This window comes from Arthrobacter sp. H-02-3 (assembly GCF_003097355.1).
Taxonomy (GTDB): domain Bacteria; phylum Actinomycetota; class Actinomycetes; order Actinomycetales; family Micrococcaceae; genus Arthrobacter; species Arthrobacter humicola.
Genome location: NZ_PYUI01000030.1, coordinates 1 through 44,970, shown reverse-complemented (window position 1 = coordinate 44,970; position 44,970 = coordinate 1). Strand labels below are relative to the sequence as shown.

The 44,970-nt window shown below is 66.8% G+C and carries 39 protein-coding genes and 1 tRNA gene; 13 read left to right on the top strand and 27 right to left on the bottom strand.

From position 1 onward, the window contains the following. Nucleotides 1-397 precede the first annotated feature (397 nt). The 3 genes from C9424_RS20175 to C9424_RS20165 are packed head-to-tail and all read right to left on the bottom strand — an operon-like array spanning nt 398 to nt 7,993. A complete protein-coding gene (locus C9424_RS20175) occupies nt 398-4,117 on the bottom strand; it encodes a 1,4-alpha-glucan branching enzyme (RefSeq protein ID WP_116768626.1) in 3,720 nt (1,239 codons plus the stop codon). A gap of 1 nt (nt 4,118) precedes the next feature. Then, nucleotides 4,119-5,915 (bottom strand): maltose alpha-D-glucosyltransferase, encoded by a 1,797-nt coding sequence (gene treS / locus C9424_RS20170; RefSeq protein WP_116768625.1) that lies wholly within the window; start codon nt 5,913-5,915, stop codon nt 4,119-4,121. Between the two features lie 5 nt (nt 5,916-5,920). Beyond that, nucleotides 5,921-7,993, bottom strand: a complete 2,073-nt coding sequence (locus C9424_RS20165) for an alpha-1,4-glucan--maltose-1-phosphate maltosyltransferase (protein WP_272914169.1) — start codon at nt 7,991-7,993, stop codon at nt 5,921-5,923. A 152-nt stretch (nt 7,994-8,145) separates the two neighbouring features. Between C9424_RS20165 and glgP the strand changes: the two genes are divergently transcribed. Further along, the gene (gene glgP, locus C9424_RS20160; RefSeq protein ID WP_202615944.1) at nt 8,146-10,764 is read left to right on the top strand and encodes an alpha-glucan family phosphorylase; all 2,619 of its coding nucleotides are present in this window, start codon (nt 8,146-8,148) and stop codon (nt 10,762-10,764) included. Nucleotides 10,765-10,837: 73 nt separating this feature from the next. On the opposite strand, the gene C9424_RS20155 is transcribed toward glgP, so the two are convergent. Further along, complete coding sequence (locus C9424_RS20155) at nt 10,838-11,194, bottom strand: barstar family protein (RefSeq protein ID WP_116768623.1); 357 nt, start codon at nt 11,192-11,194, stop codon at nt 10,838-10,840. Nucleotides 11,195-11,216: 22 nt separating this feature from the next. Next, nucleotides 11,217-13,331 carry a glycogen debranching protein GlgX gene (glgX, locus tag C9424_RS20150; protein WP_116768622.1) on the bottom strand — a complete coding sequence of 705 codons (2,115 nt, stop codon included), beginning with the start codon at nt 13,329-13,331 and terminating at the stop codon, nt 11,217-11,219. A gap of 116 nt (nt 13,332-13,447) precedes the next feature. Here glgX and C9424_RS20145 point away from each other — a divergent pair, with 116 nt between their 5' ends. Further along, the gene (locus C9424_RS20145) at nt 13,448-14,251 is read left to right on the top strand and encodes a carbon-nitrogen hydrolase family protein (RefSeq protein WP_116768621.1); all 804 of its coding nucleotides are present in this window, start codon (nt 13,448-13,450) and stop codon (nt 14,249-14,251) included. 409 nt (nt 14,252-14,660) lie between these two features. On the opposite strand, the gene rlmB is transcribed toward C9424_RS20145, so the two are convergent. From rlmB to C9424_RS20115, 6 genes are all read right to left on the bottom strand, one after another. Next, nucleotides 14,661-15,662 (bottom strand): 23S rRNA (guanosine(2251)-2'-O)-methyltransferase RlmB, encoded by a 1,002-nt coding sequence (rlmB, locus tag C9424_RS20140; protein ID WP_116768620.1) that lies wholly within the window; start codon nt 15,660-15,662, stop codon nt 14,661-14,663. A gap of 134 nt (nt 15,663-15,796) precedes the next feature. Next, complete coding sequence (gene cysS / locus C9424_RS20135; RefSeq protein ID WP_116768619.1) at nt 15,797-17,275, bottom strand: cysteine--tRNA ligase; 1,479 nt, start codon at nt 17,273-17,275, stop codon at nt 15,797-15,799. A gap of 97 nt (nt 17,276-17,372) precedes the next feature. Then, the gene (locus C9424_RS20130; RefSeq protein ID WP_116768618.1) at nt 17,373-17,732 is read right to left on the bottom strand and encodes a hypothetical protein; all 360 of its coding nucleotides are present in this window, start codon (nt 17,730-17,732) and stop codon (nt 17,373-17,375) included. A 96-nt stretch (nt 17,733-17,828) separates the two neighbouring features. Next, a complete protein-coding gene (gene ispF / locus C9424_RS20125) occupies nt 17,829-18,335 on the bottom strand; it encodes a 2-C-methyl-D-erythritol 2,4-cyclodiphosphate synthase (RefSeq protein WP_116768617.1) in 507 nt (168 codons plus the stop codon). Continuing rightward, nucleotides 18,332-19,165 carry a 2-C-methyl-D-erythritol 4-phosphate cytidylyltransferase gene (gene ispD, locus C9424_RS20120; RefSeq protein WP_116768616.1) on the bottom strand — a complete coding sequence of 278 codons (834 nt, stop codon included), beginning with the start codon at nt 19,163-19,165 and terminating at the stop codon, nt 18,332-18,334. Before ispD ends, ispF begins: the two co-directional genes overlap by 4 nt. Before the next feature lie 200 nt (nt 19,166-19,365). Continuing rightward, nucleotides 19,366-19,848 (bottom strand): CarD family transcriptional regulator, encoded by a 483-nt coding sequence (locus C9424_RS20115; protein ID WP_026266570.1) that lies wholly within the window; start codon nt 19,846-19,848, stop codon nt 19,366-19,368. A gap of 325 nt (nt 19,849-20,173) precedes the next feature. On the opposite strand from C9424_RS20115, the gene C9424_RS20110 reads away from it, so the two are divergent. Further along, nucleotides 20,174-20,743: a hypothetical protein gene (locus tag C9424_RS20110; protein WP_116768615.1), complete on the top strand. Its 570-nt coding sequence runs from the start codon at nt 20,174-20,176 to the stop codon at nt 20,741-20,743. Between the two features lie 162 nt (nt 20,744-20,905). Here C9424_RS20110 and C9424_RS20105 read toward each other — a convergent pair whose 3' ends face one another. After that, a complete protein-coding gene (locus C9424_RS20105) occupies nt 20,906-21,586 on the bottom strand; it encodes a response regulator transcription factor (RefSeq protein ID WP_091255327.1) in 681 nt (226 codons plus the stop codon). Then, nucleotides 21,583-22,815, bottom strand: coding sequence for a sensor histidine kinase (locus tag C9424_RS20100; protein ID WP_116768614.1), 1,233 nt, complete (start codon nt 22,813-22,815; stop codon nt 21,583-21,585). Before C9424_RS20100 ends, C9424_RS20105 begins: the two co-directional genes overlap by 4 nt. A 207-nt stretch (nt 22,816-23,022) precedes the next feature. On the opposite strand from C9424_RS20100, the gene phoU reads away from it, so the two are divergent. Next, nucleotides 23,023-23,685, top strand: coding sequence for a phosphate signaling complex protein PhoU (gene phoU / locus C9424_RS20095; RefSeq protein WP_116768613.1), 663 nt, complete (start codon nt 23,023-23,025; stop codon nt 23,683-23,685). Nucleotides 23,686-23,839: 154 nt separating this feature from the next. On the opposite strand, the gene C9424_RS20090 is transcribed toward phoU, so the two are convergent. After that, nucleotides 23,840-24,586, bottom strand: coding sequence for a phosphoglyceromutase (locus tag C9424_RS20090; protein ID WP_116768612.1), 747 nt, complete (start codon nt 24,584-24,586; stop codon nt 23,840-23,842). Between the two features lie 114 nt (nt 24,587-24,700). Here C9424_RS20090 and C9424_RS20085 point away from each other — a divergent pair, with 114 nt between their 5' ends. Beyond that, on the top strand, nt 24,701-25,549 hold the full coding sequence (locus C9424_RS20085) for a class I SAM-dependent methyltransferase (RefSeq protein WP_202615943.1): 849 nt from the start codon (nt 24,701-24,703) through the stop codon (nt 25,547-25,549). Nucleotides 25,550-25,679: 130 nt separating this feature from the next. Here the strand turns inward: C9424_RS20085 and C9424_RS20080 are convergent, their stop codons facing one another. Together C9424_RS20080 and C9424_RS20075 are read right to left on the bottom strand one after the other, a co-directional pair. Then, a complete protein-coding gene (locus tag C9424_RS20080; RefSeq protein ID WP_091255337.1) occupies nt 25,680-26,033 on the bottom strand; it encodes a DUF2516 family protein in 354 nt (117 codons plus the stop codon). Between the two features lie 9 nt (nt 26,034-26,042). After that, on the bottom strand, nt 26,043-27,239 hold the full coding sequence (locus C9424_RS20075) for a trans-sulfuration enzyme family protein (protein ID WP_116768611.1): 1,197 nt from the start codon (nt 27,237-27,239) through the stop codon (nt 26,043-26,045). Nucleotides 27,240-27,362: 123 nt separating this feature from the next. Between C9424_RS20075 and tmk the strand changes: the two genes are divergently transcribed. The 5 genes from tmk to C9424_RS20050 all read left to right on the top strand — a co-directional run bounded on the left by tmk (nt 27,363) and on the right by C9424_RS20050 (nt 32,420). Next, nucleotides 27,363-28,019, top strand: a complete 657-nt coding sequence (tmk, locus tag C9424_RS20070; RefSeq protein WP_116768610.1) for a dTMP kinase — start codon at nt 27,363-27,365, stop codon at nt 28,017-28,019. Continuing rightward, complete coding sequence (locus tag C9424_RS20065) at nt 28,016-29,158, top strand: DNA polymerase III subunit delta' (protein ID WP_116768609.1); 1,143 nt, start codon at nt 28,016-28,018, stop codon at nt 29,156-29,158. The genes tmk and C9424_RS20065 overlap by 4 nt, the downstream gene beginning before the upstream one ends. Before the next feature lie 59 nt (nt 29,159-29,217). Further along, the gene (locus C9424_RS20060) at nt 29,218-30,804 is read left to right on the top strand and encodes an alpha/beta hydrolase (protein WP_202615942.1); all 1,587 of its coding nucleotides are present in this window, start codon (nt 29,218-29,220) and stop codon (nt 30,802-30,804) included. 130 nt (nt 30,805-30,934) lie between these two features. Next, nucleotides 30,935-31,007, top strand: a tRNA-Thr gene (locus tag C9424_RS20055). Between the two features lie 666 nt (nt 31,008-31,673). After that, nucleotides 31,674-32,420, top strand: a complete 747-nt coding sequence (locus C9424_RS20050) for a biosynthetic peptidoglycan transglycosylase (RefSeq protein ID WP_116768629.1) — start codon at nt 31,674-31,676, stop codon at nt 32,418-32,420. Here C9424_RS20050 and C9424_RS20045 read toward each other — a convergent pair. From C9424_RS20045 to C9424_RS20025, 5 genes are all read right to left on the bottom strand, one after another. Beyond that, nucleotides 32,417-32,818, bottom strand: a complete 402-nt coding sequence (locus C9424_RS20045) for a hypothetical protein (protein WP_116768607.1) — start codon at nt 32,816-32,818, stop codon at nt 32,417-32,419. The genes C9424_RS20050 and C9424_RS20045 overlap by 4 nt on opposite strands. 76 nt (nt 32,819-32,894) lie before the next feature. Continuing rightward, nucleotides 32,895-33,293, bottom strand: a complete 399-nt coding sequence (locus C9424_RS20040) for a hypothetical protein (protein WP_133247554.1) — start codon at nt 33,291-33,293, stop codon at nt 32,895-32,897. A 20-nt stretch (nt 33,294-33,313) separates the two neighbouring features. Next, nucleotides 33,314-34,060: a hypothetical protein gene (locus tag C9424_RS20035; protein ID WP_133247553.1), complete on the bottom strand. Its 747-nt coding sequence runs from the start codon at nt 34,058-34,060 to the stop codon at nt 33,314-33,316. A 304-nt stretch (nt 34,061-34,364) separates the two neighbouring features. After that, nucleotides 34,365-35,972, bottom strand: a complete 1,608-nt coding sequence (locus tag C9424_RS20030) for a cellulase family glycosylhydrolase (protein WP_116768628.1) — start codon at nt 35,970-35,972, stop codon at nt 34,365-34,367. A gap of 156 nt (nt 35,973-36,128) precedes the next feature. Further along, a complete protein-coding gene (locus C9424_RS20025) occupies nt 36,129-36,386 on the bottom strand; it encodes a DUF4190 domain-containing protein (protein ID WP_116768604.1) in 258 nt (85 codons plus the stop codon). Between the two features lie 190 nt (nt 36,387-36,576). Here C9424_RS20025 and C9424_RS20020 point away from each other — a divergent pair, with 190 nt between their 5' ends. Further along, nucleotides 36,577-37,983, top strand: a complete 1,407-nt coding sequence (locus C9424_RS20020) for an MFS transporter (protein ID WP_116768603.1) — start codon at nt 36,577-36,579, stop codon at nt 37,981-37,983. Here C9424_RS20020 and C9424_RS20015 read toward each other — a convergent pair. Next, nucleotides 37,980-38,453: a DUF2231 domain-containing protein gene (locus C9424_RS20015; protein ID WP_116768602.1), complete on the bottom strand. Its 474-nt coding sequence runs from the start codon at nt 38,451-38,453 to the stop codon at nt 37,980-37,982. The two genes, C9424_RS20020 and C9424_RS20015, sit on opposite strands and share 4 nt — an antisense overlap. Before the next feature lie 93 nt (nt 38,454-38,546). On the opposite strand from C9424_RS20015, the gene C9424_RS20010 reads away from it, so the two are divergent. Next, a complete protein-coding gene (locus tag C9424_RS20010; protein WP_116768601.1) occupies nt 38,547-39,518 on the top strand; it encodes a hypothetical protein in 972 nt (323 codons plus the stop codon). Between the two features lie 36 nt (nt 39,519-39,554). Beyond that, nucleotides 39,555-39,788, top strand: coding sequence for a hypothetical protein (locus C9424_RS21765; RefSeq protein WP_116768600.1), 234 nt, complete (start codon nt 39,555-39,557; stop codon nt 39,786-39,788). Between the two features lie 169 nt (nt 39,789-39,957). Here C9424_RS21765 and C9424_RS20000 read toward each other — a convergent pair whose 3' ends face one another. The 5 genes from C9424_RS20000 to C9424_RS19980 form a co-directional block, all read right to left on the bottom strand. After that, a complete protein-coding gene (locus C9424_RS20000) occupies nt 39,958-40,803 on the bottom strand; it encodes an aldo/keto reductase (RefSeq protein ID WP_116768599.1) in 846 nt (281 codons plus the stop codon). 62 nt (nt 40,804-40,865) lie between these two features. Then, a complete protein-coding gene (locus C9424_RS19995; protein ID WP_116768598.1) occupies nt 40,866-41,342 on the bottom strand; it encodes a hypothetical protein in 477 nt (158 codons plus the stop codon). Nucleotides 41,343-41,349: 7 nt separating this feature from the next. Then, nucleotides 41,350-42,033, bottom strand: coding sequence for a bacterial proteasome activator family protein (locus C9424_RS19990; RefSeq protein WP_116768597.1), 684 nt, complete (start codon nt 42,031-42,033; stop codon nt 41,350-41,352). 193 nt (nt 42,034-42,226) lie between these two features. Continuing rightward, nucleotides 42,227-42,418 (bottom strand): YbdD/YjiX family protein, encoded by a 192-nt coding sequence (locus tag C9424_RS19985; RefSeq protein WP_116768596.1) that lies wholly within the window; start codon nt 42,416-42,418, stop codon nt 42,227-42,229. A gap of 13 nt (nt 42,419-42,431) precedes the next feature. Next, on the bottom strand, nt 42,432-44,774 hold the full coding sequence (locus C9424_RS19980; RefSeq protein WP_237563591.1) for a carbon starvation CstA family protein: 2,343 nt from the start codon (nt 44,772-44,774) through the stop codon (nt 42,432-42,434). Nucleotides 44,775-44,970 lie beyond the last annotated feature (196 nt).

Genomic DNA, 44,970 nt, shown 5'->3' with positions numbered 1-44,970 from the left:
CAATACAATAAATTGGTATCAACAAACTTGGCACACTATTGAGTTCTCAAACAACAGACACACCCGGCACCACCACAACCAACAAACAGTCGCGGATCGCTCCGGAGCAACTTTTCAAACTTACCCGGCCGCTTCACCCTTGTCAAATCGGCGTTCCCGACTCAGTCTTGCCATAGGCTTCTGGGTCTTGGTGGCCGTTCAACTCCGGGGAGCAGCGCGGAAATAAACTCTACCACCACTTGGCCCCGCTGACAAAGCCGCCTCGAAGAGGGCGCGGAAAAGCCCGGAATCACGGGGATTCCGGGCTTCTCCCAGATGCTCACGCGGGGCTTACGCCGCTCGGGTTCACCACGCGAGGCTGACCGCGCTCCCCCACCGGCTTCGCGCCGGGCGGCGCCTACGCCAGCGGTTTGAAGTAGGCGGCCCCGAGCGGGGGCAGGGTCACGGTGAGCGACGCCGGCTGACCGTCGATGCCCTCGTCCGCGGCAGTCAGAGTTCCGGTGTTTTCCACGCCGGAGCCTCCATAGCTGGCGGCGTCGGTGTTGAGCACTTCCTGCCATGCTCCGGCAGACGGGACGCCCAGGACATAGTCGGTGTGCGGGCCGCCGGAGAAGTTCACGGCGCAGACCAGCGGGTTGCCGTCAGCATCGCGGCGGATGAACGTCAGCACGTTGCGGTCCGAGTCTCCCCCGTTGATCCACTGGAAACCCTCCGGCTGGTTGTCCCGCTCGTACAGGGCCGGCGTGGAACGGTACAGCTCGTTGAGGTCCTTGGTCAGGAGCTGCATGCCGTTGTGTGCCGGGATGTCGGCGAGCCACCAGTCGAGGCCGTACTGCTCTGACCACTCCGCTTCCTGGCCGAATTCCGTGCCCATGAAGATCAGCTGCTTGCCCGGGTGCGCCCACTGGTACCCCAGGAACGCGCGGAGGTTGGCCAGCTGCTGCCACCGGTCGCCGGGCATCTTGCGCAGCATGGAACCCTTGCCGTGCACAACTTCGTCGTGGCTGATCGGCAGGAGGAAGTTTTCCGAGTAGGCATAGACCATCGAGAAGGTGATGGTGCCGTGGTGCCACCTGCGGTTGTAGGGGTCCTCCGCCATGTACTGGAGCGAGTCATGCATCCAGCCCATGTTCCACTTGAGGCCGAAGCCCAGGCCGCCGCCGCTGGTGGGTGCGGTGACGCCCGGGAATGCGGTGGACTCCTCGGCAATCATGACGGCACCGGGGTGCGTCTTGTAGACCGTGGCGTTGACCTCCTGCAGGAAGGAGATCGCTTCCAGGTTCTCGCGGCCGCCGAAACGGTTGGGCTGCCACTGCCCCTCCTCACGCGAATAATCGAGGTACAGCATGGAGGCGACGGCGTCCACGCGCAGCCCGTCGATGTGGAATTCGTCGAGCCAGTACAGGGCATTGGCTACCAGGAAGTTGCGGACCTCCGTGCGGCCGAAGTCGAAGATCAGCGTTCCCCAGTCCGGGTGCTCGCCCAGGTTCGGGTCGGCGTGCTCGTACAGGGCCTCGCCGTCGAACCGCGCCAGGGCCCATTCGTCCTTGGGGAAGTGCGCCGGGACCCAGTCCAGGAGGACGCCGATGCCGGCCTGGTGGAGTTCGTCGACGAGGTGCCGGAATTCGTCGGGGTGCCCGAACCGTGAGGTCGGGGCGAAGTAGGAGGTGACCTGGTAGCCCCAGGAGCCGCCGAAGGGGTGCTCGGCCACGGGCATGAACTCCACGTGGGTGAAGCCGAGCCATTTGACGTACTCCACGAGTTCCTTGGCCAGCTCACGGTAGCCCAGCCCCACCCGCCACGAGCCGAGGTGGACCTCGTACACGCTCATGGCTGAGTTGTGGGGATCGCGGCCGGCGCGGGCCTGCATCCACTCGGCATCCTTGAAGACATAGGAGGGCTCGACCACGCGGGACGCCGTCAGCGGCGGGACCTCGGTTCCGAAGGCCAGCGGGTCCGCTTTTTCCACCCAGTAGCCGTGCCGGGTCCGGATCTCAAACTTGTAGCACGCCCCTGCTACAACGCCGGGGATGAAGAGCTCCCACACGCCGCTGGAACCCAGCGAGCGCATCGAGTGTTCCCGGCCGTCCCAGCCATTGAAGTCGCCCTTCACGCGCACTGCCTGCGCGTTCGGGGCCCAGACGGCGAAGGACACGCCGTCGACGTCGCCGAGGGAGGACTTGTAGTGCTGGACGTGCGCGCCGAGAGCCTCCCACAGGCGCTCGTGCCGGCCCTCACCAATCAGGTGCAGGTCGATTTCACCGATTGTCGGCAAGTAGCGGTAGGGGTCGTCCATGAGCTGCGGCTCGTGGTCCTTGTAGGTCACTTCGAGGCGGTAATCCGGCACGTGGCCACGCTCGAGCGGTTCCATCACAGCCACCCACACGCCGCCCGATTCGTGCGTCATGGGCGCAGCACCTGCCGACGTCACGACAGAAACTGCCTCCGCCAGGTGCTTCACGGTCCGGATGGTGACGTGGCCGTGGTCATCAAGGTGGGCACCCAGGACTGAGTGGGGCGCGTGGTGTTCGCCGGATGCGACCCTCGCAAGAGTCTCGCCGTCCACGGGCAATGGTGCGCCGGGCCGATCGATACGTGCTGATCCTGTCATTTTTATACCTTCCGCTGTGGCTTCGGCGGCGACGCCGGAACCTGTACTGCCGAGGAGACGACGCGATGCGTTCACCGGGATGGAGAGCCAGTCCGGCCTGTTCCTTAGTTCGTAGATGACTTCGTAGAGTGCTTTGTCGAGCCACAGCGCCACAAAGAGCGGCGAGTCGCGGTCGATGCTGCCGGGGATGACTTCGGCGTAGCCGGCCAGGAAGGCCTCGGCGCAGTCATCCACCCATGTCCCCGGCACCACGGCACCGGGGTTCTCGCGGACGGCGGCGCCGGCGGCGTAGTCGAAGGACCGCAGCATGCCGACGACGTCGCGCAGCGGGACGTCGGGAAAATTGCGTTCTGAGATCGGGCGCAGCGGCTCACCCTCGAAGTCGAGGATGGCCCAGCGCGGTGCAGCCCCGGGCTCGCCCGGGGCGCTACTGCCCGGAACCTGCAGGATCTGTCCGAGATGGAGGTCGCCATGGATGCGCTGCAGCCGCCCGGCGCTGGTGCCTTCAAGCCGGCCGAGGAGCCGGTCCAGCCGGTCCTCGTACGGTCCGACGGCGTTGCCGGCCTGGGCCCAGGACTGGCGCACCCGCTGGGCTACTCCGGGGGCGATGTCCTCGCCCGGCGCGGATTCGGTGGCGGTCCCCAGCGCCTCGGCGAGCCGCCGGTGCACCGCGGCCGTCGCAGCGCCCAGGGCATGGGCCTCGGCGGTGAATCCGATCCCCCGGCTGGCCGCGTCGACGGCGAGCCGCCAGGCATCGAGCCCGCCGGAGAGGAATTCGTGCGCGACGGCGAGCTCTCCGCGGGCGGTACGGACAGCAGCGGACGGGTCCACACCGAGCGCAGCCGCAGGAGTCTCCCATTCCCCCGTAACCCAGCCAAGGGTCGCCGGGACTTCCTCGGTGCGCCCCGCCGTCAGCGCCGCGCCGATTTCGACCTCGGGGTTCTGGCCCTCGGACAGCACCCGGAAGAACTTCACGATGGCGGCCGAACCGCCGTCGTCCACTATCACCGAACTGTTCGATTGCTCCCCGGCGAGCACCTTCACCTTGCCCGTCGCGAACGGCAGGCGGTAGCCGGACTCCACCAGGTGGCCGGTCGCTTGTCCCGACGGCGTGCTTCCGCCGTCGCGGATGAGCTCCAGCCACGCGGCGACGAAGGAGGCGTCGTGGACGCCGTCGTAAACCCAGCGGTGTGCAGCGTCATCGCGCGTGCCGGGAAGTTCGCCGATCAGCGCACGCTCGCCACCGGGCAGCGGTTCCGTGCGGAAACTGAGTGGCACCTGGACGATGTCGGTCCGGCTGCCGTCGGGGGTGGGATAGGACACCGCCAGCAGGAACACCTCGCACACCGCCGTGCCGGGAGCGCCCTCCCCGCCGCCGGTCTCGAGGCGCAGACCGCCCGCCGGTTCGAAGCTGAACTCCGCACTTTTGACGGGGAACCATCGCTGGCGCGGAAGCCAGGCGCCAAGCAGTGCGCTCAGGGCCGGGGCAAGGGTCGGTCGAGTCATCTCAGCCTTCGATGGACAGGATAGGCATCGCCTGAGTGAACGGGGATGCCGGGTTGGAAGCTGCGGAGCGGATCCGCAGCCAGAAGAAATCGTGGCTGCCCAGGGTCAACGTCAGGGTTCCGTCATCGCCGATGGCCGGGAACGCCTGGCCGCCGAACACGTCCCGGAGTCCCCGGCCGGCGAATTTCGGCACGCGCAGGGTGGTTGCCACGGGGTGCTGCGAGAGGTTGAAGGCGCACAGGATGGTCTCGGCGTCCTCACCGGCGGCGTTGCCTTCGGGGAGCTCGCGCAGGTAGGCGAGGACGACGTCGTGGTCGGCTTCCACATGCTTGAATCCGCCCAGGCCGAAGGCGGGGTGGTTCTTGCGGACGCTCAGGATTTGGCGGGTCCAGCGCAGCAGCGACCCCGAATGTGCGGCCTCGGCCTCCACGTTGGCCATGCTGTAGTTATAGACCAGCGACTGGATCACGGGGAGGTAGAGCTTTCCGGGGTCCGCGTTGGAGAACCCGGCGTTGCGGTCCGGGTTCCACTGCATCGGGGTGCGGACGGCGTCGCGGTCCTCCAGCCAGATGTTGTCCCCCATGCCGATCTCGTCCCCGTAGTACAGGAACGGGCTGCCCGGCAGGGACAGCAGCAGGGCGTTGATGAGCTCGATTTCGGAGCGGGAGTTATCCAGCAGCGGGGCCAGCCGGCGCCGGATGCCGATGTTGGCGCGCATGCGCGGATCCGGCGCGTACCAGCCCAGCATCGCGGCGCGTTCATCGGACGTGACCATTTCCAGCGTCAGTTCGTCGTGGTTGCGCAGGAACGTGCCCCACTGGGCGCCTTCGGGAATGTCCGGGGTGTCCTTCATCGTCTCGATGATGGGCGACGCCTTCTGGTCCCGCAGCGCATAGTACAGCCGCGGCATGATCGGGAAGTGGAACGCCATGTGGCATTCCGGTTCCTCTTCGGTGCCGAAGTATTCCACCACTTCGGCGGGCGGCTGGTTGGCCTCGGCAATGATCACGCGGCCCGGGTAGCTTTCATCGACCATCTTGCGCAGCTTGCGGAGGAATTCGTGGGTCTGCGGCAGGTTCTCGCAGTTGGTGCCCTCCTCCTCGAACAGGTACGGGATGGCGTCCGCCCGGAAGCCGTCGATGCCCTGGTCCAGCCAGAACCGGACGACATCGAAGAGCGCGTCAATGACCTTGGGGTTCTCGAAGTTGAGGTCGGGCTGGTGGCTGAAGAACCGGTGCCAGAAGAACTGCCGCCGGATGGGGTCGAAGGTCCAGTTGGATTCCTCGGTGTCCACGAAGATGATGCGGGCGTCTTCATACTTCTCGTCCGTGTCGCTCCAGACATAGAAGTCCCCGAAGGGCCCGTCCGGATCCTTGCGCGACTCCTGGAACCACGGGTGCTGGTCCGAGGTGTGGTTCAGGGGAAGGTCGATGATCACCCGGACGCCGCGGGCGTGGGCCTCCGCCACGAGCCGCTTGAAGTCGCTGATGGTCCCGAACTCGTCCAGGACGGAGTTGTAGTCCGAGATGTCGTAGCCGCCGTCGCGCAGCGGTGACTGGAAGAACGGCGGGAGCCAGAGGCAGTCCACGCCCAGCCACTGCAGGTAGTCCAGTTTCTCGATCAGTCCGTGAAAGTCGCCCGAGCCGTCCCCGTTTCCGTCGGCGAAGCCCCGGACCAGGACCTCGTAGAACACCGCTTTGCGGTACCAGAGGGGGTCGTGCTGGAGGCCCGGAGCGTTCAGTTCAAAGCTTCCCCTCGGGCTGAAGTGCTGGCTGGGGTTCTGCGGGCTAAAACTCACTGGCACTACCTCCGGATGCTAAGAATGTGGGCGGGCTCGACGTGCGGGTCCAGACGGACGTAGTTGTACTCCCCCCATTCCCAGCTCTCGCCGGTCAGCAAGTCATCGACCATGAAACGGCCGTTGTGCGTGAAGTTCTCCGGGTCCAGTTCCAGCGCCGGCAGATCCAGGGACACGGTGCTCTCCCGGGTGCCGTGCGGGTCCACGTTGACGACGATGATCAAGGTGTCCTTGGTCCCGTCGGAGAGGGTCTTGTGCTTGGAGTACACCACGGTGGACGTGTCCGTGCTCTGGTGCAGCGTCAGGTTCTGCAGGTCCCCGAGGGCCGGGTGCGCGCGGCGGATCTCGTTGAGCCGGGTCAGGTACGGCGCCAGGCTGCGCCCGGTTTCGGCCGCCGCATCCCAGTCGCGTGACTTGTACTCGAATTTCTCGTTGTCCCTGTATTCCTCGGCTCCGGGACGCGCCACGTGTTCGTAGAGCTCAAAGCCGGCGTACACGCCCCAGATCGGGCTGGCCGTTGCGGCCAGCGCGGCGCGGATCTTGAACGCCGACGGTCCGCCGAACTGCAGGTACTCGGTGAGGATGTCCGGGGTGTTGACGAAGAAATTCGGCCGGAAGTAGGCCGGTGACTCGTGGCTGACCTCCTGGAAGTACTCCTCCAGTTCTTCCTTGGTGTTCCGCCAGGTGAAGTAGGTGTAGGACTGCTGGAAGCCGGCCCGGCCGAGGGCGTGCATCATGGCCGGGCGGGTGAACGCCTCGGCCAGGAAAACGACGTCGGGATGCTTCTTATTGACCTTCCCAATCAGCCATTCCCAGAACCACACGGGTTTGGTGTGCGGATTGTCCACCCGGAAGACCTTGACGCCGTGGCTGACCCACAGCAGCACGATCCGCAGAATTTCGTTGGACAGCCCCGCGGGGTCGTTGTCGAAATTCAGCGGGAAGATGTCCTGATATTTCTTGGGCGGGTTTTCCGCGTAGGCGATGCTGCCGTCCACCCGGGTGGTGAACCATTCCGGGTGGCTTTGCACCCACGGGTGGTCCGGCGCGGCCTGCAGGGCCAGGTCCAGGGCGACTTCGAGCCCCAGTTCCTCGGCCCGGGCCACGAAGGCGTCGAAGTCTTCGAAGGTGCCCAGGTCCGGGTGGATCGCGTCGTGGCCGCCATCCTTGGACCCAATGGCCCACGGGGAGCCGGGATCGTGCGGTCCGGCAATCAGGGTGTTGTTCGGCCCCTTGCGGTGCTGGACACCGATCGGGTGGATCGGCGGCATGTAGATGATGTCGAAGCCCATGGCGGCGACGGCGTCAAGGCGTTTCGCGGCGGTGCGGAAGGTGCCGGAGGTCCACTCTCCGGTGTCGTGGTTGCGCACGGCACCTTCGGAGCGCGGAAAGAATTCGTACCAGGACCCGCTGCCGGCGAGCGCACGCTCCACCAGCAGCGGGTACGGTTCGGAGACCGTCACGAGTTCGCGGATGGGCTGGCGTTGGACGACGGCGGCGATCTCGTCGCTGAAGCCGGCGGCGAGGCGCTCCTCCGGTGTCCGGGCGGTGTCCGAGAGCACGACGACGGCCATCCGCAGCGTCCGGCGGTCGGCAGAGGGCCGCGAGGCGTCCTCGGAGGCTTCCGCCAGCAGGGCCGCGCCTTCGGCCAGCATGAGCTCGACGTCGATGCCGGCCTCCACCTTGACCTCGGCGTTGTGGTGCCAGGTGCCATAGCGGTCATGCCATGCCTCGATGACGAAGGACCACTTGCCGGTGGCGGGCGGGGTCAGGAGGCCTTCCCAACGGTCGGTGCCCATGCCGCGCGGTCCGCGCGGCGGTGCGAGGCGGACCCGCTGGCGCTCTTTGCCGCGGGGGTCGAGCAGGACGGCGCTGACGCCGAGCTGGTCGTGTCCCTCCCGGAACGCGGTGGCACCCACCACAATGGATTCGCCCGCAACAGCTTTGGCCGGGAACTTTCCGTCTTCTACCGACGGCTGCACGGCGGTGATCGGAAATCGGCCAAATCGAAGGCCATCCGTGATCAGGGCCTTGGGCTTTTGCTTGGACAGGGCACTGGTTCGCGAGTTATTCGTCACAGGCTCGACGTTATCTACAAAACGGCCAGAATGCTAAGGCCTCGAACGTTTTGTGAGAGGTTTCCGGTTCGAGTCGGACCGATATCCGTCATTTACCGGAAAGAATCTTAAAGCGGTTCCGGGGCACCGAGTTGTCCGTTAGTGTTTCGCTGGTGAAGGCAATCCGCAGATTTACTGTCCGAACCGTTCTTCCGGAGTCCATCCGGCCGTTGGCCCGTCTCGCCACCAATCTTCGGTGGTCCTGGCATCGGCCCACCCGGGAGCTTTTTGAGGGGCTCAACCCCGGGATCTGGGCGGAGAGCGCCCATGACCCCGTGACGTTCCTGGGCTTGGTCAGCCGGGAAGAGCTGCAGCGCCTCGCGGCGGACCAGGACGTGGTGCGGCGTGTCCATGCCGCCGCCGACGACCTCGACCGCTACCTGGAGCAGCCGCGCTGGTACCAGAGCCTTGGCGACGGCGCCCCGTCCTGCATCGCCTATTTCTCGCCCGAGTTCGGCATCACCGAGGTCCTCCCCCAGTACTCGGGCGGTCTGGGCATCCTGGCCGGAGACCACCTGAAGGCGGCGTCGGACCTCGGCGTGCCGCTGATCGGCGTCGGCCTCCTGTATCAGGCCGGATACTTCAAGCAGTCCTTGTCCCGTGACGCGTGGCAGCAGGAAACGTACCCGGTCCTGGACCCGGACGGGCTGCCGCTGACGCTCCTGCGCGAGGCGTCGCCGGACGGCAACGGCAAACCCGTGCAGATCTCCCTTCCCCTCCCCAACGACCGGCGCCTGCTGGCGCATGTGTGGCGGGCCGACGTCGGGCGTGTTCCGCTGCTGCTGCTGGACTCCAACGTTCCGGGCAATGACGAAGCCGCCCGCGGCATCACCGACCGCCTGTACGGCGGCGGCGGTGACCACCGGCTGCAGCAGGAACTCCTGCTGGGCATGGGCGGGGTTAAGGCACTGCGCGAGTTCCAGCGCCTCACCGGGGTCCCGGCCCCGGAGGTCTTCCACACCAACGAAGGGCACGCCGGGTTCCTGGGCGTCGAGCGGATCCAGGAGTTGATGTCCGGCCCGGCCCCGCTGAGCTGGGACGAGGCCTTGGCCGCCGGTCGGGCGTCCACCGTGTTCACCACCCACACGCCAGTCCCGGCCGGGATCGACCGCTTCGAAATCTCCCAGATCCAACACTTCTTCGAAGCCGGTCTCGCACCGGACGTCCCGGTGGCAAAGATCCTGGATCTGGGCCGCGAGGACTTCACTGACGGCAACCCGTTCGTGTTCAACATGGCGGTCATGGGCCTGCGGCTTGCCCAGCGGGCCAACGGCGTGGCCAAACTGCACGGTGTGGTCTCCCGCGGAATGTTCTCCGCCCTCTGGCCGGGCTTTGACCACTCCGAAGTCCCCATCACCTCCGTCACCAACGGCGTGCACGTCCCCACCTGGGTGGACTCCCGCATCTCGGCGCTGGCGCGGGAAAAGTTCGGCGCCGATGCTGAGGCGCAGGGCCCCTGGGACCTGGCCTACAACGTCACCGACGAGGACCTGTGGGCGTTGCGGCGCGAAATGAGGGTGTCCCTGGTCGAGGACGTCCGGCGCCGGCTCCGGGCCGCCTGGAAGAAGCGCGGCGCCGCCGACGCCGAGCTGGCATGGACGGACTCCGTCCTGGATCCGGACATCCTGACCATTGGCTTTGCCCGCCGCGTGCCCACATACAAGCGGCTGACCCTCATGCTGCGGGATCCCGAACGACTCAAGGCTCTCCTGCTGCACAAGACGCATCCGATCCAGCTGGTGATCGCCGGGAAGTCGCACCCGGCCGATGACGCGGGCAAGAAGATGATCCAGGACCTAGTCCGGTTCACCGACGACCCCGCCGTGCGGCACCGGATCGCGTTCCTGCCCAACTACGACATCGCCATGGCGCGGACCCTGTTCCCGGGCTGCGACGTGTGGCTGAACAACCCGCTGCGCCCGCTGGAAGCCTGCGGAACCTCCGGCATGAAGGCGGCCCTGAACGGTTCGCTGAACCTCTCGGTCATGGACGGCTGGTGGGACGAGATGTACGACGGCGAGAACGGCTGGGCGATCCCGACCGCCAACAATGACGCGTCGCCGGAAGAACGTGACGACATCGAGGCGGCGGCACTCTACGAACTGCTTGAAACCCAGGTGGCGCCGCGGTTCTACGGGCTGACCGTCTCCGACGGGGCCGGCGCTGCCGGGCCCTCGGAGTCCGGCCCGCAAAAGGTGCCCACCCATTGGGTGTCCATGATCAAGCACACGATGTCTCACCTTGGCCCCGCGGTCTCCGCGGAGCGGATGCTCAAGGACTACGTCAACGTGCTGTACCGCCCGGCCGCGATCGCGGGACGCCACGCCGTGGCGGAGAACTACGCCCAGGCCAAGGCCCTGGCGGGGTGGACCTCACGGATCCGGGCGGCGTGGCCCCACATACAGGTGGAACACGTCGACTCCGTGGGGGTCTCCGAGGACCCGCAGATCGGCGATCTCCTCCAGGTCAACGCCTATGTCTCCCTCAGCGAGCTCTCACCGGACGATGTCTACGTTGAGGTGGCCTACGGCCGGGCCGAAGAATCCGACGAACTGGCGGACATCACGGTCGCGGAGCTCAAGGCCGCCGAAGACCTCGGCCGGGGCCGGCACCTCTTCAGCGGCACGCTGGTGATCGACCGTTCCGGGTCCTTCGGTTACACCGTGCGCGTGCTACCCAAGCATGAGGCACTGGCGTCCAAGGCCGAGCTCGGCCTGATCGTCAACGCGTAGCGTGCCCAGCGTGCCTTGGCGGGCCGGCGTTCTCAACGCCGGCCCGCCGCGGCTGGCGGCCCGGAACCCGGGCCTAGAGGCAGACGGCGATGACGGCCAGGCTCGTACCGGCGTAGCTCTCGGCGTCCTGCAGGGTTTCGCAGATGACGCCGAAGGAGCGGTCCGCGCGGAGCGCGGCCGGGACCTGCCAGATGAAGGTGACAGGGGCCTCGCCGTCGTCCGTCACGGCATCGGCGACGTCGTGCAGCGAGTCATGCAGGGCGTCCAGGTCCACGCCGTCGTCCTCGGGGAAGTCCAGGACTTTACTGAAGGTCTCCAGGACCGCCTGCTTGGTGTCGGCGGCGGGGATCACTAGGGTGCGGCGGCCGGCGTCGTCGATTTGCTCTGTGAGTTCTTCAATGGTCCAGGTGTCTGCCGAGTAAATCTTCATGGGGTCCTTAGATTGCGGATGATCAGGTGCGGTAAATATTGATCGTGTTGGCCTGGACGACATCCCGTTCACCGGAGGCAACGCGGGCGCCCTGACGCCGGTCATGGAGCTCGGAGGTGGTGACGCGAAGCTCGAAGCGCCGGTGCCCGGTACCGTCCTCATTGCTGAGCCGCGGCAGGGTGACCTTGACGTCGTCGGCACCGCCGTTGACCACCACCAGACCGTCCACGTGCCCGTCGTCGGAACCGAGCAGGAGCTGGATGACGCGGTGGGCCGGGTCATTCCACGTGTCGGCCGACATCGGGTTGCCGTCCACATCGAACCAGTGGAAGTAGGACTGGGTGTCGCGCGTGGGGTAGTCATGTGGCTGGCCGGCCAGGAACTCCTTGCGCAGCCTGATGACGCGCTTGGTGGTGCGCAGCATCGCATGGGATTCCGCGGTGTTGGTCCAGTCAATCCAGGTGAGCGCGTTGTCCTGGCAGTAGGCGTTGTTGTTGCCCTGCTGGGTCCGGCAGATCTCGTCGCCGGCGGCAATCATGGGTACGCCTTGGGAGATCATGAGGCAGGCCATGAGGTTCCGCCTGCTTTGGGCCCGGCGGGCCAGGATGTCGAGGTCTTCGGTGGGGCCTTCGAAGCCGTGGTTGTAGCTGCGGTTGTCCCCGTGGCCGTCGCGGTTCTGCTCCCCGTTGGCCTCGTTGTGCTTGCGGTCGTAGGCCGTCAGATCGGCCAGGGTGAAGCCGTCGTGGGCGGTGATGAAGTTCAGCGAGGCGAGCCGGGACCGGCCCGAGGACTCGAACAGCCCGGCGGAACCGGAGAGGGCATCCGCGAGGCGGGCCACGGGGCCGCCGTTACCGCCGGCGTCGATCGCAGCGCGGTCGGCGAGCCAGAAGCTGCGGACGGCGTCGCGGAAGTGATCGTTCCAGTCCACCCAGCCGGCCGGAAAGCGGCCCGTCTGCCAGCCGCCGTAGCCCACGTCCCAAGGCTCGGAAATCAACTTGATCCCGGACAGGACAGGATCGGCGCCCACCGCGACAAGGAAGGGGTGCCGGGGATCGAATTCGTTGGCACTGTTGCGGCACAGCGTGACGGCGAGGTCGAAGCGGAAGCCGTCGATGTGGAATTCGTTCACCCAGTAGCGCAGGGAATCCAGTACCAGCTGCACCACGCGGGGCTCGCCGAAGTTCAGGCTGTTGCCGCAGCCCGTGGTGTCCACATACCTGCCGTGGCCGTCGTTGCGGTAATACTGCATCTCGCCCAGGCCGCGGAAGCTTAAGGTGGGACCGTCCGTGCCGCCCTCGGCGGTGTGGTTGTAGACGACGTCGAGGATGACCTCCAGCCCGGCGGCGTGCAACAGCTTGACCATGCCCTTGAACTCGTCCTGGACCGCGTGCGCGCCGGCAGCCTGGGCCGCCGCGGTGGCGTAGCCGGGGTGCGGGGCGAAGAAGGCGGCCGTGTTGTAGCCCCAGTAATTCGTCAGCCCGAGCTGCTGCAGGTGCGGCTCGTCGACGTGGAAGTGGACGGGCAGGAGCTGGATCGCCGTGACGCCCAGCGAGATCAGATGCTCGATCATGGCCGGGTGGGCCATGCCGGCGTAGGTCCCCTGCAGTTCCTCGGGAATATCCGGGTGGAGCTTTGTCTGGCCCCTGACGTGGGCCTCGTAGACGATCGTGTTGCGCCACGGCACGCGCGGGCTGCGGTCCAGCCCCCAGTCAAAGTCGCTGCCGACCCGGACGCTGGTGATCAGCTCTTCGCGTTCGTCGACGGCCCGGCCGTACGGGTCCATCAGCAGCGGCTGCTCGCCGGCGGCGTCAAAATCCGTGGCAGGCATGGACAGCGGGAGGGCCTCGTGTTCCGGAGAGGCCCGGAAGCCGTAGCGCGACCCTGCGGGGATGCCCTCCACAATGCCGTGGTGGACACCATCGGTGATGTTGGGCAGGGTCTTGACCTGCCAGGTACCCCCGGGCGGCTGATACGCGATCTCGAGGGTGGTCACGCCGGGCGCGTAGACAGCCACGTTGGCGAACGCGCCGCGGGGATCGTCCACTGCCGGCGACCCGGTGTGCGGAACGCTGATTCCCAGCGGAAACGCTCGCGAAGCGTCTACGGTGGAAGCTGTGTCTATAAAGGGCATAACCATTGCTTAAAGCTTAGCCGGGCCGAACAAATGGCCCTCATTTTCGTTTTCATGACGTTTTGCAGTGTACGGAAGCGCCGCACTGCATACTGGAATGAAGCGCCGAGTTGGAGGTAATTGTGCGCGCAGCATTAGCCCAAATCATCACCGGACGCGATCCGGCCGCGAATCTGGCCCTCATAGAGGACTATGCACGTCAGGCAAAAGCCGGCGGCGCGGACCTGGTGGTGTTCCCGGAAGCCGCCATGCGGGCTTTCGGAAATTCACTTCTGGATATCGCCGAGCCGCTGGACGGTCCGTGGGCATCACGCCTGCGCGCCCTCGCCGCGGAATTCGACATCGTCATCGTCGCGGGGATGTTCACCCCCGGCACCGCCGGCAACGGCGCGAAGGTGCGCAACACCCTGCTCGTCACCGGCCGCGGCCTCGAGGCCAGCTACGATAAAATCCACCTCTTCGACGCCTTCGGCTTCGCGGAGTCGGACACGGTCGACGCCGGCGCCGACCCCGTCACCTTTGAGCTCGACGGCGTGACGTTCGGCCTCGCCACGTGCTACGACATCCGATTCCCGGACCTTTTCACGGAAAACGCGGACCGCGGCGCCGACGTGAACATTGTGTGCGCATCCTGGGGCTCGGGCCCCGGCAAGGCCGAGCAGTGGAAGCTCCTGGCCCGCGCCCGCGCCCTGGACTCCACCACTCTGGTCCTCGCCTGCGGCCAGGGCGACCCCGCCAGCGTGGGCCACCCGGTCAAGGGCTCCGCCCCCACCGGCGTCGGGCACTCCGTGGTGGTCTCCCCCATGGGCGACATCCTGGCAGAGCTCGACGGCGCCCCCGGCCTACTATTCGCCGACCTGGACACCGCCACAGTCAAGGAAGCCCGAACCAACCTCCCGGTCCTAGCCAACCGCCATAAGTTCTAAGTCGGTTCCCCGGTCACCTTCGACCTATTGCTCTGACGCGGCGCATCTAGCCAGGCGATGCGCAAATGCCCTGTCGCTACGGGTATTCCGGTAGCGACAGGGCATTTGCGCGTCGCAGGATCGACTGAGCGTCGTAGGTAACATTCGCGTCCTGACTCCGGAGGGAGCGTCAGAGACGGAACCGGAGTTTTGCTAAGGAGCGCATCGCCGGGACCGGGGTTTTGCTAAGGAGCGCATCGCCGGGACCGGGGTTTTGCTAAGGAGCGCATCGCCGGGACCGGGGTTTTGCTAAGGAGCGCATCGCCGACCGGAACCGAGCAAGGCCGCTTGCGGCCGCACGAGGTGCAGGGAGGTGTCTAAGCGACGGCAAAACTGCGGTTCTGGCGGGACCCAGCCCCGAGGAAGCGGACTACTTAGCGGAGCGCTGGCGGGAGATCTCGTAGAGGGAGATGCCGACTGCCATGGAGGCGTTCAGGGATTCCATGGCGGAGTCGATCGGGATGGAGACGATCTGGTCGCAGTTTTCGCGGACCAGGCGGCTGAGGCCCTTGCCCTCGGAACCCACGACGAGGCAGACCGGTTCGGTGGCCAGGGCGAGATCGGGCAGGGAGACGTCGCCGTCGCCGTCGAGCCCCAGCACGTAGATACCCATGTTCTTGAACGCCTTGAGCGTGTTGTTCAGGTTGGCAGCGCGTGCGACCGGTACACGGACAGCCGCGCCGGCGCTGGTCTTCCAGGCCGAGGCGGTAACGCCCACGGAGCGGCGCTCCGGGACGATGACGCCGTGGCCGCTGAAAGCCGAGACGGAGCGGATGATCGCGCCGAGGTTACGGGGATCGGTGATGCCGTCCAGTGCCACGAAGAGCGGCGCGTTGGCCACGTGGCCCTTCTTCCAGGCCTCGAGGGTCTCTTCCGCGAGTTCGTAGGCGTCCTGGTATTCGTACGGCGGAATCTGCAGCACGAGGCCCTGGTGGATGGCGTCATCGGTCATGCGGTCGAGCTCGGGCTTGCCGGTTTCCATCAGCGGGATGCCGCGTTCGGCGGCGAGCTTCAGGGATTCCTTGACGCGGTCGTCCATTTCAATGCGGACGGCGACGTGCAGGGCCTTGGCCGGGATGCCGGCGCGCAGCGCTTCGACCACCGAGTTGCGGCCGGTGACGACCTCTTCGGTGGCGCGGCCCTTCGGACCGGAGCGGCCGGCGCGGGCTGCGGTGCTCGTGGTGCGGCTTCCGCTGGCACGCTTGGCCTCGGAGCGTTCCGCGAGCTGCTTGTTCTTAAACGCCTTGTGGTAGGGGCGGTCCTCCGCCTTCGGCGTGGGGCCCTTGCCCTCAAGTGCCTTGCGCCCGTGACCGCCGGTTCCGACGGTAGGGCCCTTCTTCATTTTGACCGACCGGCGACCGTTGTTGGCCATGAGTTCCACCCCTGCTTGTTACGTACTTTGTTGATAAGTCTGACCTCCAGTCTACTGACCCGAGTAAAATCCTCGATCAGGGATGGCCCGAGGCAAGGCCGGACTTGGATGTCAGACGGCGCAGCAGCAGTTATTCAGCCGCGCTTCAGGCTCCAGCTGGCCCCGTCCGGGCCGTCCTCGACGACGACGCCGGCGGCGGCGAGGGTGTCCCGGATGGCGTCGGAAGCAGCCCAGTCTTTAGAGGCCCGGGCCTTGGCCCGCGCTTCCAGCTGTGCCTCGACAAGGACGCCAAGAGCCGTGGTGGCGTGCGCGTCCGCGGGGGGCCCCGCCGTGGCATTCAGGCCCAGGACATCCAGCATGGCGGTGACGTTGCTGAGTGCCTGCCCGGCCGCATCGAGGTCGCCCGCGGTGAGGGCCGTATTCCCGGACCGGACGGCGTCGTGCAGCGCAGCCAGGGCCTGCGGGACGTTAAGGTCATCGTCCATGGCGGCCGCGAACGCCTCCGGCACGGACGCGGCGGGCAAGTCTTCGGGTGGGGCGGACCTGGCCGCAACCGTGGCCGAGGCGTCAGGCAGGACCCGGCCGGCCCGGTTGAGGAAACCGTCGATCCGTTCGACGGCGGCGGCCGCTTCCTGCAGGGACGTCGGCTGGTAGTCCAGGACCGAGCGGTACTGCGCCTGCCCCAGGTAGTAGCGGACGACGCGGGCCGGGGCGAGTTCGAGCATTTCCGCCGGGCTGACGGTGTTGCCGATGGACTTGGACATTTTTTCGCCGGCGTAGGTGACCATCCCGTTGTGCATCCAGAAGTTGGCGAAGCCGTGGCCTGCCGCCTGGGACTGGGCCATCTCGTTTTCGTGGTGCGGGAAGCGCAGGTCCAGCCCGCCGCCGTGGATGTCGAACTCGGTGCCGAGGTATTTGGTGACCATCGCCGAGCATTCGAGGTGCCAGCCCGGGCGGCCGGCGCCCCACGGGGAGGACCAGCTCGCCGTCGTCGGCTCCCCTTCCTTGTAGCCCTTCCACAGCGCGAAGTCGCGGGGATCCTTCTTGCCGCGCGGGTCCGCGTCCGGGGCACCCTGCATGTCGTCGATTTTCTGGCGCGTCAGCGTGCCGTACTTGTCCCACGAGCGCACGTCGAAGTAGACGTCGCCGGAGCCATCCAGGGCCGGATAGGCGTGGCCGCGGTCAATCAGCTGCTGGATGAGGGCGTGCATTTCCGGGATATGGCCGGTGGCGCGGGGCTCATAGGTGGGGCGGGAGACACCCAAGGTGTCGTAGGCCTTGAGGAATTCCTGCTCGTAGCGGTAGGCCAGCGCCCACCATTCCTCGTTGCGGACGGCTCCGGGTTCGTCCTCAAAGTCGGGACCGAAGGAGGCCGCGGACTTGGCGAGGATCTTGTCGTCGATGTCCGTGACGTTGCGGACCACCGTCACGCGGAAACCGCGGTACTGCAGCCAGCGGGTCAGCTGGTCGAATGCGATCGCGGAGCGGATGTGGCCCACATGTGGCATGCCCTGCACGGTTGCTCCGCAGTAGTACAGGCTCACCTGGCCAGGTACCAGGGGGACGAAGTCGCGGACTTCGGCGGATGCTGTGTCGTAAAAGCGCAGGGTCACCGCTCCAGATTAGCCGATGGCGCTCCGCGGGCTCACCGGCGTGCCTGCCGCCGCGCCCACTGCCTTGCGGCCACTCCGGCGCAGTCGGTCCGGCAGCCTACTTGCAGTACTGCCCGATCTTGTTGATCTGCTCGGTGAGCTGGGCCGTCTGTTCGTCCGTCTTAGCCCCCGTGGGGCTCGCGGCAACCTGTTTCATGATGTCGGCCATCTGCTGGATGGGGGCGCCCACCTCCGGCGCCACCTTGTCCGCGACCTCCTGGTAGTGCTGCCCGATCTGCGCGGCCTGCTCCTTGGCGGTCCCGGAGGGCACGAAGGTATCGGTGTTGAGGAACTTGCAGCTGTCCTCGACGCTCATCTTCGGCGTGGCGCTGGGAGTCTGGGGCGCCGTCGTCGAGACGGCACAGCCGCTCAGCATGGTCCCGGCCACAAATACGACGGCGGTCAGCAGCTTCTTCAAGGCAGGTCTCCTGGCAGTTCGGAACGGGATGTCACGGCGGGGTCGTCCCCCCTCAAGCGTAGGTGACGGAGGCCAGCAGTGTTCAACCTGCGGTGGTCAGCCGACCGGATAGACGAGCGCCGTTGCCACGGCCGAGATCCCCTCGCCGCGGCCGGCGAACCCGAGTCCGTCGCTCGTGGTGGCCGTGACGCTGACCGGCGCGCCGGCTGCGTCGCTGAGGACCCGCTGGGATTCCTCCCGCCGCGGGCCAAATTTCGGCCGGTTGGCCACAAACTGCACGGCGATATTGCCGATCTCGAACCCGTGAGCGCGGACAATCCGGGCGGCCTCGGCCAGCAGGGTCACACCGGACGCGCCGGCATACTCGGGCCGGTCCGTCCCGAAATGCGTGCCGAGATCGCCCACCCCGCAGGCGGAGAAGAGCGCGTCGGCAGCAGCGTGCGCCACGGGGTCGCCGTCGGAATGCCCGGACAGCCCCCGTTCCCCTTCCCAGAAGAGCCCGCCAAGCCACAGCGGTTGCGGCTGGTCCTCGGCGGCGAAGGCGTGGACGTCGATTCCGATTCCGGTCCGGGGGATGACGGGCGGGTTGGTGGACATGCTCATCCCTCCACCCAGCGTGCGCCGAGGGGTCCTTCGAGGAGCCCCTCGGCAAGGACCAGGTCCAGGGGCGTGGTGATCTTGAGGGACTGGCTGGCACCGCGCACGGCGTGGACAGGCACGCCGAGGAGTTCCACGAGCATTGCGTCGTCCGTGACGAGGGCGGCCTGTCCGGCGTCGAACCCGGCGGCGGCCTCGTGGGCGCGTTTGAGGGTGTCGAGGGCGAATCCCTGCGGCGTCTGGACGGCCCGGAGCGACTCCCGGGGCGCCGTCCCGGTGACCAGCTCGGGGGCCACCGCGGCGCCGGCGCCGGTGGTCGGTTCGACGGTCTTGACAGTGTCCACCACCGGCATCACGGGAATGACGGCTGCGGCGCCGGCGCCCAGCGCGGCGGCGACCCGGTGAAAGACGGATTCCGGCGTTAGTGCCCGGGCGGCGTCGTGGACCAGCACGGATTCAACACCGGGCAGGAGCGCGGCCATCGCGGCGCGGACTGACTCGGCGCGGCTTGCACCGCCCTCGACGACGGTCACGACCGGACCTTGGAGGGCGTGACCCGTCGCCGCGTTGCGGCGGTGTGCGGCCGCCAGCTCCTTCGCGAAGGCCTCGCACAACGCACGCAGTTCGGCATCTCCCGGGGGGATGGCAACGCAGATTTGCTGCGCGATCCCGGCGGCGGCCACGCCCCGCAGGGCGTGGGTGAGGATGCTATCCCCGCCCAACGGCACCTTGGCTTTGGGCATGCCGTAGCCCAGGCGTTGGCCCGAGCCGGCAGCCACAACAATGACCGCGGTGACGGGACCGGCCGGTGACGTGTTCGTCGGTGCAGTATCCATGCGCACAAGACTACGTCCCCGCGCCCCCGAGCACCCCCCGCTGCCCTATCACTTGTGGCGCTTCTGAGCGCTGAGAGGGACCACAACTGATAGCGCAACCGAGGGGGCCGCCGACAACGGGCAAGAAGAAACCCCGGCGGCCTGATGCCACCGGGGTTCGATTCTTATCTGCGCCGGCTCTTAGGTGAGCCGGCCTTGTGCTAGGAAGCCAAGACCTCGTCGAGAACGCTTGCAGCCTTCTCTTCATCCGTCTTTTCAGCCAGTGCCAGTTCCGAAATAAGGATCTGGCGGGCCTTGGCCAGCATGCGCTTCTCTCCCGCGGAGAGTCCCCGGTCGTGATCGCGGCGCCAAAGGTCGCGGACGACCTCTGCCACCTTGATGACGTCACCGGAAGCAAGCTTTTCCAGGTTTGCCTTGTAACGACGCGACCAGTTTGTGGGCTCTTCAGTGAACTCGGCGCGCAGCACGTCAAATACGTGCTCCAAGCCTTCCTTGCCCACTACGTCCCGAACCCCAACCAGGTCAACGTTTTCTGCTGGAACTTCAATGGTCAGATCACCCTGAGCCACCTTGAGCTTGAGATACATCTTCTCTTCGCCCTTGACGGTGCGCATCTTGATTTCTTCAATTTTGGCTGCACCGTGGTGAGGGTAAACTACTGTCTCGCCGACCTCAAAAACCATGTGGACATTCCCCTTTCCCGCAGACCAGTTTATCACGATTAAGGCATACAACTGGCATCTAAAGGTGCCGGGAACCGCATGAATCCGGGGAAAATGGCCTTAATCCACCCCCTCAAACCCCTTGACGGATGCAGATAATAGTGCCTTCGACGCTAACTGCCAAGAGGTTTCGGACTCCCGTGGAACGGGCCGCGGCTGCCCGGACGCACCCGTCCGCGCGCTTATGTGTAGGCGCCGAATCCTTGTTTGAGGCCGATTGCGGCTAGGCTATGGCTGAATAATGTTTCAAGACTCTCAAGGAGTGCGTGACGTGCGTTTCACTGCGATGAACCGGGGCCAGCGCGGCAAGCTGGCAATGGCAACGGCTGCACTTGGCATCGGGCTGCTGTCCCTGACTGGCTGCAGCTACATCAACCCCCAGCAGACCTCGGAGCAGTACTCGGCGTCGGACGGAACCCGCACTGATCTCGGCCCGCTGCAGCTGCGCAACTTCATCATCGTTGCCGACGGCCAGGACAAGCCGGGCCGCGTGATCGGCGCCGTGTACAACACCTCCTCCAAGGACGTGGTGCTGACCATCAAGGGCGCGGAAGGGTCACAGGCCGAGGTCCCGGTGAAGCAGAACTCCCACACCATGCTCAACGACTCCACCGCCGCGGTGCTCCTGACCCCCGCCGGCGCCAAGCCCGGCGCGATGACCGAGGTCACGATCTCCGAGAGCGGCACCAACATGGACGCCAAGTTCAAGGTTCCGGTTCTGGACGGCACGATCGTGGACTACAAGACGTACCTGCCGACGTCGGAGCCGACCCCCAGCAGCACGGCGACTTCCAGCAGCACGGCAACGTCCACCGAAACGGCCACACCGACGCCGAGCAGCACCGCGGGCCACTAGCCCCCGACCACTAAGCCGGCCCGGCAGCCTTCGCGGCTGGACGGACTGCCAAAGTATTGCAAAAGGAGGGGCACCCACGGGTGCCCCTCCTTTTGCATGCCATTTACATTCCCTGGACTCCGGGCTGCCCCGGCCACTCGTCCAGGGCGGCGTCTCCCATCCCTACGGCTCGAACTTGTAACCCAGCCCGCGGACGGTGATCAGGTATCGCGGCGCCGAGGCATCCGGCTCAATCTTGCTGCGCAGCCGTTTGACGTGGACGTCGAGGGTTTTGGTGTCTCCCACATAGTCGGAGCCCCAGACCCTGTCGATCAGCTGGCCGCGGGTCAGGACCCGGCCGGAGTTCCGCAGCAACATTTCCAGCAGCTCGAATTCCTTGAGGGGCAGTGCGATCTGCTCGCCGCCGACGCTCACGACGTGCCGTTCGATGTCCATCCGGACGGGACCGGCCTGCACCGTACTGGAGACGAGTTCCTCAGGCTCGCTCTGGCGCCGCAGGACGGCGCGGACGCGGGCCACGAGCTCCCGTGAGGAGTAGGGCTTGGTGACGTAATCATCGGCGCCCAGCTCCAGGCCCACCACCTTGTCGATTTCCGAGTCCTTGGCCGTCAGCATGATCACGGGGACGCTGGAGCGCTGCCGGAGTTGGCGGCAGACTTCGGTGCCCGACTGGCCAGGCAGCTGCAGGTCCAGGAGGACGAGGTCGGCGCCGTTGCGGTCGAATTCCGTGATGGCGTCCAGTCCGTTGTCCACCACCTCCACCTCGAACCCTTCCTTGCCCAACAGATAGGACAGGGGGTCGCTGAAGGACTCCTCGTCCTCAACAATAAGAATCCTGCTCAAGCGCTAGCTCCTTGCTCATGGACGCCGGCGGCGTCACGTCGTTGCGGTCTGGGGTCCTGGCTGGAAGGGTGGGCGGCGGCTTTGCCGGCCCCGGCGCCGTCGGCGTCGTCCTGGCCTTCCATCTCGGGAAGTCGAATGGTGAAGGTGGAACCCTTGCCAAGCTGGGACCACAGGGTGACCTCACCGCCGTGGTTGGAAATGACGTGCTTGACGATGCTCAGGCCCAGCCCCGTGCCTCCGGTCTGCCGCGAGCGGGCGGCATCCACCCGGTAGAAGCGTTCGAAGACACGCTCCTGGTCCTCGGGGCTGAGCCCCTCACCTTGGTCCGTCACCGAGACAGCCACGAGGCCGTCCTTGGAGCGGATGCCGATGCCCACCTTGGTGTTCTCCGGCGAGTAGCGGATGGCGTTGTCGATCAGGTTCCGCAGCGCAGTGACGAGGAGGTCCTGGTCGCCGTAGACCATGGCATTGGCGTGGCCGCCAACCACCAGTTGGATGTTCTTGCTCTCGGCGGGCAGCTGGGAGCGGTCCACGGCCTCGCTGACCACCGTGTTGATGTCCACGGGGCGGCCCTGCTGCGCGACATTGGCGCCCTGCAGCCGGGAAAGCTCGATGATGTCCTGGACCAGGGCAGCGAGCCGTGTCGATTCCTTGTGCATGCGCTTGGCAAACCGTTTGACGGCTTCGGGGTCGTCAGCGGACGATTCGAGGGCCTCCGCCAGGAGCGAGATCGCCCCGACCGGCGTTTTCAGCTCATGGGAGACGTTGGCGACAAAGTCGTTGCGGACTTCTTCGGTGCGGGTGAACTCCGTGCGGTCATCGGCGAGCAGGAGGATATATTCCTCTGCGATCACGGCGGCCCGGACCTGCACAACGATCGTGCCCTGGCCGAGCGGGCCGCGTGGCAGCTCCAACTGCTTTTCCAGGATGACCCCGTCACGGCGCACCTTGGCGGTCATTTCCAGCAGCGGCTGGTGCACCACGGTGTGCCCGCGGACCAGGCCGTAGGCATAGGCGGCAGGGCTGGCTCGGACCACGCCGTCGATCGCATCGACCACCACGAACGCGCGGCCGAGGACGGCGAGCACCTCCGCGGCGCCCTCGGGCAGCGAGGGTTCCTCGACGTCGACGTCGACGATGTGCCGCTGCTGCTCACTGACCCGGAATGCGAGTACGCCGAACATGCCAAACGAGAGGCCGATCAGGCCGGCGATCACGCCGATGAGCATTGGATCCACGGCTCCAGCTTATGCTCTGCCAAGCGGACGAAACCGAAATCTCCTGCGATTCCGGCGCCGGTTCAGCTAACGTTCACCTATTGGGGCGTAACAGTTCACCAGACACTGAAAGAGTTGACAGTTGGAGCGCCGGTAGGCGAACCGAAATAGGCCCGCCACTTCAATTGCAGGCAATATTTCCGAGGAAAGGACGCACACGTGCGTAAGGTTTTTCAGGAGGAGCTCGCCCAGGTAAGGGAGCAGCTCGTCGAGATCTCAACGCTGGTCACCGAGGCCATCGGCAAGGCCACGACGGCTTTCCAGGGCGCCGACATCGACCTCGCCGAGGACGTGATTGCCGCCGATGCCCGGATCGACTTCCTGCAAAACAGTCTCGACGAACACGCCATTGACATCCTGGCCCTCCAAGGCCCGGTGGCGAGCGACCTGCGCATGCTCGTCGGTTCGCTCCGGATGAGCGCTTCGCTGGAACGCATGGGCGATCTCGCCCGCCACCTGGCCCAGCTGGCGCGACTGCGCTACCCCGCAACCGTAGTCCCGGAGCAGTTGAGGGAGACCTTCAAGAGCTTCGCCGAACAGGATCTGCTGATCGCCCAGAAGCTCACCGAACTGCTGGCAACCCGTGACCTCGGCGTTGCCCGGGAAATCATGAAGGCCAACGGTGTTGTCAACGACCTTCACCTGAGCGTTTTCAAGGCGATCGCGCGCAGCGACTGGCAGGAGTCCCCGGCCACCACGGTCGACGTTGCCCTGGCCAGCCGCTACTTTGAGCGCTTCGCCGACCACGGCGTCTCCGTAGCCCAGAAGGTGACCTACCTGGTCACCGGTGCGTGGCAGCCGAACACCATCGAACACATCTGACGGCGGCTTTCCCGCAGACACAACGCAGATACAACGACGGCGTCCGGTCACCTTGGGGGTGACCGGACGCCGTCGTTTGTTCTTTAAGCTCTTGCGCGTCGCTCCGTGCTGGGCTTTGCGCATAGGTTTGCGCTTGGCGCAGGGCGGGAACTACTTACTTCTTGCCCTGGTTGGCGACGGCCTTGATGGACTCGGCGGCGGCCTCGGGGTCAAGGTAGGTGCCGCCCGGGTTCAGCGGCTTGAAGTTCTCATCCAGTTCGTAGACCAGCGGGATGCCGGTGGGGATGTTCAGGCCGGCGATGTCTTCGTCGCTGATGCCGTCAAGGTGCTTCACTAGGGCCCGGAGCGAGTTGCCGTGGGCCGTGACCAGGACGGTCTTGCCCGCCTTGAGGTCGGCTTTGATGTCCGATTCCCAGTACGGCAGCAGCCGGATCAGGACGTCCTTGAGGCATTCGGTGCGCGGGACGGCGTCGCCGAGGTCCTTGTAGCGCGGATCCCCCACCTGGGAGAACTCGGAGTCGTCGGCCAGGGGCGGCGGCGGGGTGTCGTAGGAACGGCGCCAGGTCATGAACTGGTCCTCGCCGTACTCGGCGAGGGTCTGGGCCTTGTCCTTACCCTGCAGCGCACCGTAGTGGCGCTCGTTCAGGCGCCAGTCACGCTTGACGTCGATCCAGCCGCGGTCGGCCTTCTCAAGCGCCAGGTTCGCCGTGTTGATGGCCCGCTTCAGCCTTGAGGTGTAGAGGATGTCGGGGAGGATATTGTTCTCCACGAGGAGCTCGCCGCCGCGAACCGCTTCGGCGCGGCCCTGATCGTTCAGGTCAACGTCCACCCAGCCGGTGAACAGGTTCTTGGCGTTCCATTCGCTGTGGCCGTGGCGCAGCAGAATCAGCTTGTAGGTCATGGTTTTCATCCTAGCCGAGCCCCCGCGGGCGGCGCAGAGCGTTACACCGCCTGCGTTTCACAGCGACGCGGGGTGACCCCGCGGTGGTGGAAGCTTGGACGATAGGCTGGGGCTGTGGTGCAGAAAGCTGAACGGGTGCTGGCCCCCAGGAACCAGGGCGGGACGAAAAGCGGTGTCCGCGGCGCCCGGCCGGTGGGCAACGTGACCCGCGGAACCACGAACCCCAACCGGATGCGCCGCGTGGACCGCTGGCTGACCGGCCCGCAGGCCTGGCGGCTGCGAGCCGCGGCCGATCCCCTCGCCGTCGACCTCGGCTATGGCGCCTCGCCGGCAACCGCCGTCGAACTCTTTGACCGACTCTCCACGGTCCGCGCGGACGTGCGGGTGGTGGGGATCGAGATCGAACCGGAACGGGTGCGGCAGGCCCAGGCACTGGAACGGCCCGGCCTGAGTTTCCAGCTGGGCGGCTTTGAGCTGCCTGTGGCCGGAGATCCTGTGCTGGTGCGGGCCTTCAACGTGCTTCGGCAGTACGAGGAAGCCGACGTGCCGGGCATCTGGCGGCTCGTGCAGGACCGCCTCGCCCCGGGCGGGCTGTTCGTCGACGGCACGTGCGATGAAATCGGGCGGCGCGCCGCCTGGGTGGCGCTCGACGCCGAGCGCCCGCTGAGCCTGAGCGTGTCCATGCGGTTTGGCGCCTTCGCGCTGCCCTCCGACGTCGCCGAACGGCTGCCGAAGGCCCTGATCCACCGCAACGTGCCCGGCGAAAAGATCCACGCCTACCTTCAGGCGATGGATAAGGCCTGGCTGGAGGCGGCGCCCTTGGCGTCCTTCGGCAACCGCCAGCGCTGGTCAGCGATGTGCCGCGCACTGCTCGACGCCGGCTGGCCCGTCCAAGACGGCCCGTCGCGGTGGCGGCTGGGCGAAGTCACAGTGGGCTGGGACGCTGTGGCGCCAAGGAATTAGCCTGGTGCGGCGGGTGGGCCCACGCCGGTAGGGTTCCCTCAGCGAGCTTGCGAGCTTAGGGGGCCGGCGGGTGGGCCCACGCCGGCAGGGTTCCCTCAGCGAGCTTGCGAGCTTAGGGGGCCGGCGGGGACTACCAGGGGCCGTAGGGTCCCATGTTGCGGCCGCGGCCGGCGTCCTTGACCGCGGGGCGAACGTCGGCGAGATAGACGGACGCCGCTGTCACGGCGGCAAGCCCGAAAATGCCGAGCGAGCTGGCTCCGCCGCCGCTTCCCAGCTGCGCGAGCAGGGAGAAGAGGCCCACGGCGAAGGCGCCGCCGGTCAAGGCTAGCCAGAAGGTCTTGGTCCGCTTCGATACGGCCTCGAACGCGTTGGCCTTGTGCCGGAGGCAGTCGAAAAACGCCCATGCCTCCAAGGCAAAGGCCACGATCGCCAGGACCAGGTAGATCCCGGATTCGACATAGAAAATGAGTAAGCGTCCGTCCACTCCCCCAGCCTAGCCGTCCAGCGTCCCCAACGCCTGCTCCAAATCGGCCCAAAGGTCTTCCACGTTTTCAATTCCCACGCTCATCCGGACCAGATTGTCCGGCACGCTCTCCGGCTCGGCCGTGTGCCGGCGCCGGCGTTCGATCAGGGACTCCACCCCGCCCAGGGACGTGGCCGGAAGCCAAAGGTGGAGGGCGCGGATCATGCGGTCCGCCGCCTCCGCGCCGCTAAGGCTGCCCCCGTGACCACGTCCCGGTGCCACCTCGATACACAGGATGGAACCGAATCCCTTCATCTGGGCCTTGGCACGCTCGTGGCCGGGGTCCGAAGACAGACCGGGGAAACGGATGGCGGCAACCCGCGGATGACCGGCCAGCCGCTCGGCCAGGATCTGCGCGGAGGCCTGCGATCGCTCGATCCGCAGTGCAAGGGTCCGGAGCCCGCGCAGGGCCAGCCATGCCTCAAACGGTCCGGCGATCCCGCCGTGGATGGTGCGGTGGTGCAGCAACGCGGCGCGGAGACCGGCGTCGGAGGTCACGAGGGCGCCGAGCACGACGTCGGAGTGCCCGGAGAGGTACTTTGTCACCGAATGCAGCACGACGTCGGAGCCCAGGCTGAGGGGCTGCTGCACGAGCGGCGTGGAAAAGGTGTTGTCCGTGACCACGATCGCGCCGGCCTCGTGTGCCGCGGCTGTCAGGGCCCGCATGTCGGCGATGCCGAGCATGGGGTTGGTGGGGCTCTCCAGCCACAGCATGCTGGCGGCACGGCCGCCGGCCGGGGCGAGCGCGGCCAGGACGGCGTCGGTGTCGGCGATGTCCACCGTCCTCAATTCGAGGAAGCCTTTGGCCGCCAGTTCGGTGGCCATGGTGACCGAGCCCGCATAGCTATGCGACGGCATCACGAGCACGCCTTGGGCGGGCACCAGAGACAGGGCCGAGCTGACGGCGGCGAGTCCCGAGGCGTAGAGCAGGCCCGGCAGGTCTGCGCCTTCCAACTGGCCCAGCGCCTCTTCGAAGGGATCCCACGTGGGGTTGGAATAGCGGCCGTAGCCGCGGTCGCCGTCGCCCAGCGGTCCGGTGCCGAAGTACGTGGAGGACAGCACCAGCGGCGGGTTGACCGGTTCGTCGCGGGTGCGCGGCGGGCGCCCTGCTGCCACGACCAAGGATTCCGGCGAAAGCGTTGCGGCCAGTTCTTCAGAAAGACTCATGGAGACAGGGTACGTGTGAGCCCGTCAGGGCACCCAAGCCGTTACGCCGCAGACTCTGGTGTCGGTGATTGTCGGTAGTCTAGAACCGTGACTACCCAGAGCCCCGGAGCGTCCCCTCAACAGTTGCCCGGTCTGTTGCCCGGACTGTTCATTGCCTTCGAAGGCGGAGACGGCGCCGGCAAGTCCACCCAGGCGGCTGAACTCGCCAAAGCCCTGGAATCGAGCGGCTTCACGGTGCTGCGGACCCGGGAGCCGGGCGGCACGCCGATCGGCGAGAAGTTGCGTTCCCTTGTGCTGGATCACGGGCACGGCCACATCAATGCCCATACCGAGGCCCTGATTTTCGCGGCGTCACGGGCGGCCCATGCGAGCCAGGTTATCCGGCCGGCCCTGGAACGCGGCGAGATCGTCCTCACGGACCGGTACATTGACTCCTCGGTCGCCTATCAGGGTGCCGGGCGCGGCCTCGGGACGGAGGCGGTGCGGGACATCAACGCTTGGGCGACGTCGGGCCTGCAGCCGGACCTCACGGTACTGCTCGATGTCGACCCCGCCGTCGGCCGGCAGCGGCGCACCGCCGGCGATGCCGCCGAAGACCGCCTCGAGTCCGAAGCCGACGAATTCCACGCCAAGATCCGGGCAGCTTTCCTGGACCTGGCCGCCGCCCGGCCCGAGGCGTATCTGGTGCTTCCGGCCCGTCTGCCCGTCACCGAACTCGCCGCACGAATCTTTGAGCGCGTCGAATCCCTGCTGGCCGTCGCCCAAAGCAGCACGGCATGACCGTCTGGGACGACCTCCAGGGCCAGGACGCCGTCGTGGCCCAGCTGCGCCAGGCGGCCCAGGGCGAAGGCCTCACGCATGCGTGGCTATTCACCGGTCCGCCCGGTTCCGGCCGCTCCAACGCCGCCAAGGCCTTCGCCGCGGCCCTGAACTGTGACCAGGAGGACGTCAGCCAGCGCGGGTGCGGCGAGTGCCCGGCATGCCTGACCATTCTCGGCGAAACCCATTCCGACGTCGCGTTCGTGCGCACCGAAAAGGTCACCATCACCATTGATGAGGCGCGCGAGCTCGTGTCAACGGCAGGGAACCGGCCGTCGTCGGCCCGGTGGCGGATCATTGTGGTGGAGGACGCCGACCGGATGGCCGAGCGCACCACCAACGTCCTGCTCAAGGCCATTGAGGAACCCACACCCCGCACCGTCTGGATGCTCTGTGCCCCCTCCCCTGCCGATGTCCTCGTGACCATCCGCTCCCGCTGCCGTCCGGTGGCGCTGCGGCTTCCGCCGGCCGCCGACGTCGCGGCCCTGCTGGTCAAGCGCGACGGCGTGGACCCGGCGGTTGCCGAGCGCGCTGCCCGGGCGGCGCAAAGCCACGTGGGGATCGCCCGCCGCCTGGCCCGGGACCCGGAGGCCCGTGAGCGCCGCCTGGAGACTGTTCGTTTTCCGCTGTCCCTGCGTGGTGTCACGGCGGCGGTCATGATGGCGGAGAAGCTGGTCAAGATCGCCACCGAGGAAGCCACCAGTTCCAATGACGAGCGCGATGCCGCCGAGAAAGCGGCACTGCTGGCCACCCTCGGGGCACCCGAAAGCGGCACGCTGCCGCCGGCCATGCGGGGCCAGGTCAAGCAGCTCGAGGATGACCAGAAACGCCGCGCCAAGCGCTCGATCACCGATTCCCTTGACCGCAAGCTGACGGACCTGCTGTCCTTTTACCGGGATGTCCTGATCATCCAGATGGGGAACGCCGTGGAACTGGTCAATCTTGAACTCCGGAGCGAACTCGAAGACTTCGCTTCCCGTTCCACCGCCGAAGTGACCCTTGCCCGCATGGACGCCATCAACAAGGCCCGCAAACGGATCACCACCACCAACGTGGCTCCGCTGCTGGCGATTGAGTCCATGGCCTCCAGCCTGATTTGATGGCCGCGGCCACTCCACCGACACCATCGCTTTCGTTCCTATCCTCCAAGGAGATCCGCATGAAGCCTGCTCGACCCAAGTCCGCAAGATCCCGATCCCTGGCGATCGGCATGCGGGCCGTCGGCGCCGCGGCCTTGGCCGTGACACTGGCCTCGTGCAGCCTTTTCGGTGGTGGCAGCGGCGGCGGCTCGGGTGCCGCAACGTCGGGGGCCGCATCGGGACAGGCAGACCCGTCGATCGCTGCGGCGGCGCCCGCGGAACTGCGCAGCTTCTACTCCCAGCGGATCGACTGGAAGCCGTGCGAGAGCAGCTTCCAGTGCGCCAAAATCAAGGTCCCGCTGGACTACAGCAAGCCTGACGGTGACCACATCGAACTCGCCGCCATCAAGCTCCCCACGAAGGGCAACAAGAAGGGCACCCTCTTGGTCAACCCGGGCGGCCCGGGCGGATCGGGCTATGACTTCGTCAGGGACGCGGCCAACACCAACATTTCGGAGAAGGTCCGGTCCGCCTATGACATCGTGGGCTTCGACCCCCGCGGCGTGAAGCGCTCCGCCCCGGTCACCTGCCTCACGGACGCGGAACGTGACGCGTCCCGTGCCAAGACCTACGCGCTGGACACCGATGCCGGACTGCAAGCGGCCCTGGCCGACAACAAGGCCATCGCAGCCAAATGCGCAGAGAACACCGGGCCGGTCCTGGGCCAGATCGACACCGTCAGCGCGGCCAAGGACCTCGACATCCTCCGCGGTGTGGTCAACGACGCCAAGCTGAACTACCTCGGCTACTCCTACGGGACGCTCCTGGGCGCCACCTACGCGTCGCTGTTCCCGGACAACGTCGGCCGGCTGGTCCTCGACGGCGCGTTGGATCCGTCTCTGAGCTACGAGGAACTGACTGCCGGCCAGACCGTGGCCTTCGACAAGGCCCTGCACACCTACGTTGCCAACTGCCAGCAGACCAGCGGATGCCCGATGACGGGAAGCGCCGAGGACGGCGTCCAGCAGATCCGCAACGCGATCAACGCCGCGGAGGCCAACCCGCTGCCGTCGAAGGACGGCCGGAAGGTCTCCGGGTCGACGTTCGTCAGCGGCCTCATCATCCCGCTCTACAACAATGACAACTGGCCGATCCTCACCCGGGCGCTCGGCCAGGCCCTGGCCGGCGACGGCACGGGCATGATGCAACTGGCCGACTTCGGCGCCGACCGGGACCCCAGCGGCACCTACACGTCGAACAGCTCCTTCGCCTTCAACGCCATCAACTGCCTGGACTACCCCATGGTGACCGACACCGCCTCCATGCGGGCCGAGGACCAGAAGCTGCGCCAGCTCTCCCCCACCCTGGGTTACTACTTCGCCTACGGCGGAACTAACTGCAAGGACTGGCCGTACAAAAACGTCCGGACCCCGGCCCCAGTGGAGTACAAGGGTTCGGCCCCCATTGTTGTTGTGGGAACGACTGGCGATCCGGCCACCCCCGTCGAATGGGCCAGCTCCCTGCGCAAGCAGCTCGGGAATGCCTCGCTGCTGACGTGGAAGGGCGAGGGCCACACGGCTTATGGCCGCTCCAACAGCTGCATCGGCAACGCCGTCGATGACTACCTCGTGGACGGCAAGACTCCGGCGGACAACACCGTCTGCTAGGTAGCGTCTGCTCGGTACGGTTTGCTGGGCCGGCGGGCGGCCGCGGACGCTCATTTTGACCCGGACGCCGGGACTCTATTACAGTTATCTCTTGCATGATCCGCCCGGTTCGCCGGGCTTTCATGTGGTTGCTTCCTTAGCTCAGTTGGTAGAGCGTCTCACTCGTAATGAGAAGGTCGCCAGTTCGATTCTGGCAGGAAGCTCGGGAAGAACCCCGTATTTCCGCTGATTCAGCGGGGATACGGGGTTTTTTGCTGGTGGCCGTGGGATGCCCTTGTGACCGCACCGAGCGCGCCGAGTGCGGCCGGACCCTCACCAGCCCCGCCCGCGCTCCTCCGGTCACGGACTGATTTTTGAACTCCAGGTGTGCAGCGGCGCCCACCGCGTAGCCGGCTGAGAACAATTCCCAGGACTGCCCGGTAGAATTTCGTCCCATCCTTCATCTCTTTGAGATTTATCCGGGAGCGAGCAGCGAAGGCAAACTGATGGACAACCCGACATCACCGACCCCGCCGCGGCGGCCACCGCCGGACCACCCTCCACGATCTGGCCGTCCGGGCACAGCACCTGCGAAGGTCGTCAGTTACCCGGTGCCAGGCCCAACCTCGCAGGACGGTCAGCCTGGCCTGTGGACTACTGAGGGGCCGGAGGAAGCGCCGGCGAAAGTTGTGAGCTACCCGGTGCCCGGGGCCCTGACGTCTCAGGAGCCAGCGTCGCCGACTGTAAGCCCGCCTGCGGTGGAGCCGGATCAAGCTAAGCAGCCTGTCCCTCCGGTCGGTCAGCCCGGCAAGCGTCCTAAGCGGAGGTGGCGCCGCAAACTCCTGCTGGCTCTGATCGCCCCGCTGGTTCTGGTCCAGATCATTGCGTTTATGTTCAGCATGGGCGTGACCCTGCCGCGCACTGCTTACATGCTTGAGGCCGGCGAGCCCAACGTCTACCAGTTTGTCTCGATCAACCACATCAGCCGGCACCTGCTCGCCGCGACAATCGCCCATGAAGACGAACAGCTCGGCACCCGCTCTGGCGCTTTCGACCTAGGAGACTTCCAGGCCAGGGCGCAGGCGTACTTCCAGGGAAAGCCCGACCCGAGCGGCTCCACCATCCCCCAGCAGCTGGTCAAGAACATTTTCCTCTGGGACGACCAAAGCGCCGCCCGCAAAGGCATCGAGGCCGTCCTGGCAACCCAGTTCAGTTACACGCTGAGCCCCCAACGGGCTTTGGAGCTCTACCTGAACTATGCCCAGTTCGGCCCTCACCTGTACGGTGTCTGCGCCGCCAGCTGGTACTACTTCGGAACACCGCCGTGGAACATGTCCGATTACCAGTCTGCTCAACTGATGGGCGTCCTGCCCTTGCCGGATCTGGTCAGGAGAGACCCCAACGGTGGAATCTACCTCGGCGATGGCGTCCACCCCGCCGTCTGGAACCTGGTGAACGGGGCGGCCAACGTCTGGGTGCCGCGGCAGATCACCGGTCTGGGCGGATGGCAGGCGGCCGTCGCAACGGTCGGTATCACCGACACCGCCGACAGTCATGCTGACCGGCGCGCCGACGACGACGCGTGCTCGACCATGCCTCAAAGCGTAAAGGACCGTATCCAGAGCGAAGCCGGCTAGCGTCTCAGCGCCGGGCTTCCTCCGCAACCGGGCCTTCGGGAATTTCTCAGTCGGATACAGCCCCGATCCGTACTTTCAGGGTTACGCGGGAGCCCGGCCCACGTCAGGATGACCCTTTTGTGGATGGGTTTGTTCAGGGCCAGGCTGATGGTCTGGCCCGGGGCCAACTCCCCGGAGGGCAGGTCAGAGAAGTCATACCAGACGCGGTCGGTGCCGGTGAGCGTGCGGTTCGCCCATTCCAAGTCGGGGGTCTTGAACCTGGCCTCGATCTGGCGCTCGGTGTCCCCGGGCGCGGTGGTGTAGGTGAGGGGGATCCCGTCCGCGTCGGCGGTGAAAGAGCCCTGGGCGCTGTCAGTCTTGAGCTCGCCGGGCAACGTGCGAGTCTCGGCGGATGCCAATCATCCAGGTTCACTACGCGTCCCCGTGGCGCAGAAGCGCGAGTTGCTGGCCGCACTGACAGCGGTGGCACAGGAATCAGTTGGCGGGATCGGCCTCGGCGTCCCAGGCCGGCAAAATTTGAGGGTCGGGGAACAGCAGGTCCGCCAGCATCGCGCTCAGCGCTGCAGGGACCAGGAAGAGCCCCGCCAAATGGGCGTAGAGCCCGTCAGGCATTTCCGCGGACAACCCTCCGACGACCACTGCGGGCAGCGCCGTCAAAATCGACACCCAGAGCGGCCTTCGCCTCAGCCTCGCCCACACGGCAGCCGCCGCGAACGCCGTAGATCCGAGGAATACCAGGCCGTGCCCTTCCGCGTCCGTGGGTGACCTGACGATGAGGCTGAACGACTCGGCCAGCCCGCACGCCGTCACCGCAACAGCGAACAGGACAAGCAACGACCATGCTCCGTCGGCCCAGCGGACATGATCTCTCATGGACTGACGGTACCCTTTGCCTAGGCGTAGTGCAGGCTCAGCAGCATCGCCTTCAGCTGCGCGTAGCGCTCTGTGCCCATCCAGGCTTTCGCTTCGCCCGGGGAAGCAAAAGCCGGTGTGGACGGCGCATCGGACAAAACGACCCAGGCGCTCAGTACGCCGTTGGGCAGCCGGATCTGGTTGGAACCGGAGGAGTCGGTGGTTGCCAGGAATTCCCTCGCGTTCCGGACGTCCATGAAGTAGTAAGGGCCTCCGGTGGCCCCCGGGTACTCGTCATAGGCGAAGCCGAACTCTGTGCCTTCCCCCGCCATGTTGGTAACGCCGGGCACGGGTGCGTGATCCAGGATGGTCCGACTTGCCGGCCCGGCGGCGCCATCGCCGTACATGCCGCTGTACATGCGGGCCAATTCTGTGCCGGTCGCATCCGAGATGATCGCTTCGAATGAGTTCTTCTGGGCTTCCGCGTTGAGGGCCGGACCAGGCTTGACCTTGACCGTCCAGTCGGCCGGGTGAGTGAACGAAATGTGGCCGTCCGGGAACGTGAACGTCTGCAATGCTGCAGCCCGGGGTGTCTCTGGGGCGGGGGCCGGAGACGTGGTCTCGCTTGCTGCCCGGGCAGAGTCGGCAGCGGTAATCGTTGCAGCGGGTGCAGCCGGGGTTGTGGAGATCGGTTGCGAGCTCGCCTGCGGGTCGGCGCAGGCCGCGGTCGTGAGGAGTATGCCCGTCAGGGTCGCGGTGCCCAGCAGGCGCGTGGTGCGTTTTTTCAAGTTATCCCCCAAAGAAGTGCGGCAACGGAGGCTGGCAGAAGAGAAAACTCGGGCCCGCCGCTGGCCTTAACCATGCGCCGGTTTCGGCACATCTGTCGATAGGCCCGGCGGCCCGACCACCAAGGGAGGGCGGCGCTCAGCGTGCGATGAACGCGCCGCTGACCCGGGACGCGGTCGTGAAGCCAAGAAGCGACCCGCGACCCGGACGGCGATCTTCGCGTTCCGGTCGGCCGCCCTGACCTTGTAGGTGGCCGAGCAAGCATTCGAGATAACGACGCCGTTGCGACGAGCCGGGCTGGTCCGGCTATTTCAGGGTCAGCACCGGGTTGACGGGGGCCATCAGCGAGTCCACCTGCAGGCCCACGGACAGTTTCTGGCCGGCGGCGATCTTGGTGGCCCAGTCCGATCCGCTGCAGGTCACCGACACCTTGGGAATGACCGTGCAGGTGATGCCCCAGGAGTTGGCCACCCGGGTGACATTGGCATCGGGCCAGCTCACGCTCCAGCCGGCGGCCGCCCGGAGGCCCGTGACCTCTATGTTGGCCACGTAGCCACCGGTCCACGAACTGGTCAGTTTCCAGACCGCGCTGATGGACCCGCCCGACGTCGGCACGGGAGACGCTGACGCCGTCGGCGACGGCGACGGCGATGCAGTGATCGTTGGCGTCGCAGTGGTTGTGGGCGTCGGTGTTGCGGTGGCGGTCGCCGTCGGGGACGCCGTGACAGTCGGCGACGGGGACACCGTCGGCGATACTGTCGGAGACGGGGTGCTCTTCAGGATCGGTGCGAGCGCATCCAGTTTGGCAGTCTCCGGGGTGCGCCAGTCCGACTGGACAAGGCCCCCGGTGATCGCACTGTTCGGATTGAACGCCCAATAAGCGAAGCTCATGGAGTTGGTCCCGAGGTAGGAGACGATCTTCTCCATCCACTGTTTGTCGGACGTGGTCTGCAGCGCGGTCCCGAACTCGCCGAGCAGAACCGGGGCGATGCCCTGCTTCTGGATGTAGCCCCAGTTGGCATCCCAGACGGCCGGCAGGTTGTTCGGGTAGCTGGGATCGCTGAACCACTTCTGCGCAAACAACGACGCCGGGTAGTCGTGCGGGGAATACACTACGCGGTTGGGTGTGGCCAGGGTGACGGGCTTGTTCTTGACGTCGGCCAGGCCGCCGCCCCACCAGGTGGACGTGCCGTTGCCCTGGTTCTCTATCCCCTCGATGATGATCAGCAGGTTGGGGTTGGCGGCCAGGACGGCGTTCCCGCCACGGGTGGCTGCGGCCTGCCAGTCGGTGGCGGCGGCCCCGCCCCAGGTCGCTGCGCCGGCGGGCTCGTTGTGAAGGTCTGCGCCGATGACGGTGGGATCGGTCTTGTAGCGCGCGGCGAGCATCTTCCAGTCGGCGATCCACTTCGACTCCGGGTAGGCGGAGGTGTACCAGAGCGGAGACTGGTCCGCGGAGGACGGCCGGTGCCGGTCCAGGATGATGTGCAGGCCGTTGGCCTTGGCGCGGGCGATCACCGTGTCCATCAGAAACAAGGGCGTCTTGCCTTCGAGCCCGTAGGCGCGGTTGGCCCAGTAGTTCAGGCTTCCCTTGATGGACGTCGCGGCCAGGCACTCATTGGAGAACGGCAGCCGGACGGTGTTGAAGCCCATCGACTTGATGTTGGCCAGGGCGTCGTCGATGGTCAGGGTCCACAGCCCGTGCGGCATGCAGTCAGGAGTTTCCATGCCGAACCAGGATGCTGCCTTGATCGTATACGGGGCGTTGTTCGAGTCCAGGATCGTGCCGCCGGAGGTGTGCAGCCAGCCGGTCGGCGCCGGGGTTGTTGCGGCGATGGCCGGGGGCGGCGCGGCCACGGCGACGCCGGCGAAAGCCAGCCCGGCAGCCACCGCAATTCCAAGAAGGGCGGCAGGCACGGAAGGTCGATGGCCAGCGTGGCGGGACGGGTTGGAAAGCAGCTTCACAGTTCCTCCTGAGAGTGGCGTGCGGGTGCGGCCCTGGTGACCCGGGGCGGCAGGCGGGACGCAAACGGCCCCTTCCGGCCGGTGCCGGAGGGGGCCGTCTGCCGAGTCTTAGCGGTTTGCGGCCGCAGTGCCCATGATTACAACGACGAAGATCACCGCAAAGGCGATCGACGCGTAGCCGATGACCAGTGCGGCGATGGCCAGGCCACGGCCGCTTTCACCGGTGGTCTTAATCTGGTTCAGGGCGATGTGACCCAGGATGATCCCGAGCAGGCTGATAAAGAAGGATGAAACGAGTGCCGCGATGGCCAGACCGTTGGTCTTCGCGGATGCGGGCGCGTAGCCCTGGTATTGGGGTGAGCTCATGGTTGTGAAGCCTTTCAATCCGTCGGTGTGGGTCCCCCCGGCCCGCACAATGCGGATCGGCTCTCAAAAAGTACCAAGCAGATGCCGAAAACGGTCCACTTCGCCCAATATTTCCTCCCGCGCCACGGCAGGGCCACAGCGCCCTGACCTGCGTATTGTCTTTTTCCGGGTCGTCGGCGAGCCTTAGGGAATGGAACGGCCCGGCCGCAGGCTGCCAGCCCGGCAGCAGGAAAGTCCGCCGGCACGGACCGGCGGACGGCGAGGCCTGCGGGGGCGCCCGCAATGGGGCACGGTGGTGGCGTTCGGCCTAGTCAGCCTCGCCACGGACATGGTGTCCGACGGCGCCCGGCCGCTGGGAGGTCCCCTGCTCGCCCAACTCGGCGCATCAGCGCTGTTTGTGGGTCTCGTGACGGGCGCCGCGGAAGCCGCGGCGCAGGGGCTGCGGCTGGTGTTCGGTCCCTGGGCGGATCGCACCGGGAAATACTGGACTTTCACGATGGCCGGGTACGTGCTCACGGCGGTGTGCGTCCCGCTGCTGGCGTTGGCGCCCTTGGCCGGATCCGCCGGACTGGCACTGGCGGCCGCGCTCCTGATCGGGGACCGGGTTGGCAAAGCCGTCCGTAGCCCGGCAAAGACCGTCCTGCTGGCTGCCGCTGCCGGGCCGGTTGGGCGGGGCCGTGGCTTCGCCGTCCACAAATCCCTCGATCTGGCCGGCGCGCTCCTGGGCCCGCTGCTCGTCTCCGCGGTGCTGGTGGCCACCGGCTCGCTGTCGGCGGCGTTTGCGGTGCTCGTCTTTCCGGCGGCGGCAGCGCTGGCGATCCTCGTGTGGTTGCGTCGCAGGGTGCCGGACCCGGGCGATGTCCCGGCAGCACCCGTTGCCGCCGTCACCGAGTTCCCCGCAGACGCCGCGGCACCGGGCTCGGCCCCCGGGTCCGTCCCAGCTTCGGCACCGGGTTCTTCGCCGGCTTCGTCGTCGGGTTCCGTGCTTCTCCCTGCGAACGGCAGCCGGCCGGCGTCGGTGTTTTCCGGCGCCTTTGTCCTGTTTGCCGCCGCCGCCTTCTTCTGGAGCGCCGGCCTGGTGGCTTTCGGCGTCATCTCCTACCATCTGACGGCCGACGTGGCGGTTCCCGTCTCAGTCGTTCCACTTCTGTACGCGGCCGCCATGGGGGCGGCCGCCGTCGGGGCCCTCGCCAGTGGCGTCCTTTACGACCGTGCCGGGGCGGCCGTGCTGCTCGGCCTTCCCGTGCTGATCGCGGGGGTGCCTGTCCTGGCCCTGGCGCCGAGTGCCGGACTCGTTCTGGCCGGCGTCCTGGTCTGGGGCGCCGCCACGGGCATCCAGGACTCCACGGTCAAGGCGCTGGTGGCCGATCTCGTGCCGCAGCCCCGGCAGGGCACCGCCTACGGGGTGTTCGCGGCATTCGAAGGGGCCGGGGCGTTGGCGGGCGGGGTACTGTACGGATCGCTTTACGGCGCGCGGCCGGTGCTCATTGCTGCGGTGGCGGCGCTTCAGGCGGCGGCCCTCGTCCTGCTCCTTATCACCCTGCGCAGAAGCCGGCGCCCGTCAGCGGGTCACGGGCGTGCCGAAGCGCGGACTTAGCGGCTCCAGACGGACGCCGCGCCGGAATGCCCTGTGATGACGCTTTGGTAGATGAAGAAAGCGCCCGCGACGGCGCCGGCGATGAGGAGGACCACTCGGACGATCCGGTTGTCCCGCAGTCCGCCGAGGAACGCCAGACGCCGGCCGAAGGGCTCATAGGTGACCACCAGCATGGCCGCGACGATGACGAAGAAAATCACCGAAAACACCTTGAGCACATCGCCCTGCTGGGCATGCTCGCGGACCAGGGCCGACGCCGGACGGGCCTTCTCCAACTGCTCGCCGGCCTGAGCCGTCACCACCGTTATGGGAACCAGAATCAGGGACAACACGCCCAGCGGCCAGGCCAGGTAGCTCCGCCAGCGCGGTGCCACGGCGTAGACAATGGCGCCCAGACCCGCAAGCGGTCCGAACACCACCACGGCGTGGACGAGCAGGACGTGGGCCGGTAGCCCGCCAATTTCGATCAAGTGAATACTCCTCAGTATCGGGGCGCCGCCGGGTCTCATGACGAGGCCGCGAGCCGGTGCTCGCGGCCGGGCCGGGACTTCTATGATTCTTGCATGGGAACCCCGGGACTTGCGGGCATTGCCGGGCCGCTGTACGCGTTGCCGTACGGCGAGTTTGTTGCGGCAAGAACGGCTGCCGCCCGCCGCGTCAGTTCCGAGAACATCGCTGCCGCGGGGCAGAGGGCCCTGGCGGCCGAGGTGCGGGCCTTGCCCAAACCCTCCCTGGCCGCGTGGGCGGTGAACATGATGGCGGCGCACAGCCCCGAAATGCTGCGGGAGCTGTCCGAGCTGGGGACGTCGATGCAGGCCGCGCAGTCCGCCCTGGACGCTGCGGGCCTCCGCCGCCTCGCCCAGGAACGGCGGCAGCTGCTCTCCGGTGCCGTGAAGGCGGCACGCGAACTGGCAGTTCGGCAGGGCCGGCCGATCAGCGACGCCGTGGCCGCGGAAGTGGAGCAGACACTGCGGGCCGCCACCACGGACGCCGGGGCCGCAGCAGCCGTTCAGAGCGGCTGCCTGCTCCGGGCGCTCTCGGCGGACGGGGTCGACGTCGTCGATCTCGCCGGCGCGGTGGCCGTCCCTGGCAGCCTTCCGGCCCGGGAAGCCGACACCCGGGCCGTGCACGGAGGAGCCGACGGCGGGTTACCCGGCGGAGAACCGCCAGCGGTTCAGCCCCGTCTCCGGGTTGCCGGGAAAGCTCAGGTGACCCCGGCGCCGTCGGCGGTGGAACGGGCCCGGGCCCGGCTGCAGGAGGCCAAAGAGTCCGCCGCAGCGGCCGTCGACGAGGCACGCGGCGCGGCGGCGGAACTGGAGGAGGCTGCAGCCGATACCAGGCGGTTGGCCGATGAGGCGCACGAACTCCGGCGGCGCCTTGATCTGGCCGAAGCCGAGCTCAAAGCGGCACGGAAGCGTCACGAGCTGGCCGCGGCCATGGCTCAGCAGACGGCGAGGGCCGCGGACCGGGAACGCCGCAAGGAAGTCCTGGCCCGGGAACGCATGCTGCGGCTCGGCAACACGCCGGAGGCGTGAACTCTTAGTGTCGGAGGTCGGTTGCACACTGGAGTCATGGAGAACAACCAGGATTTCCAGCAGCATTTCCAGCAGCACTGCGACAACGCACAGGACGGCGCGCAGTACTTCGAAGTCACGTACTGGGACACAGACTCCGGCCGGATCCGCACCGAGAGCTTCGATGACGCTGCCGCCGCGGACCGCTTCGCCAGCCGGTGCGTTTCGGGCGAAGACGGCTGGGCGGTCGTGGATGCTATCCCGGGAAAGGTACGCCGGGCCGCCGCCTGAGTCCGGAGCGGCACAGCGCACGCCGGGTCGGCACCGTCCCGTCCTGCGGGAACGGCCGGGCAGCAGAAAGGGCCTCCACCCCGTGCGGGGTGAAGGCCCTCTGCGAACGCCGGCCGGGTCAACCGGCATGATGCTGTGAAGCGCCGGGCCGGTGCCTTAGGGCTGTTGCTTAAGCGAAGTCTGAGACTGCCGGGTCCGGGCCGATCCGGCCAGCGCCTTCGGCGGAACGGTCCAGTCCGTTGATAGCCTGGACGTCGGTCTCGTCAAGGGTGACATCGAGGGCCGCGTAGTTCTCGCGGATCCGGGATTCGGTCACGGACTTCGGGATGACGACGTTGCCGATCGCCAGGTGCCAGGCGATGACTACCTGGGCCGGGGTGGCACCGTGCTTGGCGGCAATCTGGGCAATGACGGGGCTTTCGAGGAGCTCGCCGCCCTGGCCCAGCGGCGACCATGCCTGGGTGAGGATGCCCTTGGAGGCGTTGAATTCGCGCAGGTCGGCCTGGTTGAAGAACGGGTGCAGCTCGACCTGGTTGATGGCCGGCACCACGCCGGTCTCGTCGATCAGGCGCTGCAGGCCCTCCTTGGTGAAGTTGGAGACGCCGATCGTCTTGACCCGGCCCTGCTTCTGGAGCTCGATGAGAGCCTTCCAGGTGTCAACGTACTTGTCCTGCTGGGGCTGCATCCAGTGGATGAGGTACAGGTCCAGGGTCTCGAGGCCCAGCCGCTCCATGGACTCCTCGAATGCCTTCAGGGTGGATTCGTAGCCCTGGTCCGCGTTCCACAGCTTGGTGGTGATGAAGATTTCCTCGGGCTTGAGGCCGGAACGCTCGATAGCGCGGCCAACCCCTGCTTCGTTGCCGTAGATCTTGGCGGTGTCGATGTGGCGGAAGCCGGCCTCGAACGCCTGGACAACCACCTTTTCGGCCACGTCATCTTCAACCTGCCACACCCCGTAGCCAAGCTGGGGAATGGTGTTGCCGTCATTGAAAGTCAGTTCCGGTGAAAAAGTCATATAACTATCCTGCCAACATCGGTGCAGTCCGGCTAGCGCCAGGGCGAAGCTAAGCTAGGCGCTTAACCGGGAATACCCGGCGTCGGGCCGCTGCCGGTTGCCTCGGCAAGCCGCCGTTCGGCGTCGTGGACGTGTTCCAGTACGGCGTCGGCGCGCCGCCGCACGGACGCAGCGCCCGCCGGGACCGGCCCTACTGCCAGGCGGAGCATCGCCGCCGCTTCCGCCGTCATGGCCAGTGAATTGCCCGCCGTGGAGAGGGCGCGGTGGACACCTGCCAGAGGCCCGGGAATGTCCAGTCCGTTACTGGGATATCGCCGCTGGGCCTCCACGCAGATCTCCCGGACCCGCGGCGCGAGTGCGGAGAGCTCATTGGCGACCTCGACGAGCTCGCCGTACAGTGCCTCGTCCTCGACCCCTTCGAGGACCTGGTGGTAGCGGTCCAGTCCGCGGTTGAAGCGGTCATGGGCGCGCCGCCAGAGACCCTTGCCAAGTTCGGCGTCGTCGCTGCGCCCTTGCCGCGCCGCGCTGAAGAAGCCCAAGGTCGCGCTAAAGGTACTGGCCGGGACCGTGGTCCGGGTCGGCGGGCTCGGGAGGCTGGGAGGGGTCAGCGCCGCGGCGGGGCGCGGCGGCGCGAACCGGTTCGCCGTTCTCCCCGATGATGACGCCGGGTGCGATCACCGTTCCCGGCGGCAGCTGACGCAGCTGCATCTGCGCGTAGGCGTGCTCTCGGGCGGCGTGCTGAGCCGCGATGGCCGTCTGGATGCCGTGGAAGAGCCCCTCAAGCCAGCCGACCAGCTGGGCCTGGGCAATCCTGAGTTCGGCGTCGGACGGGGTGGCGTTCTCCGGAAAGGGTAGGTTGATCCGTTCGAGCTCCTCAACGAGCTCCGGGGCCAAGCCGTCCTCAAGTTCCTTGATGGAGCGCTCATGAATTTCGGCCAGCCGGACCCTGGCCGCGTCATCCAGGGGTGCCGACTTCACTTCGTCCAGCAGCTGCTTGATCATGGTGCCGATCCGCATGACCTTCGCGGGTTCGTCCACCAGGTCCTGAAGTTCGCTCCCCCGGGGCGGTCTGGGTACGGGGCCTGGAGCGCCGGCGTGGCCGTCCGGGACTGAAGCCGGCAATGCCACCGGCGCTCCGGCCAGGGGCAGGACGTCGTCCACGGGTGTGCCTTCGACGGGCACGTCGTCGGCAGTTTGATCTCCGGGCTGAGTGTCGTGCTGATCGCTCATGGCTTCATACTCTCACGCGTCCGCAGACGCGGGTCCGGCGTCCGCCGGAAGCGGAAGGGCGCCGTCGGACACTATTGTGCCCGACGGCGCCCTTCCCCCGGGTCCTTGACGGCGTCCCGCATTCGGCCGGTCAGCGGCATGTGCCGCCCGCCACCACCGGTTACATCACGACTGCGTGTTCAGCAGCGGCGACTCAGCAACACCGCCCTTGAGGGGTGGCGTCCTGGCGGTCGGTCCGGTCGCGCCAGAACTCCCGCTCCGTCAGGGCCGGACCGGCATGACCGGAGGCCTCGTGGTGTTCCAAGTACTTCTTGTAGGCATCCGCGCCCAGCACCCCGCTGAGATACCCGGCAATCCCCCGGAACCCGGCGATTACCACGTTCATGGCCGGCTCCGCATCAGTGGTGTCCGGACTTTTCCAGCCGCTGCCCGGCCGGAAGGCTGTTCCACTCGGCCACGAGTTCGCGCTCCGCCGGGGTGGGGATGAACCCTGCCGGGGCAAAGACGCGGGAGGCCTGGGCGGGGTCTTCGTGCTCGGAGTTGGGCATCCCCGCGGCCGTGTTCCGCAGGGCCTTGATAGTTGCAATCACGGCCGTGATGATGACGACGATGCTCAGCACCACGAAGATGATCGACAGCCAGCCCTGGATCACGGTGTTGCGCACCACGGCCTCCATCGCCGCCTGGGTCTTGGCAGTGCCGAAGGAGGTCTTACCGTCCGCAAGCGCCTTGGCGAAGGCTGCGTTGTTGGCGAAGTAGCCCACTGCCGGAACGGGCGAGAAGATCTTGTAGAAGCTCGCCGTGATGGTCACGACGGCGGCGAACGCCAGCGGCACCGCCACGATCCACAGATACTTCAGGGCGGTGCGCTTGGCGGCGATGGCCAGGCAGACCGAGAGGGCGATGGCCGCCAGCAGCTGGTTCGCGATCCCGAACAACGGGAACAGGGTGTTGATGCCGCCGAGCGGGTCGGTGACGCCCATCAGCAGCACCGCACCCCAGGCAACCACCATGATGGCGGTGCAGAGCCACGCCCCCGGACGCCAGGAGTGCTCCTTGAACTTCGGAACGAAGTTGCCGATCGAGTCCTGCAGCATAAAGCGCGCAACCCGGGTACCGGCGTCGACGGCCGTGAGGATGAACAGTGCCTCGAACATGATGGCGAAGTGGTACCAGAACGCCATCATCGCGGTGCCGCCGATGAACTGCTGCATGATGTGAGCCAGGCCGACGGCGAGCGTGGGCGCGCCGCCGGAGCGGGACACGATGCTCTGCTCCCCCACGTCCTTGGCCGTCTGCGCAAGGTCGCCGGCGGTGATGTTGACCCCGGACAGGCCCAGGCTGTTGACCCACGCGGCTGCGGTTTCGACAGTACCGCCGGTCAGCGCCACGGGTGCGTTCATGGCGAAGTAGATGCCGCGGTCAATGGAGATGGCGGCCACGAGGGCCATGATGGCCACGAAGGATTCCATGAGCATGCCGCCGTAGCCGATCAGGCGGGTCTGGCGTTCCTTTTCGATCAGTTTCGGCGTGGTGCCGGACGCGATCAGCGCGTGGAAGCCGGACAGGGCGCCGCAGGCGATCGTGACGAACAGGAACGGGAACAGGGAACCGGAAAAGACCGGGCCGTTGTCGCGGCTGGCGAACTCGCTGAACGCCGGGACGGTGATCTCGGGACGGACCACAATGATCGCCAGGGCCAGCATCACGATCACGCCGATCTTCATGAAGGTGGAGAGGTAGTCGCGGGGGGCCAGGAGGAGCCAGACGGGAAGAATTGCGGCGATGAAGCCGTAGATGATGAGGCCCCAGGCGATGGTGACCTTGTCCAGGTGGAAGAACGCGGCACCCCAGTCGGTGCCTGCCACCGCGCCGCCGCCGATGATGGCGGCCATGAGGAGCACGAAGCCGATGATGGAGACCTCCATGACCTTCCCCGGCCGGATGTAGCGCAGGTACACGCCCATGAAGAGGGCGATCGGAATGGTCATGCCCACCGAGAAGACGCCCCAAGGGCTTTCGCCCAGGGCGTTGACGACCACCAGGGCGAGGATGGCGACGATGATCACCATGATCAGCAGCGTCGCGACCAGGGCGGCGGTGCCGCCGATCACGCCAAGCTCTTCGCGGGCCATCTGGCCCAGGGAGCGGCCGCCGCGGCGCATGGAGAAGAACAGGACGAGGTAGTCCTGGACGGCACCGGCCAAAACGACGCCGAGGATGATCCAGATGGTGCCTGGCAGGTAGCCCATCTGGGCTGCGATGACCGGGCCCACCAGCGGGCCGGCGCCGGCGATGGCGGCGAAGTGGTGGCCGAAGAGGACGTTGCGGTCTGTGCGGACGTAATCCTTGCCGTCGGCCTTGTATTCGGCCGGGGTGGCACGGCGGTCGTTGGGCTTGAGCAGGTAGCGCTCAATGACCTTGGAGTAGAAGCGGTAGCCGATCAGGTACGTGCACACTGACGCGAACACAAACCAGATGGCGTTGACGGTCTCGCCGCGGATGATGGCGAGCATGAACCAGGCGACGCCGCCCAGCAGGGCGATGGCAGCCCACAGCGCGATCTTGGCGGGGGTCCATGTGCGATCCGCGGCGTCGCGGACCGACTCATCCACCGACGTCCGCGGAAGGGACGGGTCCGGAACGATCCCGTCGTCGAGCTGTACTGTTCCGTGCGTGCTGACATCTTGCGTGGTTCTGTGTGTGCTGTCGCCTTGTGTGCCGTCTGGCATTGTGCCCATGTCTCCTCCTCGAGAATCCCAGCTGGGCAGCCCACCGGTACAGAACTGCCCCCCGCACCCTACCAACGCGGCCGCGCCCGGGCGCCGCACCTGCGCCCGGCGGTGCAGTCCGCGCGACGAGCGGTCGGCCGGACGCGGTGAACGGTCCGGGGGCGTGGCTGGGCTAGGGCCCTTGGGGCCGCGGCCGGCCGACCGC

What these genes read in the sequence shown, in the direction of transcription:
- C9424_RS20050 (WP_116768629.1), top strand. Translation starts at nt 31,674, where the DNA reads ATGTTCAGCATGGGCGTGACCCTGCCGCGCACTGCTTACATGCTTGAG.
- C9424_RS19980 (WP_237563591.1), bottom strand. Translation starts at nt 44,774, where the DNA reads ATGGGCACAATGCCAGACGGCACACAAGGCGACAGCACACACAGAACC.
- C9424_RS20100 (WP_116768614.1), bottom strand. Translation starts at nt 22,815, where the DNA reads ATGCTCATCGGCGTGATCGCCGGCCTGATCGGCCTCTCGTTTGGCATG.
- C9424_RS20025 (WP_116768604.1), bottom strand. Translation starts at nt 36,386, where the DNA reads ATGAGCTCACCCCAATACCAGGGCTACGCGCCCGCATCCGCGAAGACC.
- ispD (WP_116768616.1), bottom strand. Translation starts at nt 19,165, where the DNA reads ATGGATACTGCACCGACGAACACGTCACCGGCCGGTCCCGTCACCGCG.
- C9424_RS20110 (WP_116768615.1), top strand. Translation starts at nt 20,174, where the DNA reads ATGAACCGGGGCCAGCGCGGCAAGCTGGCAATGGCAACGGCTGCACTT.
- C9424_RS20075 (WP_116768611.1), bottom strand. Translation starts at nt 27,239, where the DNA reads ATGAGTCTTTCTGAAGAACTGGCCGCAACGCTTTCGCCGGAATCCTTG.
- C9424_RS20155 (WP_116768623.1), bottom strand. Translation starts at nt 11,194, where the DNA reads ATGAAGATTTACTCGGCAGACACCTGGACCATTGAAGAACTCACAGAG.
- rlmB (WP_116768620.1), bottom strand. Translation starts at nt 15,662, where the DNA reads ATGGCCAACAACGGTCGCCGGTCGGTCAAAATGAAGAAGGGCCCTACC.
- C9424_RS20020 (WP_116768603.1), top strand. Translation starts at nt 36,577, where the DNA reads ATGGAACGGCCCGGCCGCAGGCTGCCAGCCCGGCAGCAGGAAAGTCCG.
- C9424_RS20065 (WP_116768609.1), top strand. Translation starts at nt 28,016, where the DNA reads ATGACCGTCTGGGACGACCTCCAGGGCCAGGACGCCGTCGTGGCCCAG.
- ispF (WP_116768617.1), bottom strand. Translation starts at nt 18,335, where the DNA reads ATGAGCATGTCCACCAACCCGCCCGTCATCCCCCGGACCGGAATCGGA.
- C9424_RS20175 (WP_116768626.1), bottom strand. Translation starts at nt 4,117, where the DNA reads ATGACTCGACCGACCCTTGCCCCGGCCCTGAGCGCACTGCTTGGCGCC.
- C9424_RS20115 (WP_026266570.1), bottom strand. Translation starts at nt 19,848, where the DNA reads ATGGTTTTTGAGGTCGGCGAGACAGTAGTTTACCCTCACCACGGTGCA.
- C9424_RS19985 (WP_116768596.1), bottom strand. Translation starts at nt 42,418, where the DNA reads ATGAACGTGGTAATCGCCGGGTTCCGGGGGATTGCCGGGTATCTCAGC.
- C9424_RS21765 (WP_116768600.1), top strand. Translation starts at nt 39,555, where the DNA reads ATGGAGAACAACCAGGATTTCCAGCAGCATTTCCAGCAGCACTGCGAC.
- C9424_RS20010 (WP_116768601.1), top strand. Translation starts at nt 38,547, where the DNA reads ATGGGAACCCCGGGACTTGCGGGCATTGCCGGGCCGCTGTACGCGTTG.
- C9424_RS20040 (WP_133247554.1), bottom strand. Translation starts at nt 33,293, where the DNA reads ATGAGAGATCATGTCCGCTGGGCCGACGGAGCATGGTCGTTGCTTGTC.
- C9424_RS20090 (WP_116768612.1), bottom strand. Translation starts at nt 24,586, where the DNA reads ATGACCTACAAGCTGATTCTGCTGCGCCACGGCCACAGCGAATGGAAC.
- C9424_RS19990 (WP_116768597.1), bottom strand. Translation starts at nt 42,033, where the DNA reads ATGAGCGATCAGCACGACACTCAGCCCGGAGATCAAACTGCCGACGAC.
- glgX (WP_116768622.1), bottom strand. Translation starts at nt 13,331, where the DNA reads ATGGTTATGCCCTTTATAGACACAGCTTCCACCGTAGACGCTTCGCGA.
- C9424_RS20060 (WP_202615942.1), top strand. Translation starts at nt 29,218, where the DNA reads ATGAAGCCTGCTCGACCCAAGTCCGCAAGATCCCGATCCCTGGCGATC.
- C9424_RS20000 (WP_116768599.1), bottom strand. Translation starts at nt 40,803, where the DNA reads ATGACTTTTTCACCGGAACTGACTTTCAATGACGGCAACACCATTCCC.